This window comes from Actinomadura sp. B10D3, from assembly GCF_039871695.1.
In the GTDB taxonomy this organism is placed as follows: domain Bacteria; phylum Actinomycetota; class Actinomycetes; order Streptosporangiales; family Streptosporangiaceae; genus Spirillospora; species Spirillospora madurae.
In genome coordinates this window covers 287,726-345,396 of the sequence record NZ_JBDPLY010000001.1, presented here as the reverse complement: position 1 = coordinate 345,396, position 57,671 = coordinate 287,726, and the positions used below count along the sequence as shown (strand labels likewise).

The window sequence follows — 57,671 nt, the reverse complement described above, 5'->3', positions numbered from 1 at the left end:
CTGCCAGGGCCCTCGTGCCCATGTGGAGGCCCCGGTGTCGTGGGCGTGAACAACACGTCGACACCGTCGAAGAACTCTTGCAGCCTCGCGTTGTTGGCTCGCCGGACGGTTTCGGCCTCGGCACGTCGACGGCATCCAGCTCCGAATATGCCTCCACCGCGCTCCGCCTCGCTCTTCGTAGGGACGCTAGCGGTGGTCGCGGGCGCGGGTGAAGACCGCGTCCAGCATGTCCTCGGTGACACGGCCGGTGAAGGTGTTCTGCTGGCTCGGGTGGTAGCAGCCCAGCAGCAGCACCGGATCGCGGCGGGTCACCGAAGGCGGCGGCGCCAGCTCCACCTCGGCGCCGTGGCCGAACTTCGGGCGCGGGCGCGGCAGCCCGTAGCCGGCCTGCCGCAGCGCCGGCCACACGCCCTGCCAGGCGAACCCGCCCAGGCAGACGATGCAGCGCACGCTCGGCGCGACCTCCTCGACCTCGCGGGCCAGCCACGGCAGGCACGTCGTCCGCTCCAGCGGCGTCGGCTTGTTGTCCGGCGGGGCGCAGCGGACGGTCGCGGCCATCCGGGCGCCGATCAACCGCTGCCCGTCGCCGGCCCGCACGCTGGTCGGCAGCGCGGCCAGCCCCACCCGGTGCAGGGACGCGAACAGCCAGTCCCCCGACCGGTCGCCGGTGAAGATCCGCCCGGTGCGGTTGCCGCCGTGCGCGGCCGGCGCCAGCCCGACGATGAGGATCCGCGGCTCGGCCTCGCCCCATCCGGCGATCGGGCGCCCCCAGTACTCCTCGTCCGCGAACGCCCGGCGCCGCTCGACGGCCACCTTCTCCCGCCACGCGACGAGCCGGTCGCAGGCGCGGCACACCGACTGGCGGGCGCACAGCTCGGCCAGGTCCGGCGCCTTGGCGGCCAGGTCGAGGACCTCGCGGGCGTCGTGCGCGACGGGCGTGCCGGGGGCGGCGGGGTCCTCCGGCCACCCCGACCCGGGCGGCACGAAGGGGGCGTTGGCGGACGGCATACCACCGATCGTCCCACGCCACAGGCGGTGGCCGGGTTCCGCCCATGACCGGTGGAAAAGGGCATCGGTCGGTACGATGCGTTCGCCGGTCGGGGAGGCGGGGTGTCCGGCACGCCGTCGTGCGAAGCGGGAGGCAGGCAGTGTCGCAACCGGGCTGGTACCCAGACCCCTACGGCACGGGGAGCCTGCGCTGGTGGGACGGGGAGAACTGGACCGAGCGCCTGAACCCGGAGCCGGACCAGCCGCCGCGGATCCCGCTCCGGCGCGAGGAGCCCGCCGCCGAGCGCCACTACGCCGCCCCTCACCCGCCGACCTGGGACAACACCGCCCCCGCCGTCCCCGCGCTGGACGTGACCGTGCACGGCCTGCACCTGCACGCCGATGACCAGGGCGTGTCCTACGGGACGGCGTCGCTGCCGTGGGCGCGGGTCGAGTGGGTGGCGTACTGGGCGGCGGAGCGCCCGGCCGGATACGGCCACGCCGCCGGCATCCAGTGGATCTTCCAGGTCGGCCGGTTCCCCTTCCGCGGCGGCCCCCGGGTGGAGGTCGTGATCGAGCAGGACGGCCCGCCGGGCTCCGAGGGCGAGCCCGAGCGGGTCTGGGGGCGGCTGATCCAGCTGTGCCAGGAGTACGCCGAGCGGCGGCTCGCGGCCGAGCTGGCCGGGCGGGTCCGGGCGGGCGAGTCCGTCGACGTGGCGCAGGGCCTGACCGTCCATCCCGGCGGGGTGCGCGGCAACCGGGTCTCGCTGAGCTGGTCGTCCATCTCCGGCGCGACGGTCGACCGGGGCCGGGTCTGGATCCAGCAGGCCGGCGGCACCACACCGGTCCTCTACGTCCCGCAGCAGAACCCGAACGCGGTGCTGATCCCCGCCCTGCTGGCCCGGCTCAAGTACTGATCAGACCAGCGACCAGGCGATGCCGTCCAGGATGTCGTGCTCGCTGACGACGACGGCGCCGAACCCGTACTCCCGCATGATCCGGTCCAGGATCAGCGCGCCCGCGCCGATCACGTCGACCCGGCCGGGGTGCATGACGCCGAACTCGGCGCGCTCGGCCCGGGTGGCGTGCAGCAGGCCCCGCGTCACCTCGTGCACCTGGGCCGCGGTGATGCGCGACAGGTGGATGCGGGACGCGTCGTACTCCGGCAGGCCGAGCGCGATGCCGGCCACCGTGGTGACGGACCCGGCGAGGCCGACGAGCGTGCGCGCCTCGTCCACCGGCACCGTCTCCCGGACGACGGCGAGGGCCGCGTCGATGTCGGCCGCGGCGCCGGAGATCTGCTGCGGCGAGGGCGGGTCGTCCTTGAGGTGCCGCTCGGTCATCCGCACGCAGCCGATGTCGATCGAGCGGGCCGCGTCCGCCGACGAGCTGCCGAGCACGAACTCGGTGGACCCGCCGCCGATGTCGACCACCAGGTAGGGGCGGGCCGGGCGGAGCGCGGCCAGCTCCCGGGTGGCGCCGGTGAACGACAGCCCGGCCTCCTCGTCCCCGCTGATCACCTCGGGGACGACGCCGAAGATGTCCACGACGCCGCGGACGAAGTCGGCCCGGTTCGCGGCGTCGCGGGTCGCGCTGGTCGCCACCACCCGCGTCTTGATCGGCCCGTGCCCGGCGCCGGCGCCGTGCCGGTCGATCAGTGCGGCGTACCCGCGCATCGCGGTGAACGTGCGCTCCAGCGCGGCGGGCGACAGCCGCCCGGTCTCGTCGACGCCCTCACCCAGCCGGACGATCTCCATCCGCCGCTCGACGTCGGTGAGGGTGCCGCCGGTACCGCCGTCGCCGCCCGGGACGATGTCGGCGATCAGCAGGCGGACCGAGTTCGTCCCGCAGTCGATGGCCGCGACGCGCGTCACCGCGACTCCCCCTCGTCCGCGTCCCCCTCGTCCGCGTCCCCCTCGTCCGCGTCCCCCTCGTCCGCGCCGGGCGAGACGCAGGGCCCGGAGCGCCACCATTCCGGGAGCGCGTCCAGCGCCTCGCGGCCGAGCGGGTTCACGCCGGGGACGGCCAATTCGTGGGCGACGAGGGCGTGCAGGCACTTGACGCGCTCGGGCATGCCGCCGGCGCTCTGCGTGCCCGCGGGCAGCGGCTCGATCCCGTCCTCGCGCGCGGCCCGGTCGCGGCGCCGCAGGTAGTCCTCATGGGCCGCGGCGTACTCGGCGGCGAGCTTCGGATCGGCGGCGAGCCTGGCCTGCATCTCGCGCATGACGCCGCCGCCCTCCAGCGTCCCGATGGCCGAGGCGGCCTTCGGGCAGGTCAGGTAGAACAGCGTCGGGAAGGGCGTCCCGTCGGGGAGGCGCGGCGCCGTCTCGATGACGGCGGGCCGCCCGCACGGGCAGCGGCTCGCCACCTCGCGGACGCCGCGCGGCTCCCGCCCGAGCTGGGCCGCGACGGCGGCCGTGTCACCTGCTTCGATCATCTGTCCCCACCCGCGGATCGGTCGATCCGTCTCTCGTGCACCATCGCGCCGGCACGGTCACGCCCCCGGCCCCTCCCGCCGGACGCGCCCGCCGCCCGGCCCGGTGGACCGGACGTGTCAGCGCGGTCTGTCGGCGGCCTCGACCGACCGCCACAGCGTCTCGTACCAGGGCGGCGGGGCCGCCGGCCCGCCCTTGCGGGACTGCTGCCCGCCGTCCCCGCTGCCGTCCAGCACGATGTAGCACTTTACGTCAGGACGACAGTAATGGAGCCTTCGCGTCGCCTCACGCTCAATGTACGACTTATCGCCCAGCTGCTGCTTCCGCTGGGCGAGCTCGTCCACCTGCCGGCGGGCCACGGCCTCCTGGCGGCGGAGGTCCGCGATCTCCTTGCGCTGGGCGATGTACTCCCGGACGGGGTAGGCGAGGCTCAGCGCGATCGCGCACACCACCACCGCCAGGATCGCGGCGCGGCTGGTCAGCGCCGGGTTCCCCCGGCGCGGACCGGGCCCGTGCTCGCCGAGACCGTCCTCGTCCGCCTCGTGTGCGGCGGTGCCGCCGTCGTCACGCCCGCCCCGCGGGCCCCCTCGCTCCTCGCCCTGCGCCATCGTGTCCCCTGCCTGTGGCCCGGCCGGTCGGATCGCGACGCCCGGCGGGCGGTCGCCCCACCCGCCGGGTCATGCCCTGTAGTTCTACACGCCGTCGGTTCTCCGCGCCGTCGGTTCCGCGCGCCGTCAGCCCTGCGGGTCGAAGCGCGGGAACGCGGCGGCGCCCGCGTAGCGCGCGGCGTCGTCCAGCAGTTCCTCGATGCGCAGCAGCTGGTTGTACTTGGCGACCCGGTCGCTGCGGGCCGGCGCGCCGGTCTTGATCTGGCCGCAGTTGGTCGCGACGGCCAGGTCGGCGATCGTGGTGTCCTCGGTCTCGCCGGAGCGGTGGCTCATCATGCAGCGGTACCCGCTGGTCTGCGCGAGCGACACGGCGTCGAGGGTCTCGCTGAGCGTGCCGATCTGGTTGACCTTGACCAGCAGCGCGTTCGCGGCGCCGGACTTGATGCCGCGGCCGAGCCGCTCGGGGTTGGTGACGAACAGGTCGTCGCCGACGAGCTGGACGCGGTCGCCGACGGCGGCGGTGAGGCCCTCCCAGCCGGCCCAGTCCTCCTCGTCCAGCGGGTCCTCGATGGAGACCAGCGGGTAGCCGCCGAGCAGCTCGGCGTAGTAGGCGGCCATGTCGTCGGCGGACCGCTTGGTGCCCTCGAACGCGTACTGGCCGTCGGCGTGGAACTCGGTGGCGGCGACGTCCAGGGCGAGCGCGATGTCGCGGCCGGGGGTGAAGCCGGCCTTGCGGATCGCCTCCATGATGAGGTCGAGCGCATCCCGGTTGCTCGGCAGCTCGGGGGCGAAGCCGCCCTCGTCGCCGAGGCCGGTGTTCAGCCCGCGCGACTTCAGCACCGACTTGAGGGCGTGGTAGGTCTCGGCGCCCCAGCGCAGCGCCTCGGCGAAGGTGGCGGCGCCGATAGGCGCGACCATGAACTCCTGGACGTCGACGTTGGTGTCGGCGTGCGCGCCGCCGTTCAGGATGTTCATCATCGGGACGGGCAGCAGGTGCGCGTTCGGCCCGCCCACGTAGCGGAAGAGCGGGAGGCCGGCGGAGTCGGCGGCGGCCTTGGCGACGGCGAGGCTGACGCCGAGGATCGCGTTGGCGCCGAGCGCCGACTTGGCGGGGGTGCCGTCCAGGTCGGCCAGGAGCTGGTCGATCAGCCGCTGGTCGGACGCCGGGTACCCGACGAGCTTCTCGTCGATGGTCTCGTTGACGGCCTTGACCGCGTTCCGCACGCCCTTGCCGCCGTAGCGCTCGCCGCCGTCGCGCAGCTCGACGGCCTCGAACTGCCCGGTGGACGCCCCGCTCGGCACGGCGGCGCGGGCCTCGGTCCCATCGGCGAGCAGGACCTCGACCTCGACGGTCGGATTGCCGCGGGAGTCAAGGATCTCCCGGGCGAGTACGGCCTCGATCGACGACACGGGGAACCCCCTGATGGTGCGGATGGTCTGGTGCGGTCCCCGAGCCTATCCGCGCGGCGCCCGCCCCGCCCAACCGCCTCGCCGTTCCCCCCGCGACCGGCCGACAAACCGGACGTCCATCGCAGAACCGACCATCTTTTACCCGCCCGCCAGGGTGCTGTTTGCCCTGTTCAGGCAAGAATTTCGAGGTACTGGCAGAAAACGTCCCCGGGAGGTCGTCATAGGGTTCCGGCTCCGCCGGCCCTCCGCGGGCCCGAGCCATTGGCTCTGGCGGGCCGTGCTGCGTCACCCGGAGATCCGGATCCGGGTGACCGTGACGGCCGCACTGGTGGCGCTGGTGCTGTCGACGGCGCTGTGGGTCGTCCTGCTGACCCTGGTCCGGGACAACGCGGTCATCGACGCCACCCGGGACGCGTCCCGGGAGGCGCGGCGGACCAGGACCGAGGTCGTCAACGGGACGCTGACCAACCCGATCCCGAGGCCCGCGGGCACGCTCGTGCAGGTCCAGGACGAGGCGGGCCGGGTGGTCGCGGCCACCCCGCCGATGCAGGACCGCCCCCCGGTGCGCGTCGGACGGCCGCCGCCCGATGACGACCGGCGGGTCGTCCACAGCTGCGGCATCGACGCGCCCAAAGGGTCGTGCTACGTGGTCGTCGAGCTCAGGGAGGAAGAGGGACAGCGGGACGGTGCGCTGTTCGTGCTGTCGCTGGAACCGCAGCCGGGGCTCATCCCCCGGCCGCTGACGGCCGCGCTCCTGGCGCTCGGCATCCCGTTCATCACCGGCTTCGTCGGCTACGGCACCTGGCTGTCGGTGAGCCGCGCCCTCCGCCCGGTCGACGGCATCCGCCGGAAGCTGGACGAGATCACCGCCACCGACCTGGAGCGCCGCGTCCCGGTGCCGCCCCGCCGCGACGAGGTGGGGCTGCTCGCCGAGAGCGTGAACGCGACCCTCGACCGGCTGGAGGGCGCGGTCGCGCGGCAGCGGGGGTTCGTCTCGGACGTCTCGCACGAGCTGCGCAGCCCGCTCACCGCGCTGCGGATGGAACTGGAGCTGGCGCTCGCGGCCCCCGAGGACACCGACGTCCAGAAGACGCTGCGGACGATCCTCGTCAACACCGAGCGTCTGTCGGCGGTGGTGGACGACCTGCTGGCGCTCGCCCGTCTGGACGCCGACCGGAGCTTCTCCCGGGAAGCGGTGGACCTGACCGAGATCACCGACCAGGAGGTGCTGCGGCGGCCCCGCCGCACCCAGATCACCGTGCTGTCGGAGGGGCCGGTCACGGTGCACGGCGGGCGCAACGAGCTGGCGCGGCTGGTGACCAACCTGCTCGACAACGCCGACCGGCACGCGGCGTCGGAGGTGACGGTGATCCTCCGCACGGAGAACCCCGACACCGCGGTCGTGGAGGTCATCGACGACGGGACGGGCATCGCGCCGGAGGACCGCGAGCGCGTGTTCGAGCGGTTCGCGCGGCTGGCCGAGGGCCGGCACCGGGACGCCGGCGGCACCGGCCTCGGCCTGGCGATCTCCCGCGACATCGCGGAGGCGCACCGCGGGTCGCTGATCCTCACCGACCGGATCGACGGCGTCGCCGGCGCCCGCTTCGTGCTGCGCCTGCCCCGCAACTGACACGGCCGCGGACCGCGCCGCCGCGGGACCGTCAGTGCAGGTCGGCCGCCGTCACCGACACCTCGGCCTGCTCCGCGGGCAGGACGCCCATGGCGCGGGCGAGCTTGCGGAAGGGAGCGGCCTCGTCCGGGCGGCTCCGGCGCTCCAGGGTGCGGGCCAGCGCCTCGTGCGCCCAGCCGTTGCAGGGGTCCAGCTCGACGAGGCGGCGCAGCGTCTCCTCGGCGGGACGGAGCTGGGCGCTGTGGAAGTAGGCGCGGCCGAGCAGCTCGACCGCCGCGCGGTTGCCCGGGTGCTCCGCGACGATCGGCGCCAGCAGGCGCGCCGCGCCGGCGTAGTCCTTGGCCTCGAAGAACAGCGTCGCGCGCTCGAACTCCTCGAACGTCGTCACGGCGCCTCCCTCCTTAGTTGCTTGACACAACCAACTAACCGGGGGAGGTCGGCGCTTGTTCCCCGCCGTGGCCGGACGGCCCCATCAGGTCTCGCCGAGCGAAGCGCGCAGCCGTTCGCGTTCGGCCTCCAGCAGCTCGATCTGGGCCTGCAGTTCCTCGCGCTGGGCGAGGTACTGGCCGGAGTCCACGAAGTCGGCGGGCTCGCCGGGCGGCGCGGGAAGGTCGGCGCGCAGCCGGGCGAGCGACTCCTCGAGGTCGCGGAGACGGGCGCGCCGGTCGTCCTCAGGCTGGGTCTCGTTCATGTGCTCCTCCATGCCCGCACGGACGCCGTCCTCACCCCGGGCGGCTCAGACGCGCAGGACGGTCTTGCCCCGCGCGCCGCCCGCCCGGTTGTCGGCCAGGGCGTCGGCCGCCTTCTCCAGCGGCAGCTCCCGCTCGACCCGGACGCGCAGCTCGCCCGCGTCGATCAGGGCGGACAGCCGGTCCAGCAGCTCGGCCGACGGCTCGTACTCGAAGTTCACCCCGCGCAGCCCCTTGGACTCCATCGAGTCCGGGTGCACCGACCAGGTGGTGGTGATGTAGGTCCCGCCGGGCCGCAGGAGCTGGGCGATGTGCTCGGTCGACCGGGTGTCGCTGACCATGTCGAGCACGACGTCGATCCCGTCGGACTGGATTTTCAGGACCTGGCCGTTGAGGTCGCCCTGCGAGTGGTCGACGGTCTCGTCCGCGCCGAGCCGCCGCACCGTCCCGGCCATGTCGGCGCGGGCCGTCGCGATGACCTTCGCGCCGGCGCGGGACGCGAGCTGCACCACGCACTGCCCGACCCCGCCGGTCGCGCCCACGACCAGAACGGTCAGCCCGGCGTCGACCGCGGCCTTCTCGATCCCCGCCTCCTCGACCATGGCGAGGGCCGTCATCCCCGCGGTCGGCACCGCCGCCGCCTGCGTGTAGATCATCCCCTCCGGGATCCGGGTGACCGGCCCCTCGTCGCGGGCGACGGCGTACTCGGCATAGCTGCCGAGCCCGCGCTCCACCCCGAGGAAGGACCCGTAGACCTGCTCGCCGTGCCGGAGCCGGGTCACGCCCTCGCCGACCGCGTCGACGACGCCCGCGCCGTCCTGCCCGAGGATCAGCGGGAACGGCGCGTCGACGGAGTCCTTGAGCATGCCCTCGGCGATCTTCCAGTCGAGCGGGTTCAGCCCGGCGGCGATCATCTTCACGACGATCTCCCCCGGTCCCGGCTCCGGGCGCGGCAGGTTCATCGGCGCCGGCGTGGCGCCGTACTCGGACACGGCGATGGCTCGCATGACGGATCGTCCCCCCGAACGGATCGGTGGCGGTGCGCCACCGCGAAATGATCTACCCCGGCGGCCGGACGATCACACGACCGCGCAGGTCAGCGAAGTGGCAAGGGTCACGCGGGCGCCTGCTCGGCCGGAGTCTCCGGCCGCGGCGGGGCGGTGCCGGGCGGGGTCGGCGGCTGCTGCCCCCCGCCGCGGTTACCGCCGCCGCCCGGCCCGGGACGGCCGCCGGCCTCGTCGCGGCGCTTCCCCTTGCTGACGCGCAGGATGATCGTGTCGCCCGGCTCCGCGGAGCCCGGTCCGGGCGACATCTCGGCGACGGTGCCCCGCTCGTAGCGGCGGGACGCGACCGGCGCGCCGACGGCGGCCCGGAACCCGGCGGCGCGGAGCCTGGCGATCGCGTCGCGCAGCCTCATGCCCCGCACGTCGGGGACCTTGGCCCGGTCCTCACCGGATCCCCGGCTGAAGTAGCGCGACGGCGGCCGGTGGAACGAGGACGGGGACGTGCCCGACAGCGCCCCGAGCATGCTCTGCCGCCAGATCGGCGCCGGGATCGTCGCCCCGAACACGGCGCCGTAGCACCGGCCGTCCATGCAGAGGCCGTCCATCGGGTGCTTGTAGCCGCCGCGCGGGTCGCCGACCCACACGGCCGCGGCCAGGTCCGGGGTGTACCCGGCGAACCAGGCGGCGGAGAAGTTGTCGACGGTGCCGGTCTTGCCCGCGGCGTCGCGGCCGAGGCCCATGCCGCGCGCCGTGCCCTTGGTGAGGACGCCGCGCAGCACGTAGTTGACGGCGTCCGCGACGTCCTCGTCCATCGCCTGCTTGCACTTGCGTCCCGGGACCTTCAGCTTCTTGCCGCCCGGGCCGCGGATCTCCTTGATGGCGATCGGCTCGCAGTACTCGCCGCGGGCGCCGAACGCGGCGTAGGCCGCCGCGAGCCGCAGCGGCGACACCGGGTTGAAGCCGAGCGTGAAGGACGGGTACTGCTCCAGCGGCTTCCCGTTCGCCTGCTTCATCCCGAGCCGCTCGGCCATCTTGACGGTGTCGCAGAGGCCGACCTTCTTCTCCAGGGCGAGGAAGAACGTGTTGACCGAGTGATGCGTGCCGGTGACGATGCTGAATTCCTTGCCGCCCTCGCCGTCGGCCGCGTTCCGCAGCGACGCGCCCGGGTCGCCGACGCGGTCGCCGGCGCAGTTGCGGTAGCCGACGGGGGTGTACCGGCGCGGCGCCATCAGCCGGGTGCCGAACGGCAAGCCCTCGTCCAGCGCGGCGGCCAGCGTGAACGCCTTGAACGTGGACCCGGCCTGCATGCCGATGCTGGAGCCGTGGCTGGCGTCCGCGGCGAAGTTGATCCACGTCTTGCCGCGCTCCTTGTCCGGCCCGAGCTCGCGGTCGACGACCATCGCCTTGATCTCGCCGGTGCCGGGCTCCACCATCGCCTCGGCGGCGGCCTTGCGCGCGGAGTTCTTCGGCGGGACGTGCCGGTCCACGGCCTTCTGCGCGGCCTTCTGCGCCCGCCGGTCCAGGGTGGTGCGGATCGTCAGGCCGCCGCGCTTGAGCAGCTTCTCCCGCTCCTTGGCCGTCTCGCCGAACACCGGGTTGGTGAGGATCTCGCGCTGGACGTAGTCGCAGAAGAACGGCGCCTTGCTGGAGACGCAGCCGCTGCGGACGTTGTCCACGTCCAGGTCGACGGGCTTCTTCTTGGTCTCCTCGGCCTTGGCGCGGTCGATCCAGCCGAGGTCGGCCATCCGGTTCAGCACGGTGTCGCGGCGCTGCCGCGCCGCCCCGGGGTGCCGGGTCGGGTCGTAGGCGTAGGGGTAGCGGATGACGCCGGCGAGCAGCGCCGCCTCGGCCAGGTCCAGCTCGGACGCGTGCTTGGAGAAGTAGTGCCGGGAGGCCGCCTCGATGCCGTAGGCGCCGTCGCCGTAGTAGGCGATGTTGAGGTAGCGGCGCAGGATCTCGTCCTTGCTGAACCTCTTCTCCAGCGCGACCGCGTACCGCAGCTCGCGGATCTTGCGGGCCGCGGTGATCTCCTTGGCCTCCTGCCGCTCGACGTCGGACTCGGCCTGGGTGAGCAGGAGGTTCTTCACGTACTGCTGGGTGATGCCCGAGCCGCCCTGGGTGACCTGGCCGCTGCTGAGGTTGCTGGCCAGCGCCCGCAGGGTGCCCTGGGCGTCGATCGCGCCGTGCTCGTAGAACCGGCTGTCCTCGATCGCCAGCACCGCCTGCCGGGCCACCGGAGCGATCTTGTCGAGCGGGACGTCCACCCGGTTCTGGTAGAAGAACGTGGCGAGGGTGGAGCCGTCCGCGGCGAGGATCTTGGAGCGCTGCGGGACGCCGGAGGTGCTCAGCCCTTCGGGCTCGGTGTCGAACCAGCCGGCGGCGTCGCGGGCGCCGACGCCCGCGGTACAGGCGGTCGGCAGCAGCATGAGCGCGACGAGGACGCCGGCCAGGCCGCCGAGGGCGCCGAGGCCGCGCAGCGCGCGGGCCTTCTCGGCGCGGGTCGTGGACCCGGTCAGCAGCCGCCGCCGGGGGCGCGGCGAGGACGAGGCTCCCTCGTCGGGACCCCCTGCGTCGCCATCGGCCTCGATCGGCACGGGCTTAGCGTAAACGCGCCTCCCCGGCCGGACCACCCCATCAACGATGTTCTGCTCGATATCGCCCGAATCAGCCCTGCTGCTCTCGCCGTTCCCACGCTCGGACACGATCGCGAAATACCCGGGAAACGGCGCGCAACTCCGCCTCCGGATCGACTCCGCTCGCGGCGGCCTCCCGGACGAGCGCGAAGAGCCGCTCACCGAGGGCGCCGCCGTCGCCCGCCGGGTCGCCGGCGAGATCGTCCGCGAGGTCGGCCGGGGCGTCCATCCGCGCCGCGCGGCGCTGGAGCTGCGCGGCCAGCGACAGCGCGGGCTGGCCCAGCGGCACCCCGTCGAGCGCGGACGCCTCGGCGCCGCTCTTCTCCGCCCGCTCGGCCGCCTTGATCTGCTCCCAGTTGGCGTTGACCTCGTCGGCGCCGGAGACGGTCACGTCCCCGAACACGTGCGGATGCCGCCGGACGAGCTTGTCGACGATCGCGCCCGCCACGTCGTCGATGGTGAACGCCGTGTCGTCGTCGCGCTCGGCCGCCACCGCCGAATGGAACGCCACCTGCATCAGCACGTCGCCCAGCTCCTCGCGGAGCGCGCCGAGGTCGCCGGACTCGATGGTGTCGAGGACCTCGTACGCCTCCTCGAGCAGGTACGGGACGAGGGTGGCGTGCGTCTGCTTGCGGTCCCACGGGCATTCGCGGCGCAGCGTGTCCATCACCGACACGAGGTCGAGCAGCCGCGCGCCCGGCAGGTCGTAGGAGCCGTGCAGCACCTCCACGTCCAGCGGGTCGGCGACCGCGAGGGTCCCGACCTCGCGCATCAGCGCCTCGTCGCCCTCGGGCGCGGCCACCCACAGCACGTCCCCGCGCCGGGCGTCGGCGACCAGCCGCGCCGGGTCGGGCTCCTCCACCACCTCCGGCGCGATCCCGGCGTCGCGGAGCGAAGGCAGCAGCGGATGCCCGGCGCGGAGCCGGACGGCGTCCGCGGAGCGGAGCGCGTCCCACGCCCGCCAGGTCAGCAGGCCGGGTGCGACCCGGTGCGTGGTCGCGAGCAGAGTCAGGCCCATGCGCCTCAGATACCCGAATCGGGGCTGGACAGCCGGTAGGCGAGCGGGGCGATCTCGAACTTGGCCGGGTCGTAGCGGCCGTAGCGCGGGTTGACCTCGATGTCCATGGAGCGGGCGGTGCGCTGGAACAGCTCGTTCCACTGCCGGCCCGCCTGCTGCGTCGCCGGGCTGAGCCGGTTGTCCAGGTCGGCGCCGAACCGTTGCATCACGACCAGCTGCGTCGCGACGAGCCGCGCCAGGTCGCGGGTGTGCGCGCGCGGCAGCCCGCTCGCCAGCGTGATCGAGCCCGCCCCGCCCTGGTCGTTCAGGGCCTTGACGGCGCCGTCGACCTGGCTTCCGGTGATCTCGACCCCGGCCTGCTTCGCGACCTCGCGGGCGACCCGGAAGTTGATCAGCAGCGTGAGCGAGTCCTGCAGATCGGACTCGGAGTCGCCGGCGAGCTGCGGCGCCGGATCGGCGGGGTTCGCGCGCAACTCGTTGGCCGCGGGGTCCGCCCGGAACTGCGTCCGCCAGTCGCGGACGGTCTGGCTGAGGGTGGTCACGGTGATGCGGTCGTCACCGACGAGTGCGGCGGTGCCGACCTTCGGGGAGCCGCCGCAGCCGGCGAGCGCGACGGCCGCCAGCACGGCCGCCACCGCCGCCTTCACGGACTTACCAGGCACGGATTCCTCGTCTCGTCGTCGAGCTGTCTGGGATCGCGCCAGACTACTGATTCGGTGATCGGAGCGGACCGCCAGCGGAGCGGAGGGCACCGAATCAGTGCCTACCGGGGGTCTGGGTCTGGGGGTCGCCCCCAGAGAGATTAGCGCTGCGCGGGGGCGGGCAGGAAAAGCGCCTCGACCAGGTCGGTCGCCCATTTCAGCAGTTCCTGGTCGCGCAGGGGACGGCCGCCGAGCGGCGCGGTCTTCGGCACCGGGACGAGCAGCGTGTCGGTCGCCGGCTTCAGGATGCTCTTCGGGTAGAGCCGCTGCAGCCTGACCTGCTTGGAGTCGGGGAGGTTCACCGGAGTGAACTTGACGAAGTTGCCCTGAAGGGTGACGTCGGTGAGCCCCGCCCGGCGGGCCTTGGCGCGGAACCGCGCGACCTCCAGCAGGTTCAGCACCGGGACGGGCAGCGGCCCGAACCGGTCCTTCAGCTCGTCCCGCACGGCGCCGATCTCGTCGTCGGAGGCGATGGCGGCGATGCGGCGGTAGGCGTCCAGCCGGAGCCGCTCCCCCGGCACGTACTCGTGCGGCAGGTGCGCGTCGACGGGCAGCTCGACCTTCGTCTCGGTGACCTCGGGCGCGGCGCCGCCGTCCTTCAGCTCCCGGACGGCCTCCCCGACCATCCGGACGTACAGATCGAACCCGACGCCCGCGACGTGCCCGGACTGCTCGGCGCCGAGGATGTTGCCGGCGCCGCGGATCTCCAGGTCCTTCATGGCGACGTACATGCCGGCGCCGACCTCGGTGTGCTGCGCCAGCGTCGCGAGCCGCTCGTGCGCGGTCTCGGTCAGCGGCTGCTCCGGCTGGTAGAGGAAATAGGCGTAGGCCCGCTCCCGGCCGCGGCCGACACGCCCGCGGAGCTGGTGGAGCTGGGAGAGCCCGTACATGTCGGCGCGGTCGACGATGAGGGTGTTGGCGTTCGGCACGTCCAGGCCGGACTCCACGATCGTCGTCGCGACGAGCACGTCGTAGTTCTTCTCCCAGAAGTCGACCATCACCTTCTCGAGCTCGTGCTCGTTCATCTGGCCGTGCGCGATGCCGATCCGCGCCTCCGGGACGAGCCGCGCCAGGTTCGCCGCCACCTTGTTGATCGACCGGACCCGGTTGTGGACGAAGAACACCTGCCCCTCGCGCAGCAGCTCGCGGCGGATCGCGGCGGCGATCTGCTTCTCCTCGTACGGACCGACGAACGTCAGGACCGGGTGCCGCTCCTCCGGCGGGGTCAGGATCGTCGACATCTCCCGGATGCCGGTCAGGCCCATCTCCAGCGTGCGCGGGATCGGGGTCGCGGACATGGCCAGCACGTCCACCTGCGTGCGGAGCCGCTTCAGCTCCTCCTTGTGCTCGACGCCGAACCGCTGCTCCTCGTCGATGACCACCAGCCCGAGGTTCTTGAACCGCGTCTGGGACGACAGGATCCGGTGGGTGCCGACGACGACGTCCACGGTGCCCTCGGACAGCCCTCGCAGCGTCTCCTCGATCTCCCTGTTGGACTGGAACCGGCTGATCGGCTTCACCACGACCGGGAACGCCGCGAACCGCTCGGTGAACGTCGACATGTGCTGCTGGACGAGCAGCGTCGTCGGCACGAGCACCGCGACCTGCCGCCCGTCCTGGACGGCCTTGAACGCAGCCCGCACCGCGATCTCGGTCTTGCCGTAGCCGACGTCGCCGCAGATCAGCCGGTCCATCGGGACGGGCCTTTCCATGTCGCCCTTCACCTCGTCGATGGCGGCGAGCTGGTCGGGCGTCTCGTTGTAGGGGAACGCGTCCTCCAGCTCGCGCTGCCACGGGGTGTCGGGCGCGAACGGGTGCCCGGGGCTCGCCATCCGCGCCGAGTACAGCCGGATCAGCTCTCCGGCGATCTGCTTGACGGCCTTGCGGGCGCGGGACTTGGCCTTCTGCCAGTCGGCGCCGCCGAGCCGGTGCAGGCTCGGCGCCTCGCCGCCGACGTACCGGGTGAGCTCCTCCAGCTGGTCGGTCGGGACGAACAGCCGGTCGCTCTTGGCGTACTCCAGGATCAGGTACTCGCGGGTGGCGCCCTGCACCGTCCGGCTGACCATCTCCACGTACCGCCCGACGCCGTGCTGCTCGTGGACGACGTAGTCGCCGGGCCTGAGCTGCAGCGGGTCGATGCCGCCGCGCCGCCGGGACGGCATGCGGCGGGCGTCCCTCGTGGACGACTTCTGGCCCGACAGGTCGGTCTCGGTCAGCACCACCAGCCCGACCCGCTCCCAGACGAACCCGTTCTCCAGCAGCCCGGTCGTGACGCTGACCAGCGACGGCTCGGGCGGCCCGTCGAGGTCGGCGAGGCGGGCGCCGATGCCCTCCTCCCCGACGAGCTGGACGAGACGCTCCGCGGGCCCGTGCCCGGCGGTGACCATCACGACGCGCCGGCCGCCGTCGATCCAGCCCTTCAGGTCGCCGACGACGCGGGACGTGTCGCCCCGGTACGCCTCCGCCGGCTGGACGCCCAGGTTCAGCGCCTCCGCCTCGTCTTCCACGGGGTTGAGCGCTGTCACGCTCCATCGGGGCAGCCCCAGCTCGTTGCTGTGCCGGCGGACCTCCTCCAGCGAACGGAACGCGGCGGCGCCGAGATCGATCGGCGCCTCTCCCCCGGCGGCGGCGTTCACCCAGCTCGCCTCCAGGAACTCCTGGCTCGTCCGGACCAGCTCCACCGACCGGGTCCGGATCCGCTCCGGCTCGCACACCAGCAGCGCCGACCCCTCCGGGAGCAGGTCGGTCAGCAGCTCCATGCTCTCGGCGAGGACGGGCGAGAACGCCTCCATGCCCTCGACCGTGTCGCCGTCGGCGATCCGGCCGAGGATCTCCTCCAGGGCCGGGTGCTCCTCGGCGAGGAGCTTCGCGCGCTCGCGGACCTTCTCGGTCAGCGGCAGCTCGCGGCACGGCGGCGCCCACAGCCCGCCCTGCGCAACCTCCAGGGACCGCTGGTCGGCGGCCTTGAAGTAGCGGATCTCCTCGACCGTGTCGCCCCAGAACTCCACCCGGAGCGGATGCTCCTCGGTCGGCGGGAACACGTCCAGGATCCCGCCGCGGACCGCGATCTCGCCGCGCTTCTCCACCAGGTCGACGCGGTGGTACCCGGCGTCCACCAGGGCGCGGACGGTGTCGTCCATGTCGGCGTCCTCGCCGGAGACGAGCCGCACCGGCTCCAGGTCGGCGAGCCCGGACACGATCGGCTGCAGCACCGCGCGGATCGGCGTCACGACGACGTCCAGCGCGCCGCCCTTGCCGTCCCCGCCGCCCGTGTCCCCCTCGTCGGGACCGGCCGCGTTCGGGTGGACGAGGCGCCGCAGCACCGCGAGGCGCTGCCCGACCGTGTCGGAGCGCGGCGACAGCTTCTCGTGCGGCAGCGTCTCCCAGGCGGGGAAGTGCGCGACGCGGCCGGGGTCGAGCAGGCTCGTCAGGGCGGCCGTCAGGTCCTCGGCCTCGCGGCCGGTCGCGGTCACCGCCAGCACCACGCCGCCGCCCGAGCCGAGGCCGCGGCTCAGCGCCGCCGCCAGGATCGGCCACAGCGCGGGCGGCGCCACGACCTCCTGGTCCGCGCGCGCCCGCTTGAGAGCGCGCTCCAGACCGGGGTCGGTACACGCAAGGTCAACAAGTCCAGAAAGCGTCATCTTCGCCCGCACGATTCGCCCATCACCCCGAGGCAGGGCAGCCCGAAAACCCGGAATCCCAGCGGACCCGGTACCGCGTACCAGGGTACGCGCCCGGAGCGGCGACACGGCGGTCACCAAGAAAAGGCAAATAGCGGACGGAGCGCAGTCGGGCGATTACGCTGCGATACTGTGACCGATCTGCGTACGCCTCCGGTGAACGACGGCGATCTCTTCTCAGAACGCGCCCGCCAGTACGCCCTAGAGAAGCCCCTGCAGCGGATCCACATCCTCGAAGCGGGCTGCGGCTGGGGCACGGGACTCGACCTCGGCGAGCGCGAACGCCTGGTCACGGGCGTCGACATGGACACCCCCGAGCTGCGCGCCTACACCTGCGAGCGGCCCGACCTCGACACCTGGCACCTCGGCGACCTGCGGACCGCCCCGCTGCCGCCGCGCGCCTTCGACATCGTGCACGCGTCCTACCTGATCGAGCGCGTCCCGCACGCGGAGCTCGTGCTCGACCGGTTCGTCGCCGCACTGAAGCCGGGCGGGCTGCTGCTGGTCCATCTGCGCGACCGCAACACCGCGTTCGGCTTCCTGGACCGCACGCTCCCGCGGTGGCTGCACACGTCCGGCCGCCGGCGCCGCCCGCGTCCCGCGCGGGGAAGGGGCCAGGGGAAGGGCCAGCGGGGCGCCCACGCCCGCGTCCCGCAGCCGGACCCGGCGGGCCGGACGGGCGGGCCCGCCGCCGCGGAGGGCGCGGCGCCCGCGGCGCGTCCGGTGCCGGTGGTGCGGACGAGCCCGCCGCCGGCGACCTACGACCGGGTCGCGTCCCGGGCCGGTATGCGCTGGTACTGCGTCATGCGCGGGCTGGTGGTCTCCGAGGAGTACACCTCCCGGCAGGCCATCGACGCGCTCGGGGCCGGAACCGGCCTCGCCGAGCTGCTGTGCCGGCTGGTGTCGGCGACCACCCGGGGGCGTCTCACCGCAGACCACAGCGAGGTGACGCTCGTCATCCGCAAACCCGAGAACCGTTTCGCGCGGGTCATCTGACCCGGGCGCGCGTGCGTGCGCCCAGGCCGGGGCAGTATTTTTCCTGCGTCAGCCCCTGCCAGCCACGGACGAGCCCGGCCGCGCCGCCGGGCGGGATCGGAGATCGCGGTGACCGCCGACGCCGGCCTTCCCGACACACTGCGCGACCTGCCCGCCTGGACCCCGGACGCGGTGGAGCTCGCCGACCTGGAGCTGATCCTGGCCGGGGTGTACCGGCCGCTGACCGGGTTCCTCGGCTCGTTCGACACCGCCATGGTCGTCGCCGGGGGGCGGCTCTCCGACGGCACCCCGTGGCCGGTCCCGGTCACGCTGACCGTCCCGAAGGAGCTCACCGAGCACGAGCGGGTCGTCCTGCAGGATCCCGAGGGCGTGCCGCTCGCCGTCCTCCAGGTCACCGAGACCTGGCAGGACCCGACCACCCAGGCGTGGCGGCTCGCGGGGCCGCTGGAGGCCCTCCGCGCCCCCGCGCACGGACCGTTCCACTCCCTGCGCCGCCGCCCCGACGAACTCGACGCCTTCGAAGGCAACGTCCTCGGGGTGGCAACCCGAGAACCTCTCCACCGCAAGCAGCTCGGCCAGCTCCGCCAGGTCGCCGAGCGGCTGAGCGCGAAGGTCCTCGTGCTGCCGCTGCTCGCAGGCGTGCACGACGAGTCGCTCGTCCGGGCGCTGCTGGCCGTCCGCAAGGAGCTCCCGGACGGCGCCCAGATCGTCCCCGTGCCGCTGCCGTCGCGCGGCGACCCCGAGCGCGACGTCCTGCTCCGCGCCCACGTCGCCGCCGCGTACGGCGCCACCCACCTGCTCGCCGAGCGGGAGATGGACGGCACCGCGATCCCGCTCGTCGTCCCCGAGCCGTGGGCCTACGACGCCGACGTCGAGGTCTGGCGGCCGGTCGCGCGGATCGAGCCCGACCACGTCCAGGCGGAGCTGACCTCCGAGCGGCTGGACGAGCTGCTGGACGCCGGCGAGCCCGTCCCCGACTGGTTCACCCCGCCGGCGGTCGCCGCCGAGCTGGCGCTGGCGCGGCCCCCGAAGCACGCGCGCGGCATCACGGTGTTCTTCACCGGCCTGTCCGGCTCCGGGAAGTCCACGGTGGCGCGCGGCCTGGCCGACGCCCTGATCGAGCGGGGCGGCCGGACGGTCACGCTGCTGGACGGCGACGTCGTCCGGCGGATGCTGTCGGCCGGGCTGACGTTCTCCCGCGCCGACCGCGACCTCAACATCCGGCGGATCGGGTTCGTCGCGGCCGAGATCACCCGGCACGGCGGCACCGCCATCTGCGCGCCGATCGCCCCGTACGCGGCCACCCGCGCCGAGGTGCGGCGGATGGTGTCCGCGGTGGGCGACTTCATCCTCGTGCACGTCGCGACGCCGCTGGAGGAGTGCGAGCGCCGCGACCGCAAGGGCCTGTACGCCAAGGCGCGCGCCGGGCAGATCCCCGAGTTCACCGGCATCTCCGACCCCTACGAGGTGCCGGACGACGCCGACCTGACCCTCGACACGTCGACGATGACCCCCGCCGAGGCGGTCGCCGAGGTGCTCGGCCTGCTGGTGGACGGCGGCTGGGTACGTCCCGAATAGCCCCTTCCGCCCCGTTTGCCCCTCCCCACCCGGGTTATCAGCCCGGGTGACGCGTCCCGTACTGTGTTACGGGAGTTTTCCTATATGGCAGGTAGGTCATGCCTATGGACTTCGATTGGACGATGGCGCTGGGCTCGTTCCTCGTCGCCATCATCGTCGGGCTGACCGGCATGGGCGGCGGCGCCCTGATGACGCCGATGCTCGTGACGTTCTTCGGGGTCAGCCCGCTCGCCGCCGTGTCCAGCGACCTGGTCGCCGCCGCCGTGATGAAGCCCGTCGGCAGCGCCGTCCACTACCGGCAGGGCACCATCAACATGCGGCTGGTCGCCTGGCTGTGCGCGGGCTCGGTGCCCGCCGCGTTCTCCGGCGTCCTGGTCGCGCGGGCCCTCGGCCACGGCGACTCCATCGAGACCGTCATCAGCACGGCCATGGGCGTGGCCCTGATGATCGCCGCGGGAGGCCTCGTCCTGCGCGGCTACCTCGCCCACCGGAACCGCGCCGGCGCCGCCGAACCCGACGGGGACGCGGCGCCGCGGATCAGCGTCCGCCCCATCCCCACCGTCCTGGTCGGCGCCGTCGGCGGCCTCGTCGTCGGCATCACCTCGGTCGGCTCCGGGTCCCTCATCATCGTCGCGCTGCTCGCCCTCTACCCGACGCTCAAGGCCAACCAGCTCGTCGGGACGGACCTGCTCCAGGCCGTGCCCCTGGTCTTCGCCGCCGCCCTCGGCCACCTGCTGTTCGGCGACTTCCGGATGGAGGTCACCACCGCCCTGCTCGCCGGCTCCGTCCCCGGCGTCTACCTCGGCTCCCGGATCTCCTCCCGCGCGCCGAGCGGCCTCATCCGCCGCGTCCTCGTCCTGGTCCTGCTCGCGTCCTCGCTGAAGATGTTCGGCCTCGGCGCCGTCCCGCTCGCCTGGACCCTGGTCGCCCTCACCGCCGCCACCGCGGCCGCCTCGCTCTACCTCCGGCGTACCGCCCGCAACCGGGATACGCTGCCCTCCCCGGCCGTATCCCCCGGCGCCGCCGGTGCCCCAGGAGGACAGAGCGAACGTGGACCAACGATGGCCGCATGACACCGTCGACGTCCTCGGCGTGCGCGTCAGCCGCGCCGACGTCGCGCAGTTCCGGTCCTTCGTCGCCGCGGCCGTCAAGGAGCGGACGAAGCTGACCGTCACGTTCGCCAACCCGGACTACGTGCTCAAGGCCCAGAAGGACCCCGGGCTGCGCGACCTGATGAACGGCTTCGACCTCAACCTCCCGGACGGCTGGGGCGTCGTGCTGGCCGCGAAGCTCTTCGGCCGTCCCGTCCCCGGCCGGATGGCGAACGACGACCTCACCGACGACCTGTTCGGGCAGCCCGCCGAGCAGGGCTGGCGCGTTTTCCTGTTCGGGAACGCGCCGGGCGTGGCCGACGCCGCCGCCGAGAACGTCCGTACGTGGTACCCGGGCCTGAGCATCGCGGGCACCCAGCACGGCCACTGGGCGGACGAGCACGGCCGGCTGCCCGCGGAGACCGCCGAGCGCCTCGTCGCCGAGATCAACGACGCCGCACCGGACATCCTGCACGTCGGCCTCGGCACCCCTCTGCAGCAGCGGTTCGTCACCGAGTACCGCGACCGGCTCACCGCGCCCGTCATCATCACGTGCGGCGCCTACTTCGAGCACCTCGCCGAACGCCGCGACTACTACCCGGGATGGGTCCTGAAGCTGCGCATCGGCTTCCTCTACCGGCTGGCCCGCGAACCGCGCCGACTCTGGCGCCGCTACACCATCGAACTGGGCGCCTACCTGGGGCGCGTCATCCTCCACCGGATCCGGCACGGGAAGGCCGGGAGGCGCTCCTAGACCGTCGGCTCCACCATGCCGTCAGCTGGGCAGGAGCGAGGCGTTCGCAAGTGCGCCGCCCTTCGCGCAGTCGATCGAACGCAAGGTCACGTCGCCCTTGATGTGCGGGCGGCACGTCCAGCCGCCCGACTTGATCGGGCGGCCGTCGTAGCCGTAGCCGCGGGTCTCGACCTCGGCGATGTAGCCGAAGTAGGTCGTGAAGACGGTGCGCACCTCCGAGCACTTCGCCTGCCCGCGCGCCATCTTCAGGCCGTACTGCGCGGCCTGGTTGTTCTGAGCGGTGCCGCACACGGCGCCCGCCTTGCCCACCTTCGGCGGGTAGAGGTAGGGCCGTGTCTGCGAGACCGGGGTCGGCTGCGTCGCCGGCTTGCCGCCGTTCTTCGACTTGTCGCTGTCGCCCGTGTCCGGCACTCCAGGCGCGCCGCTCGCCCCGGCGGAGGCGCTCGGCCCGCGGGGATCGGGTTCGGCGGACCGGCCGTCGTCGCCGCCGCACGCGGACGCCGCGGCCAGCAGTGCGGCCGTCACAACGCAGAACGCCGTGGTGCGCCGTCGGAACAGCATCGGGGGTCCCCCACTTCTCACGATCAGCCGACCCGTGAAGCGATACCAGAGGTCATGGAAGCCTATGGCATCCGGCGTCGGCGCCAGGCCACTTCCACGCATCTCGGCGGCCCCGAACACACGGTGCGGGGGCCGCTAGACTCACGCGCGTCCCCCGCCCGGATCGCGACAGGAGGCGTCGTGCCCACGTCCATGCCACTGCGCGAGCTCATTGTCCGGCTGTGGGGCGAACCCCGCCCGGGCGCGCCGGTTCTGGCCACCCTCGACGGCCTGCCGGACGGTTACCGTCCCGTGGAGAGCTACGCCGTCGTCCCCAGGCCCGCGAACGCGAAGTTCCTCGTGCCCATCGCCGGGAACGCCGCCGCGGCGGCCACCCTGACCTGCTACAACAGGCTGCGGTCGGGGCAGGTACGGGCTACCAGGCGCGTCCTCGGCGCCGGATTCCGGACGGGGCTCGCGCAGCGCCTGCTGAGGCACCGGCTGACCATCGGCATCCGCTCCGACATCCCCGCCGAGCAGGCCGCCGACCATCTGCTCGGCGAGCACCTGCGCCGCGTGCTGAACGCCCCGGAACTCGTCTTCGGGCTGGGAGTGCGGCCGATCGACCCCAACAGCAAACCGACCCTCCAGGTCTTCTCCGGCGACGGCGCTCCGCTGGGCTACGCGAAGATCGGCTGGAGCCCGGCCACGAAGGAACTGGCCGTCACCGAGGCGAAGGCGGTGCACGCGGTCGGGACGGGCCTGGCGGCGCGTGCCGGGGAGGCGAGCGGGCCCCGTCCGCACGTCCCCGCACGGCTGCACCACGGGCCGTGGCGGGACCTCGTCATCACGGTGACCGCGCCGCTGCCGGCCCGCATCACCGGCCACGGGGATCCCGGCAGCCCGCCCGAGCCGGCCTTCACGCTCGCGATCGCGGAGAGTTCGGACTCCGGATGGGAAAGGCTCACCGGCACGGCATTCTGGCGGCGCCTGCGGGACGAGACCGCCGCGATGGACGACGAGCCCGATCTCGCCGAGGCATTGATCGCGGTCATGGACGGGCTCGCGGATCGGTTCGCGGAGCTGAAACTGCGGATCGGCCGCTGGCACGGCGACTGGGTTCCGTGGAACATCGGCCACCACGGCGGCGACCTGCACGTGTGGGACTGGGAGCACAGCGCCCTCGGCGTGCCGGTCGGGCTGGACCTTCTGCACTGGCGCTTCCAGGTCGAGCTCGTGCTGCGCGGGGCCCCGCTGGACACGGCCGTGGCCGCCGTCGAACGCGCGGCCCGGGACGAGCTCGCCGCGTACGGTGTCGCCGCGGAGGCTCGCGATCTGATGGCGCGTCTCTACCTGCTGGAGATGTTCACGCGCACGTACAGGCTCAAGCGCGGCGGCGGGGGCTGGAACCCGGCGCTGTTCCCGGCGATGCTCGACGTCCTCGCGAGCTGGCGGCCCTGAGCGCCGCTCCCCGTCATCCCGGGACATACGCGGGCGCTCCGCCTCGAACACGGGTCGGGCTCGGGCTCGGCTCCCGCCGAACCCGGGCCCGACCGTCGTCGTCACCCGGTTACGGGGTCACGACCTCCGTCGAGGCGGAGCGGTTGCCCGCCGTGTCGATGGCGCGCACCCAGTAACGGCCGCCGGTCCCCGAGTCGTCCGTGAGGTGCCAGCCCCACGTGACGCCGATGACCCGGTCGTCTTTGATGACCTCGTACTTGGCGGTGTCGGTGTTCGCCGAGGGCGCCTTCCAGGTCAGCTTGACCCCGCCGTCCTCGGAGCTCGCCTTGAGGTCGGTCGGCTTCCCGGGTGGCGAGGTGTCCGTCGGGCACACCCGGGTGAACCCGCCGGCCCATTGATAGCCGGAATTCAGCCACGAGCCGCGGTTGATGTCGCCGCCGATCCACATGCAGCCCTGCTTGTCCTCGGTCAGCTCCCACGGCCCGTTGCCGGCGCGGGTGCCGAGGCTCGGCCAAAAGTCCGAGATCGGCTCGGCGGTATTGCCGTCGAAGGCCATCACCGCGTTGGCCGTCTGGATCTGCGACCACGTGGTCGGCGTCGGCCATGCGTCGCCGTCGTGGTAGGCGAACTTGTAGCAGTGGCAGCTGCCGTACACGATGCCGTTGATCTCCACGGCGGCCTGCATGTCACCACCTGGCTTGGTGATGACGGTCTTGATCCGGTCGAACTTGTTCTTGGTGTAGGCGCTGAAGATGTGCTCGGAGCCGCCCACCCAGACCTTGTCACCGTACTCCCGGATGATCTGCTGGTACTGCTTGTCGATCTTCGGTGTGCTCGGGTGCCAGCTCTGGTCGTTCAATCCGGTCACCTGGGCAGCCGGCGCGGCCGTGCCGAGCACGGCGATCTTCCGCGCGGGCTTGCCGTTCACCTGGGTGAAGTAGCCGACGTAGTAGACCCGGTCACCCCCGGAATTGGCGTCCAGCTCGATCACCGAGCCATTGAAGTTCGGCTTCCAGGTTCCGTCGGGCTTGCCATCGGAGACACGGATGCGCGCGGTGCGCCCAACGGACACCTTGGTGCTGAGAGGGTTGCCGCCCCAGATACGGGTGAAGTTGCCGCCGACGTAGAGCCAGTCGCCCTGCACGTCCAGAGCCCGGGCCATGGCGGCGCCACCGTCAGAAGCCGAGACGCTCGCGGTCCATCCGGGCGCGTTCTTCCCAGACGCCAGGTCGAGCGCGGCCAGCCCGGCAGTGTTGGCCGCGTCATTGGCCTTGGTGAACTCCCCCGCGACGATGAGCTTGTTTCCGGCGACCTGCAGGTCCCAGACACCGCCGTTCAGCTTGGGCCGGAAGGAGGACTTCCACTCGCCGGTCGTGGTGTCGAAGGCGGCCAGGTACGACTGTTCGACCTTCTCACCGGCAGCCGGGGACGCGCCCTTCTGCACGTACTTGAACTCGCCACCGACGTACATGATGTTGCCCGACACGGCCATGGCCTGCACTTCAAGGTGCTTTTCGCCGGTCCCACCGCTGACCACACCTGTGACGCCCCACGCGCCGCCGGAGGTCTGGTTGCTCATCAACGGCTTCCCGGTGGCCGCCGGGGTACCCGAGTCGGGGACGGACGCGTACTTCAGGTCGCTCAGCTTCGGCCTGATCCACACCTGGGTGAACGGGATGGTGTCACCGCCCGCGACACCGGAACGCCAGAGATAGCTGGTCGGGCTGTTGTCTCCCGCCGTCACATACGACCGGTAGGCGAAGCCTCGCTGCCAGCTGTTCTCCTTGGTCTCAAAGGTGTAGAAACCCCGGGTCGGCTTGAGGATGCTGTCCTTGGCGACGAGCCGGGTGTCACCGCCGCTAAAGGTCGCACCGTCGAAGGTGACGGAGGTGAGCGGGTTCGCCGGGTCGGCGTCGAACGTCCAGGACCACGGAGCGGCCTTCTTGAACTTCCACCGCATCTCCTGCCACTTGGTGCCGCCGGCGTTGGTCGCCCGGCGGACCCGGACGCCGTCGGGGAGGTCGTCGACCGTGTGGCCGTTCAGCAACCCGTCGATGGTCTCCGCGGGCAGCGTGGCGGGGGTGAACGCGCCGGTGCCCGTCGGGTTGTTGCGCACCGCCGCGGCGCCGTTCTGCCCGGGGTAGGCGAAGTTCCAGCCCTGCCGGCCGCGGCCGACGAGGATCCAGCCGCCGCCGTCCGTCGTCATGTCGCAGTAGAACTGCTCGGGCGCGATGAGCTTCGGCGTCTGCAACCAGTAGACACCGTCCGCGCTGGAGGGGAATTGCTGCTTGATGGCCCAGCAAGAGGCTGCAGCGCGAGCGGAGGACTTCCCGTCCCGCTGAACGCTCGCCGCGCTGAGCGCCGCCGTCCGGTCACCGCCCTGTGCGGAGATGGTGGCGACGACCGTGCCGGTCAGCACGGCCGCCGTGGCGACTATGGTCACGGCGCTTCTGCGATACCGGACACCACGCAGCAAACGCAATCGATCTGGCATGAAACTCCCCCGGGGGATCGACGGAGGGGATGGCGCTGAGCTGGCGATCCGACCGCCACTCCAGGCGCCACATATGAGAACGGAGTTACGGTAGTGCAGGTGGAGACCGCTGGTCAACGAATGTCACATTACTGAAAGGGTATTGTGAACAAGCTCCCAGTTCGTTGATCAGCAACAATCATGACGCGGCGGTAAACCAGCCCGCCGGTACACGCGTCCGGGCCACTTAGCTCGGCCAGCCGAAATCGACTCCCAGCCACTCGAACAGGTCCCGGTTATGCGGTCGGTAGAACTCCGTGAGCTCGACTTTCGTCTCCGGGTCCATCGGCGGGGCCGGCAGGTAGTTGTGCCGCTCGGCGCCCTCCATCCGGTGCGGCGGCAGCCTGAGGAAACCGCAGACGCGGTCGAGCGCGGCCTGCTCGTCCGCGTAGAGCTCCTCCGCGGACATGATCAGAAGGTTCTCCCGCGGATAGTACTCGCACCACCGCTCCAGCTGCGGCTGGTAGATGCCGCGGTCCCGATAGCTGTTGAAGTCGTGCGGCTCGCTGTAGTAGTGCGGCTCGGCGAGCATGCGCTCGACCTCGCCGCGGAGCCGTTCCGGCTCGGCGGCGAGCGCCTCCTCGAACGTGAGATCTTCCGCGCCCTTGCCGACGGCCTCCCAGTAGTGGGAGTAGGCGCGCTTGACCGGATCGCGCAGCACGACGACCGCCTTGAGGCCGGGCATCCGCGCGTGGATCCGCTCCACCGCCCGCGGGTCGTAAAGGTAATACGGGCACGCCTCACCGGTCAGCGGACGCGTTCCCCACTTCTGCTCGATCCGGTCAAGTTCACTCTCGGTGGCGAAATGAGAGCGATACCAGACGTCGCCCTTCGCATAGTTGACGTAAAAGTACCAAGGGCTTTTGAGTCCGCGTGACGCCGGGAACATCGGCATGACCAGCGGATGCTGGATCAGGTAGTTCCACAGCGATGTCGTTCCGCCCCGTTTGGTACCGATGACCATGAAGTCGGGCAGATGCCGTTGTTCCGCCGTGCGCATCCCATAGGCCCGGGTGACCGAATTGGCCACGTCCTTGACGGCCCGTGGTGAGCGGTCCTTGAGACCGGCGACAAGACCCATGGTCAGGCACTCTCCCCTTGCCTGGCGCTCTTTTCCCCAGCGCCTCTGTTGCGGACCGCGCCGAGAAACTCGGCGCCCCCAAGCGAGTGGCGCAGACGCCACAGCGTAGCGGCGTACCCGGAACAGGCGACGGCGATATAGACGGCGAAGACCAGGGCCGAGGTCCCGAAGAGGGCCCGCAGCCCCACCCCGGTCACCCCGAACCACACCAACGCCCACAGTCCGGAAACGGCGACGCGCCGCACGTCCAGCCGCAGCCCGAGCAGGTAACGCACCTGCAGCGCCGCCGCGACCGTGTCGATCAGCATCGCAACCGCCCAGGCGGCCGCGGCGCCTGAGATGCCGAAGGGCGGCACGAGCAGGAAGGTCAGCGCGATGTTGACCGTCAGCGCAACGGACTTGTTGGCCAGGCTCCAGAAGCTCTTGCCGCCCATGAGCAGAACGGTCTGGACGTTCCCGGCGCTGAGCGCGAGCAGCATCGAGCCGGCCAGCACCGCCAGCGCGACCGCACCACCGGTGAACTCCTCGCCGAACAGCACCAGCAGAAACGGCCCGAAACAGGCCAGCACCAGGTAGATGGGCCAGGACGCCAGGACGACCCATCGGGTGGCCAGCGAGTTCAGATGCCCGGCCCTGCCCCGCTCGTTGCGCGCGAGCATCGCGGCGACCTGCGGCGCGATCGCGATCCGCGCGGCCTGAAGTACCAGCGTCCCGGTGCTGACGAACCGGTTCGCGGTCGCGTAGACGCCCGCCTCCTCGCTGGACACGAGCATCGCGACGAGCGGGACGTTGGCCCATACCAGCGCGATCTCAACCGCGGCGGCCACCCCCCGTGCACCGGAGAACGCCCAGAACTCCCGCCCTGCGGATCTTTGCGATGCGGAATCCGCGACCGTTACGTCTCCCTGCCCGCTCTCACGCGCGGCGCGGGGCACCATCCGCCACAGCACCACGACGGCCGCGATGAACGACGCGGCGACCGGAGCCGTCCAGGCGACCATGACGCCGACGGTCCCCACGCCGAACACGAACACGAGGCCGACCAGCAGCGGGCGCGCACCGGGCAGCAGCACGTTGTTGATCAGCGAGTAGGCGGTGACGCTGCCCAGGCCGCGGGTGCCACCGAGCGCCACCCGCGTTAGGGCCATGAGGCCGAGAAAGGGTGCGGCGATGCGCAGCAGCGTGACCGCCGTGTCGGCCTGCGCGGGGTCGGCGAAGCGGTCGGCGATCCAGGGGGCCGCCACGTACGTGGCGACCGAGCAGAGGACGCCGACGACCACCACCGGCAAGTGCGCCACGGCCATCAGCCGGCGCAGCTCGTCGCCCCGGCCAAGGGCGCGCAGCCGCGCCGCCGTGCGCACCAGCCCAGTGTCGGCGCCCAGCTCGGCGATCTCAGCGACGATGGTGAACAGCGCCACCACGACGAAGAACACGCCCGCCTCGGCAGCGCCCAGCGTCCGGGCGACGACGATCGTCAGCAGGAAGCCCGATGCTGCCGCGACGATGGAGCTGATCAGCCCGATCGCCCCGCCGCGCGCGAACTCACGCAGGTCGCGGCCGTGCCGCCGGCCGTCCACGGACTTCTGCTCAGACTGCGGCAATACCGCGGTCATCCATGCCTCCCACCTTCCCGCCGGCGGATCCACGTAGGACCAGTGCGCCCGCCACGAACACCAGGACCAGCTCGGTCTGGTCGAGTCCGTAGTAGAAGAGCATCAGAGATGCCATTACCTGCACCGCGTGCAACCAGAGCAGTGAATCCGGCCTGACGCCTCGGGTGTGCAACGCCAGCCACCATATCCAGGCGCAGAAGAACACGAGCCCGGGGAAGCCGTAGGAGAACATCAGGTGCCAGAACTCTCCCTGGGTACCGACGGAGACGACGAAGGTCTCGGACGGCCGCGGCGCCCCGTACCCCAGCACCGGAGAGTCGAGGGTCCGCACAAAGGTCTCGGCGTAGAGCCCGAGACGGTCGTTGTTGGTCGAGCTGTACTCCGTCCGGCTGTCGATGCCCGCCCCGACCCCCGACAAGAGGGCCGCGATACCGCCGATGACCATGAGGGCGATGACCATGGCCGGCCATCGGACATGTCCGCGGCGCAGGAAACGGATCGCCGTGTACAAGACGCCGGCCACGATCGCCAGGAACATCCCGCGGTTCAGCGTCGCGAACGCCGGGATCAGCGACGCCGCCATCAGGCCGACGAGCACCAGCCGCGTGAGCATGCGCGCCTGCGTGATGTAGAGGACCACGAAAGGGAAAAGGAGCGCGAAGTGCCCACCCCAGGAGTTGGTGTAGGGGAAGGGTGCGCGGGGCCGGTTGTAGGGCTTGGGCGCACCCCACGGCTGCTGAACTTCCGCGAACTGGGGATGCACGAGGGCCTGCACATAGTCATTGCTCTTGATCGCTTCGGGCAGGATCCGCTCGAACGGCGTCGTCAGCCCCACCTTGGGGAGCAGCACGCCGAGGAAACCGCCGATCACCACCCAGACCCAGAAGACGACCACCATGCCGAGCGCGCGGCGGATCGGGAGCCGCTTCAGGCTGCAGTTGTAGGCGTAGACGAACACGACGGTGGCGGACCCGTAGTTCATGAACTGGAACAGGAAGCCGACGCCGCGGCCGAAGGTGTCAATCTGCGTTCCTGCGGCGATCACCCACACCAGGAACATCACCCAGAGCCCGTACCTCGGTGGGACCCTGGTCCCGCCGCGCAGCATCAGGTGCAGCGCCATTACGGACGCGGCAATGGGCGCCGCGAACGCGCCGAGACCGAGCAGCCACCAGACCGGAAAGGCGATGAACAGCAGGCCCAGTGGCCAGGCGGGCAGGTCCTTGCGGGACGGCGTGGCCCGAGACGCCTCGCGCTCGCGGGAATCGGAGAGCAGCTGACGCCTAGGGCCCGGCACGGGCGTGGCCGAGCGCCGGGGCGCGGTCGTGACCACCCTTCTCGCCTCCCCCGGTGAACCCGGCCGTTCCCGCGTGGGGACGGCCCTCATGCCTCCCGGTAACCGCCCGGATTCTGTCCGTTCCCGACCAGCAAAACGGATAGGAAGCATACACTCGGAGCCGAGCCAAGGCCCCTGTGCTCCCGGGGATCGCGCGGCTCGGGGCCGTCGCGATCGGAGAGTGGAGAGTGGAGCAGTGGACAAACGTTGGTACCAGAGGCGGTCGGTGCTAGGCGGTACCGCCTTCGCCGCCGCCGGTATTACCGCGGGTGTCGCAGCGGAGACGCTGCTGTCCCCCAGCCCGTCCACGGCCGAGGCGGAGCAGAAGGGGCCCTGGACGTACGTCCCGCCGAACGGCTCCATCCAGAAGGCCATCGACAAGGGCGCCACCGCCATCCTGCTGGGGCACGGCGACTACAGACTCACCGAGCCCGTCGTCCCGGTGCGCGGCTGCACCATCCGCGGCGCCGGCCAGCGAACCCGGCTGCGCGCGACGCGCTCCATGGACGCGATGATCGCGATCGGCAGGGGCCGGTCGGTGGACGGAGTGGCCGTCTCCGATCTGGTGCTCGACTGCGCCGGTCAGGCCGGAATCGGGATCGACCTCGACATCACCGGCACCGGCAGGTTCTACAAGGGGGAACCGGACGCGGTCTGCCGGATCGACAACCTCGCCGTCTACCTGCCTGAGCTGGACGGCATCGCCTACCGGGGCAGCGACACCCAGGCGTGCGTGACCAGCCGGGTCCGGGTCCGCCAGGCGGGCCGGTACGGCTTCCGGGTGGAGGCACCCGACAGCTGGTGGATCGCATGCGAGGCCACGACGCGCCGGCAGACCGGGGCGAGCGCCGGATTCTACATTGGCCAGGCCATCGCCGGTTCGGACGGCATCGGCGGGGCCAACAACTTCTTCCAGGCATGCAAGGCGTGGTTCTGTCGCGACTACGGCTGGCACGTCAAGGGGACCCGCAACAAGTTCGTCGGCTGCGAGGCGCAGGACACCAGGAGCCACGGCTGGTCCATCGAGTACGACCAGAACGTGTTCACCGGATGCGTGGCCGACACCGCGAGCTCCCGCGACCTTGGCGCGAAGGCGAACGAGGCCGACGGGTTCTTCGTCGGCGCGGGTGAGCAGACCTCCCTGGTGGGCTGCCAGTCGTTCGACCGCAGGCCCGGTGGGCGTGGTGCGCAGCAGCGCTTCGGGTTCAACGTGCCGGCCGCCATGGCGGATCAGGGACGGCTCGTGGGCCAGACCGGCTGGGACAACGTCATGGGGCTCGTCAACCGCCGGTGACCGCACCCGGCCAGTCGCGGCACGGGTGGGCCGGTGGTCGGCGGGGCCTTCCCGCCTGTCTCCATTAAGCGCTTCGCCCTCAACGAGTCAAGGTATCTTTGATCAGACTCCGACGGGAGAGTCGACCGCGCACGGCGTGCACGGATAGTCGACGGCGGCGAGAGGAACACCCGGCTGATGGACTCCACTTCGAGGGCCGACTCCACGGAGCTGGCGGAGTACGCGGCCATGCTTCGACGGCGCTGGTGGGTGGTCGTCGCCGGCGCTCTACTGGGCCTCGCGATCGCCGTCGCGGGCCTGTTCCTGCTGCCTAAGTCATACGTGTCCACGGCCGTCGTCCAGGTGTCGTCCACCGACCCCGAGCGGCGCCAGAGCAGCAACAACAAGACCGACATCAATCTGGAGACCGAGGCGCAGCGGTTGCGCTCCACTGAAGTGACGTCTCTTGTCCAGAAACGGATCGGATCCAAGGACTCGCCGGTAAACCTCGGACGCCGGGTCCAGGTCAGCGTGCCGCCGAACTCGTCGGTCCTCGTCATCGAGTGGGCGGCACCGAGCGCGGCGAAGGCACGCGCGGGTGCGCAGGCGTTCGCCGAAGCGTACGTCCAGAACCGCAACAACAGAACGGTTCAGCGACTTCAGACCCAAGCGGCCGCACTGGAGAAGCAAATCAACGACGTCCGCACGAAGCTCGCGACCGCCGGCGCCACACAGCGCCGCGTGCTGGCCGGACAGATGACCGCCTTCAGCAACAAGCTCACGGACCTTCAGGTGGCCATGGCCAACGTGGACGGCGGTGAGATCATCACGAGCGCGTCACCGCCGCCGGGACCGGCCAGTCCCGACCCGGTCAAGTTCCTGCCGAGCGGCCTCGCCGGGGGCCTGCTGCTCGGCGTCGTCCTGGCAATCATGTACGACCGGGTCGACCGGCGAGTACGGGTCGCCGGGGACGTCGAGCGGGTCCTGGACCTTCCCGTCCTGCTGTCCATTCCGCAACGGCGCGGCAAGGAGGGGCTCGGGCTCCTCCCCGCGCGGAGCCGCAGCGGGCAGAATTTCCATGAGCTCGCACACGAGATGACCGCGACGCTCGGCCACGGCAACCACGTCATTTTGGTCACCGGCGCCGCGCCCGGCCCCGGCTCCAGCATCGTGTCGGTCAACCTCGCCGCCGCGCTCGCCCGCACCGGCTCGAACGTCCTGCTGGTATGCGCGAACCTCCAGTCTTCGCTGGCGTCCGACCTCCTCGGCCTACATCGCGGGGCGGGGTTGTCGGAACTGCTGCTCGGCCGGGTTGAGCTACGGGACGTCGTGCGCCGCAACCACGCGCTGCCGTCCCTCGCCACCATCATCCCCGGCGCCGACGCCGACCTCGCCGCCGAGATGCTGCAGCGCGAGCAGATGGCGCAGCTGATCGGCTCGCTGCGGGAGAAGGCCCGGTTCACCGTTATCGAGGCCCCCTCCACCGAACTCGGTGCCGACGCGCAGGCTCTCGCCGACCTCTCCGACGCCGCCCTCATCGTCGTGGAGACGCCGCGCACCAAGTACGCGCAGATCCGCGATGGTGTCCGCCGCATCCACCGGATGGGCGCGGCCGTGCTCGGTGCTGTCGTCCTGCCGAGGCAGGACGAGACGGCTGTGGCGGCGCCCCCTCCCGCTCTGCCCCGCGAACCACGCGACATGCCGTCCCGGCGGCGAGATGGCTCGGCCGGCCCCGCGACGCCCCCTTTGTCGCCACCCGACCCGAAGGCGCCGCGCCGCGCCGCGGCGCCTTCGGCCGCGCGTGAGTCCGGAGCTCGCCGCGAACCGGTCGGCGATCCTGAGGCTCCGCGCCACCGCAAGCACGCTCGACAACCCGTCCCGGACACGTCCGAGGGCGGTGCCCAGGACAAGCCGAACGACAAGACCATCACGCTAGGCGCGATCAACCTGGACGCGTTCGCGTCCTCCTCCGATGAGGACGCCGCTTCACCCGCCGCGGACACCCTGACCGACAAGACGGCGAGAAGGCTTAACCGCCCCTGATCTGGCAAGGTCCGGATCAGGGGCAGATCAGATGCCGCGTCCCCGGGTGTGCAGGGCGAGCAGGACGCGCTTCCCCGAGACGACGCCGGACGCCACCGCGAGCGCGAACGGGACGCGGCGCTCGGTCGGATTCGCCTTGAGAGCGCGGGCCGACCAGCGCAGCGCGTCCTTGCGGCGGCCGACCGTCGCGCACCCGAACGCGAGCTGCCCGTAGACTCGTCCGGCGGCCCCCGCCTCGGCGCCGATCTCGGGGTAGTGCTCCAGGAACCACTCCAGTGCGGCCACCTTCGTCTCCCACGCCTGCGCGTAGTACGACGTCAGCCCCCACAGGACCCGCACGTACGGCTCGTCCACGTTCACCACGGGGTGGCGGCGGGCGGCGCGCAGCGCCAGGTCCCAGTCCTCGCCCTGGCTGCCGGGGATCGTCTCGTCCACCATGCCGATCTCGATCAGCGGCTCCCGGCGCGCCACGTAGGTGGACGAGTGGACGCTCATCATCCGGTCGCGGATCAGGGCGTCGTAGGTGACGCGGCCGGTCCCCGCCAGCCGCGGCAGCTCCCGCCCGTCGAAGTCGATCAGGATGCCGGAGCTGCACAGCACCGCGTCCGGCTCGCCCTCCAGCGCCTTCACCTGCGCGGTGAGCTTGCCGGGCAGCCACTGGTCGTCGTCGTCGCAGAACGCCACGAGGTCGGTGTCCAGGTGGAGGATGCCGGAGTTGCGGGCGCCGGCGAGGCCCGGCTCCCGGGTGTTGGCGATGACCTCGACGCGGTCGCCGGCGAGCGAGGCGTCCGGCTCGGCCCGGTCGAAGACGACGACGGCGCGCAGCTCACCGTCGTAGTCCTGCGCGAGCACCGACTCCAGCGCGCGGCGCAGCAGCTCCGGCCGGTTGTGCGTGGGGAGCACGACTCCGACGGATGGTGGCATCGAGGGCCTGCCTTGTCATTGTGGAGTTGGGGGGCGTCCGGTCAGCGCGCGCCTGTGATCATGCCGGCGGCGACGGTGTTGTTGGTGGCCTCGTCGATCAGGATGAAGCCGCCGGTGAGGCGGTTGCGGCCGTAGTCGTCCACGAACAGCGGCTGCGTCACCCGCAGGGAGATGCGGCCGATCTCGTTCAGGCCGAGACCCTCCGCCTGCTCGTCGCGGTGCAGGGTGTTGACGTCCAGGCGGTAGTGCAGGTCCTTCACCATCGCCTTCGCCGTGCGGGTGGTGTGCTTGATGACCAGCTTCGACCGCGGGGTGAGGGTGCGGTCCGGGGTCATCCAGCAGACCATCGCGTCGATGTCCTGCGCGACCTCGGGACGGTTGTTCGGACGGGCGATCATGTCGCCGCGGGAGATGTCGATGTCGTCGGCGAGCCGGAGCGTCACCGACATCGGCGCGAACGCCTCGGCGACCGGCCCGCCCGGCCCGTCGATGTGGGTGATGGTCGTGGTCAGCCCGGACGGCAGGTGCACGACCTCGTCGCCCGGCTTGAGCACGCCGCCCGCGACCTGGCCCGCGTAGCCGCGGTAGTCGTGCAGGTCGGGGTCGGTGGACGCGTGCGGCCGGATCACGTACTGCACCGGGAACCGCACGTCGATCAGGTTGCGGTCGGAGGCGATGTGGACGTGCTCCAGGTGGTGCAGCAGGGACGACCCCTCGTACCACGGCATGTTCACGCTGCGCTCGACGACGTTGTCGCCGTGCAGCGCCGAGATCGGGATGAACGTCAGGTCCGTCACCTCCAGCTTGGAGGCGAAGGAGGTGAACTCGTCCACGATCTGCTCGTAGACGGCCCGGTCGTAGTCGACCAGGTCCATCTTGTTGATCGCCACGACGAGGTGCGGGACCTGCAGGAGCGTGGTGAGGAACGCGTGCCGCCGCGACTGCTCCAGGATGCCCTTCCGGGCGTCCACCAGGATGATCGCCAGGTCGGCGGTCGAGGCGCCCGTCACCATGTTGCGGGTGTACTGGATGTGCCCCGGCGTGTCGGCGATGATGAACTTGCGGCGCGGCGTCGCGAAGTACCGGTACGCCACGTCGATCGTGATGCCCTGCTCCCGCTCGGCCCGGAGACCGTCGGTCAGCAGCGCCAGGTTCGTGTACTCCTCGCCGCGCTCGGTGCTGGTGCGCTCCACCGACTCCAGCTGGTCCTCGAAGATCGACTTGGAGTCGAACAGCAGCCGGCCGATCAGCGTCGACTTGCCGTCGTCGACGCTGCCGGCGGTGGCGAACCGCAGGAGGTCCATCGTCTTGGCGGGCGTCTTCGCGGGCCCGGTCGCGGCCTGGTCCGTGCTGGCCATCAGAAGTAGCCCTCCTTCTTGCGGTCCTCCATCGCGGCCTCGCTGGTGCGGTCGTCGGCGCGGGTCTGGCCGCGCTCGGTGATCCGCGTCGCCGCGATCTCCTCGATCACCTCGTCCAGCGTCGCCGCGCCGGACTTCACCGCGCCCGTGCAGGACGCGTCGCCGACCGTCCGGTAGCGGACCGTGGCCTCGAACTCCGGCTCGTCGTCGGCGCGGTTGGCGTAGCCCGTCTCGGCGTCCAGGAGCAGCCCGTCGCGCTCGAACACGCGCCGGGTGTGCGCGAAGTAGATGGGCGGGAGTTCGAGCCGCTCGCGCCGGACGTAGTCCCAGATGTCCAGCTCGGTCCAGTTCGACAGGGGGAACACGCGGACGTGCTCGCCCTGGACGATCCTGGTGTTGAACAGGTTCCACAGCTCCGGGCGCTGGTTCTTCGGGTCCCACTGGCCGAACTCGTCGCGGAACGACACGACCCGCTCCTTGGCGCGGGCCTTCTCCTCGTCCCGGCGGGCGCCGCCGAACGCCGCGTCGAACTGGTTCTCCTCGATCGCGTCCAGCAGCGGCGTGATCTGGAGGCGGTTGCGGGACGCCCGGCGCCCCTTCTGCTCGGTGACCCGGCCGCTGTCGATCGCGTCCTGCACGGACGCGACGATCAGCCGGACGCCGAGTTCGGCGACCCGCCGGTCGCGGAACTCGATCACCTCGGGGAAGTTGTGGCCGGTGTCGACGTGCATCACCGGGAACGGGATCGGCGCCGGCCAGAACGCCTTCTGGGCGAGCCGCAGCATCACGATGCTGTCCTTGCCGCCCGAGAACAGCAGCACCGGCCGCTCGAACTCGGCCGCCACCTCCCGGAAGATATGGATCGACTCGGCTTCGAGCACGTCTAGCTGGGACAGCAGGTAATCGCAACGCTGCATGGTCTGGGGCTCTCTCCACGCTGTTCTGGCAGATGCAACCGGTGGCACGGGACGGGCACTTGCCTTCCCACCGGATCGAACGCCCGCCCGCCGGGAATCAGTCCCGCCCATGGGATGGACGGTCAGTCAGGCCGGCGATCGGGCAGGGCGCCGTTCACGATGCTCGGCGGGGGAACGGCCCCCCGCCGGGCAGCAGGTCCCGGATGCCGGTCAGCAGCGTCGACGCCGACATGGGATGGCACACCAGGATATCCGGGAGCCGGGGGTCCTCCCGGTTGTACTCCAGCGGCGACCCGTCGATCCGGGACGCGTGCGCCCCGGAGCCGAGCGCCACCGCCGCCGGGGCCGCGGAGTCCCACTCGTACTGGCCGCCCGCGTGCACGTACGCGTCGACCTCGCCGAGCAGCACCGCGGAGATCTTCGCCCCCGCGGACCCGATCGGCACCAGCTCGACGTCGAGGCTCACCTTCTCGGCGAGCCGCCGCACGAACTCGGGCGGGCGCGTCCGGCTCACCGCAATGCGCAGCTTGCCCGCGTCCGGTGCCGGGACGTGCAGGGGCACCTCGCGCGGCGGCGCGTCGCGCGCCGCACCCGGCCCGGCCGCGAGCGGGTCCGCGGCGCCCTCGTCCGCGCGGACGAGGGACGCGCCGCCGGTCGCGTCCGTGCGAAGCGTCAGGCCCTGCGCGGGCAGCGCCACCGCCCCCGCCGCGAGCCGGCCCGCGCCGCCCTCGCCGCGCTCCCAGAGCGCCACGTGGACGGCCCAGTCGCGGCGGCCCTCCTCGGAGAACTCCCGGGTGCCGTCGAGCGGGTCCACGATCCACACGCGGTCCGCCGTGAGCCGGTCCGCGTCGGCGGTGTTGCGGGTCGGGGCGCGGTCGTCGCCCTCCGCCCGCTTCCCGGCGGCCGACGACCGCCCCTCCTCCGACAGGACGGCGTCGCCGGGACAGCGCTCCGCGAGCGCCGCCATGAGGTACTCGTGCGCCCGCAGGTCGCCCGTGTCCTTGAGGACCCGCGCGTCCGCGAAGCCCACCTGGTCCCGCACGCCGAGCAGCAACCGGCCCGCCGTGGCGGCGAGCTCCGCCGCCAGCACGTGGTCGTCCGCCGCGCCCGCCCTGGTCATCCCTGCACCACATTCCCGACTCGATCGGTCAGCTCGGTCCACTTTCTCATGCGTACCCGACGGGACCGCGCGCCAGGGTCGCCGTCCCGCCCACCGGGCGGGCTAGTACGCGCCCGACCCCCGGACCACCGCCGACCAGGTCTTCCACATGATCTGCAGGTCCAGCGCCAGGGTCCAGTTGTCGACGTACCGCAGGTCGAGCCGCACCGACTCCTCCCACGACAGGTCGGAGCGCCCGCTCACCTGCCACAGGCCGGTCAGCCCGGGCTTCACGACCAGCCGCCGGTACACGTCGCCGCCGTACTGCGCGACCTCCTCCGGCAGCGGCGGGCGCGGGCCCACCAGCGACATCTCGCCGCGCAGGACGTTGAACAGCTGCGGCAGCTCGTCCAGGGAGTAGCGGCGCAGCCGGCGGCCGACCGCCGTCACCCGCGGATCCTCCCGGATCTTGAACAGCACGCCGTCGTTCTCGTTGGCGGACAGCAGCTCCAGCCGCCGCGCCTCCGCGTCCTGGACCATCGTGCGGAACTTCAGCACGGTGAACTCGCGTCCCCCGCGCCCGACCCGCGTCTGCCGGAACAGCACCGGGCCGTTCCCGGACAGCTTGATCAGCACCGCGATCAGCGCCATCAGCGGGCTCAGCAGCACGATCCCGGCGAGCGCCGCGACCCGGTCGACCAGCCCCTTCAGCACCTTGCGGCCGCCGTCCAGCTCCGGGTGCTCCACGTGCAGCAGCGGCAGGCCCGACACCGGCCGGATCGAGATCCGCGGGCCGGTCACGTCCATCAGCGCCGGCGCCACGACCAGCTCGACGTCGTTGCGCTCGATCTGCCACGCCAGCCGCCGCAGCGCCACCCCGTCCATCTCCGGGCACGCCAGCACCGCCACCGAGTCGGCGCCGATCCGCTCGGCGACCGCCGCGGCCTGGGCGAAGTCGCCCAGCACCGGCACGCCCTCCACCTCGGCGACCGCGTCGTCCCCCGACACCAGCGCCGGCGGCAGGCACACCGCGACGATGTCCATCCCGTGGTAGCGCTTCTTCTGCAGCAGCCGGATCAGGTCGGCCACCGACGTCCGGTGCCCGACGGCGACCACCCGGCGCATGCACTCGCCGTTCCAGCGCTTCTTGTGCAACCACTTGCGCAGCCGGTACCGCTCCACCAGGGCCAGGAAGGTCCCGAGCGGCAGCGCCATCACCACGTAGCCGCGCGCGACCTCGGTCTTGGTCGCGTACGCCACGATCGCGACCGCCGCCGTCAGGATGAACCCGGCGCGCAGCACACGGTGGAACTCCTCGTAGCCGACGCCCACGTACCGCGGCTGGTACGCCCGGCACAGCACCAGCGTCGGCACCCACACCACGGGCAGGACGACCGTCAGCGCCACGTACGGCGCGTTCAGCTCGGTCGGGACGCCCGGGAACCTCAGCACGAACGCGATCACGCCGGCCATCAGCATGCTGGCGAAGTCCAGGCACAGTGCGAGCCGCCGGTAGGATCCGCTCCAGCTCTGCGAGGACGCGCGTTTCTGCTCATGGCGAATCGATGACTCGGCCTGGACCTTGTCAACGACGGCCATAAACCACTCACCAATCCCCTGTAACACGCGCCCCGTCAGCGCGATTCACACCGAAGACGGCTGAAGGTCGCCTGAGGTTCACACGCATCCCGAACCTCGTCCGACGTGCATCCTACGACCGCTTTACCGTGGTCACGGGCAGAACGCGGTCATCCGCCCAACAGCGCATGCAAACGGGGCCGAACGCACACCTAAGCGGACGTATTGGTCGGGGGGTCCGGGGGGCGCCCCTCCAGATGAAACAGAGCCCGTCCGGTCTGTCCCTATACCGACCGGATTGAAGTTCGCGGCGGCCGGATCCGGTCACCCCACGTGGAAGACGTTCTGGGCCGCGCCCAGCCCGTCGGTCAGCAGCGCCTCCACCGCGTCCGCCGCCCGGTCCACCTCGAGGTCGAGGCTCTTGCGCTCCGCCGCGGAGAAGTCCTTCAGCACGAACGCCGCCGCGTCCATCCGCCCGGGCGGCCGGCCCACCCCGAACCGCACCCGCAGGTAGTCCTTCGCCCCGAGCGACCTGGTGATCGACCGCAGCCCGTTGTGGCCGTTGTCGCCGCCGCCCTGCTTCAGCCGCACCGCGCCGAACGGGATGTCCAGCTCGTCGTGGACGACGACCAGGCGCTCGACCGGGACCTTGTAGAAGTCCAGCAGCCCCTTCACCGGGCCGCCCGACTCGTTCATGAACGACCGCGGCTTCGCCAGCACCGCCCGCACGCCCGCGAGCCGCCCTTCCAGCACGTCCGCCCGCGCCCGGTGCGACTTGAACCTCCCCCCGGCCCGCGCCGCCAGGACGTCCAGCACCATGAAGCCCGCGTTGTGCCGGTTCTTCGCGTACGACGGCCCCGGGTTGCCGAGCCCCACGACCAGCCAGAGATCCGCGCTCACCCGTACTCCTCATAGCCGACGGCCCCCGCGGGTGCGCACACCCCGGGGGCCGTCGGCGGTCTTCGCCTACCCGCGAACCTACTCGGCGGACTCGTCCGCCTCGGCCGCCGGAGCCTCCTCCGGCGCCTCCGCGGCCTCGCCCTCGGGCGCCGCCTCCGTCTCGCCCGCGGACGCGGTCGCGTCCGCGATCTGCAGGATCAGCGCCTCGGCGTCGAGCATCAGCGTGGTGCCGGGCGGCATCTTCAGGTCGCCGGCCAGCACCTGCGTGCCGATCTCAAGGCCGTCGATGGGCAGGTCGACGGCCTGCGGGATGTGGGTCGCCTCGGCCTCCACCGACACCTGGACGACCTCCTGCTGCACGACCCCGCCCGCGACGACGTCGCCGACCAGGTTGACCGGAAGGTCCACGACGACCTTCTCGCCGCGCTTCACCAGCAGCAGGTCGACGTGCTCCAGGAACCCCTTGATCGGGTCGCGCTGCACGTCCTTCGGCAGGGCCAGCGAGGCGCCGTCCTCGAGCCCCTCGATGGTGAGCAGCACGTTCGGCGTCTTCAGCGCGAGCATCAGGTCGTGACCGGGCAGCGAGATGTGCTGCGGGTCGGTGCCGTGACCGTAGAGGACGGCGGGCACCTTGCCGGCCCGGCGGGTGCGCCGCGCGGCACCCTTACCGAACTCGGTGCGCGGCTCGGCGGCAATGCGTACCTCGGACACGGCGAAAACTCCTCAATGTTGCGATCCACGGCCGTCCGGCACTGGACGTCCGCTGCGGACAGAGCGAATCAGGCGATGCTCGATGCGTCAGGCGCCTCGAAGATTCGTTGCGTTGCCCGGGGAGTACGACCCCTGTCCCGACGCCGCACTGAACGACCCGGGGCATACGCGGATTCGACAAGCTTAGCGCATTCATGGCATTGCCCTGGGCCCCGGGGCGGCCTCCCGCGCCCGGGGCCCGGGGCGGCGCGACGCCGCCGGACCCGCCCGGCCCGCTAGCTGTGACCGCCGAAGAGGCTCGTCACCGAGCCGTCCGAGAACACCTCGTTGATCGCGCGGGCCACCAGCGGCGCGATGGACAGCACGGTCAGCTTGTCGAACTGCTTCTCCTCCGGGATCGGCAGCGTGTTGGTCAGCACCACCTCGGAGATCCGCGAGTTCTTCAGCCGGTCGACGGCAGGGCCGGACAGCACCCCGTGCGTTGCGGCCACCACGACCTTCGTGGCGCCGTGGTCGAACAGCGCGTCCGCCGCCTTCACGATCGTGCCGCCGGTGTCGATCATGTCGTCGACCACGACGCAGGTGCGGCCCTCGACCTCGCCCACGACGTCGAAGACCTTGACCTCGTTCGCCACGTCCGGGTCGCGCTTCTTGTGGATGATCGCCATCGGGACGCCGCCCAGCCGGTCGCTCCAGCGCTCGGTGACCCGCACCCGCCCGGCGTCCGGCGCGACGACCGTCACCTGGGAGGTGTCCAGCCGGCTCTCGAAGTGCTGCGCCAGCAGGTCGAGCGCGAACAGGTGGTCCACCGGGCCGTCGAAGAAGCCCTGGATCTGCGCGGTGTGCAGGTCGACCGCGATCAGCCGGTCCGCGCCCGCCGTGACGAACAGGTCCGCCATCAGCCGCGCCGAGATCGGCTCGCGGCCGCGGTGCTTCTTGTCCTGCCGCGCGTACCCGAAGAACGGCGCCACCACCGTGATGCGCTTCGCCGACGCGCGCTTGAGCGCGTCCACCATGATCAGCTGCTCCATGATCCACTGATTGATGGGAGCGGTGTGACTCTGGATCACGAAGGCGTCGGAGCCGCGGACCGACTCCAGGAACCGCACGAACGTCTCACCGTTCGCGAAGTCGTAGGCGGACGTCGGCGTCAGATCGACGTGGAGGTTGTCGGCTACTTCCCTGGCCAGGTCCGGGTGGGCTCGGCCGGTGAAGAGCATCAGCTTCTTCTGACCGCTCGCTTTGATCCCACTCACCTCTGACAACTCCCCCTCCATGGAACTGTGCCCTACTCATGGGGTGTCGTCCCCACTTCGCCCGCGCACCGCGAAGGTGTCCGGTGCACGGGTCGCTCTCTTGTCACGGAAGACGCCGCTGTCCTCCCCATCCCCGCATGGGCGCGGGGCAGTCATCATCGGGCGCCGGGCTACGGCGCGCCCTCCTCGCCGTCCCTCGCCCGGCGGGCCGCCTCCGCCGCAGGGGTCCCCGGCCGCTTGCGCTCGACCCAGCCCTCGACGTTGCGCTGCCGCGCCCTCGCGACGGCCATCGCCCCGGGCGGGACGTCCTGGACGATCACCGAGCCCGCCGCGGTGTAGGCGCCGTCGCCCACCGTCACGGGCGCCACGATCATGTTGTCGCTGCCGACCTTCACGTGGGACCCGATGACGCTGCGGTGCTTGCGGACACCGTCGTAGTTCACGAACACCGAGCTCGCGCCGATGTTGGAGCCCTCGCCGATCTCGGCGTCGCCCACGTACGTGAGGTGCGGCACCTTGGTGCCCTCGCCGATGTCGGCGTTCTTGGTCTCCACGTACGTGCCGATCTTCGCCTTGCGGGCCAGCCGCGTCCCCGGCCGCAGGTACGCGTACGGCCCGACCGACGCCTCCGGCCCGATCTCGGCCTCCACGCACACCGCGTTGATCACCGACGCGCCCGCGCCCACGACCGTGTCGGTCAGCGTGCACCCCGGCCCGACCCGGGCGCCCTCGCCCAGGTGCGTCCGGCCGTGCAGCTGCGTCCCCGGGTGGATCTCCGCGTCCGGCTCGGCGGTCACCCCGACGTCGATCCAGGTGGACGCCGGGTCGATGATCGTCACTCCGGCCCGCATGTGGGCCTCGGCGATCCGGTCGTTGAGCTGCCGGCGCGCCTGCGCCAGCTGGACCTTGTCGTTCACGCCCTGGGTCTCCACCCAGTCGGCGGCCAGGTGCGCGCCGGCCCGGTGGCCGTCCCCGCGCAGGATCGCCACGACGTCGGTGAGGTACTCCTCGCCCTTGGCGTTGTCGGTGGTCACCCGCTTCAGGGCGTCGGCCAGCAGCGCGCCGTCGAACGCGTACATGCCGACGTTGATCTCGTTGATCGCGCGCTGCTCCGCGGTGGCGTCCTTGTGCTCGACGATCGCCTCGACGCTGCCGTCCGCCGCGCGGACCATCCGCCCGTAGCCGGTCGCGTCCGGCATCTCGGTCGTCAGGACGGTCGCCGCGTTGCCCTCGTCCTCGTGGGCCCGGACGAGCGCGAGCAGCGTCTCGCCGCGCAGCAGCGGGTGGTCGCCGTTGGTGACCACGACCGTGCCGGTCAGCGCGCCGGTCTGCTCCAGCGCCATCCGGACGGCGTGGCCGGTGCCGCCCTGCCGTTCCTGGACGGCCGCCTCGGCGTCCGGCGCATGCTCGGCGAGATGCGCGACGACCTGCTCGCGCCGGTGCCCGACGACCACGACGAGCCGCTCGGGCTCCAGCTCGCGGGCGGCGGCCAGCACGTGGCCGAGCATGGAGCGCCCGCACAGCTCGTGCAGGACCTTGGAGGTACGGGACTTCATCCGGGTGCCCTCGCCCGCGGCGAGAACGATGACGGCGGCCGGGCGGCTCGCAGCACTCACAAGGAGGCTCCTCGGCATCGCGGACGGGATCGACGACGGACCCGCCCACCTGCGACATCGCACACGGCGGACCCGATACGGGCAGGATACCGCCCGTCCCGCTCCTGTCACCCCGCCGCCCACCCGGACCGGCATCCGCGTAAAGACCTGTCAGCTCCGGCGCAAGGACTCGAACCTTGTCTAAGGGCACCAAAAACCCTTGTGCTGCCGATTACACCACGCCGGATCGGAGTGGACGGACCCGCACAGAGCCGCGGACCGACCGGCCCCAACGATACCTACACCGGCGCCGGTGATCCCACCGCATTGCGGCGATGGCGCCGGGCCCGCGGCCGGACCGGACCACCGGGCGATTTGCCGCGATCGGCGTAGAACCGCCGTTATCGGGCAGCCCCTCCCCATACCGCGCCACGGCACCGTCGACGGCCGGCCGGCACGCGGACGTTCACCTCGCGCGGGGCGTTCACCCTGGTGAGAGGAACGTCACCGGGGGTCCGCAGGACGCCAGGTCAGGTGCCGGATACCTGAGAGATATGTGGCCATTGGGGCAGTTTCCCGCTGTTTAAACCGTTCGCTACTGGGCAACTTACGGATCCGTAGGTTACGGTAGCGTAGGTAAGGCTGCCTCGAGTCACAGGAAGTGGTGACGCATGACAACTGCTCCGACCATGGATCCTCCCCGCCCACAGCGGCGTCCCGAGCTCGCGCCCGAACAGCAGGGCAACGCCGAACGCGTGCTGGTCGCCGTGTTCACCGGCGTGCCCTTCCTGGCCCTGTTCGCGGCCGTACCGCTCGCCTGGGGCCGGTTCCTGGGCTGGACGGACGTCGTGCTCATGGCGGTCTTCTACGTGCTGTCCGCCGCGGGCATCACGGTCGGCTACCACCGGTACTTCACGCACGGGTCGTTCAAGGCCCGGCGCGGCCTGAAGATCTTCATGGCCCTGGCCGGGAGCCTGGCCATCGAGGGGCCGGTCATCACCTGGGTGGCCGACCACCGGCGGCACCACAAGCACTCGGACAAGGAGTTCGACCCGCACTCGCCGTGGCGGTTCGGCAACGACTGGAAGGCGCTGACGAAGGGGCTGGCCTGGGCGCACTACGGCTGGCTGTTCGACGCCAACCGGACGTCCAAGCAGCGGTTCGCCAAGGACCTGCTCAACGACCGCGACATCCGGCGCATCCATCTCGCGTTCCCCGGTCTCGTGGCGGTCTCGTTCCTGCTGCCCGCGGTGCTCGGCGGGCTCGTCACGATGTCGTGGACGGGCTTCCTGACCGCCCTCTTCTGGGCCGGCTTCGTGCGGATCACGCTCGTGCACCACGTGACGTGGTCGATCAACTCGATCTGCCACACCTTCGGCAAGGAGGAGTTCGAGGTCCGCGACAAGTCCCGGAACGTCTGGTGGCTGGCCATCCCGTCGCTGGGCGAGTCGTGGCACAACCTGCACCATTCGGACCCGACCTGCGCACGGCACGGCGTGCTCAAGGGCCAGATCGACATCAGCGCGCGCATCATCTGGGCGTTCGAGAAGATGGGCCTCGCCTACGACGTCCGGTGGCCGAACCGCGACAGGCTCGCCTCGAAGCGCACGAAGCAGGCGGCTTGACCGTCACAATTGATTCCGTGACAGAACCCGCTCCCAGGCCCCGCAGAAAGCGGATGACCGGCAAGGAACGACGCGAGCAGCTTCTCGACATCGGCCGGACGCTGTTCGCCGAGCGCGGGCTGGACGGGACCTCCGTGGAGGAGATCGCGTCGGCGGCCGGTGTCTCCAAGCCCGTGGTGTACGAGCACTTCGGCGGCAAGGAGGGCCTGTACGCGGTCGTCGTCGACCGGGAGTTCGAACGGCTGCTGCGGCTCGTGACGGACTCCCTCGACTCGGCGGTCCACTACCGGAGCAAGCTGGAGAAGGCCGCGCTGGCGCTCCTGGAGTACATCGAGGAGCATCCGGACGGGTTCCGGATCATCGTGCGCGACTCGCACGGCGGCACGGGCACCGGCAGCTACGCGAGCCTGCTGAGCGAGATCGCCGGTGAGGTCGAGTACATACTGGCCCAGGAGTTCGACCGGCACGGCTACGACGACAAGTTCGCGCCGCTGTACGCACAGAGCCTCGTCGGCATGGTGGCGCTCACGGGCCAGTGGTGGCTGGACGTGCGCAAGCCCCGCCGCGAGGACGTGGCCGCCCACATAGTGAACCTGGCATGGAACGGACTGTCCGGCCTGGAGCCGAAGCCGTCGCTGGACCCGCGCCGTCGCCGCAAGGAGATGGAGCGCCTGGAGAAGCGCGCCGAGAAGGCCGCGGCGAAGGCGGAGAAGGCCGAGGAGAAGGCGGCGGCGCGCGCCGTGCGGGCGCAGCGCAAGGCACGCCGCGACCTGGACGGCCTGGCCGACCCGTCAATGTGACGGCCGGCCGCAACCGGTGGCCGCCGGAGTTCGTCCGGGCGGCCACCGGCCAGGGGTCGCCGGTCTCGGGTCGCGAGTCCGGGCTTCACGGACGCCGCCCGTCCGTCCGGGTCGAGCACCGCAGGGGAACGAGTCGCCTTCCCCGGCGGGCGGGCGGCATCCCGTCTAGGTCTTCCGGGTCGCGATCACGAAGATCCGCCGGAAGGGGAACAGGGTCCCGTAGGGGGCGGCGGGATAGGCCCGCCTGAGCCGCTCGCGGTATTCGGCGAGGAACTCGTCGCCCTCCTCGGGATCGAGGGCGGTGAGGACGGGTCGCAGCGCGGTGCCCTTCACCCATTCGAGGACGGCGTCCTCGCCCTGGAGGACCTGCGTGTAGGTCGTCTCCCACGCGTCGACGTCGCAGCCGTGGCGGGCGAGGAGGCCGAGGTAGCCGGCCGGGTCGAGGACGGGCGCGTCCCGCTGGAGGGAGCCGAGCCTGCCGCGCCACCGCGCCGAGCGGCCGAGCTCGCGCAGCAGCGCGTGGCTGGGCGCGTCGAAGTTGCCGGGGACCTGGAAGGCGAGCCGCCCGCCGGGCGCGAGCGAGCCGGCCCACCGGGGCAGCAGCTCGGGGTGCTCGGGGACCCACTGCAGGACGGCGTTCGAGACGATGAGGTCCGCGGGCCGCTCGGGCTCCCACGTGGCGACGTCGGCGACCCGGAAACCGAGGCGACCGGGGATCTCGTGCGCGCGGGCGGCCGCGATCATCTCGGGTGAGGCGTCGAGGGCGTCGATGACCGCGTGCGGCCAGCGCGCCGCGAGGGAGGCGGTGAGCTCGCCGGACCCGCAGCCGAGGTCGGTGACCCGGGCGGGCGGCGGGCCGCCGAGCCGCCCGATCAACTCGGCGAAGGGCCGGGAGCGCTGGTCGCTGAAGATCCCGTACTGGACGGGATCCCACACGGCTCCACTTTGTCTCGACATCAAGAGACATGGTGCCGCACCCCCTATCTTGATGTCAAGAATCCCGGCCGGGCGGCGGCCGGACGGACGCCCGCGGACCCCTGTTTCTCGATATCAAGACAGGTAGGGTGTCGGCATGCGCGATGAGGTCGACAGGCTGGTCGAGGCGTGGAACACCGAGCGTCCGGACCTGGACGTCCGGCCGCTGCAGGTGCTGAGCCGCGTGTCCCGGCTGGCCCGCCATCTCGACCGCGCCCGCCGGGCCGTGTTCGCCGACCACGACCTGGAGTCGTGGGAGTTCGACGTGCTCACCGCGCTGCGCCGGGCGGGCGCCCCCTACCAGCTGAGCCCGGGGCGGCTGCTGAGGGCGACCCTCGTGACGTCCGGGACGATGACCAACCGCATCGACCGGCTGGCCGCGGCCGGGCTGGTGGAGCGGCACCCCGACCCGCTGGACAAGCGCGGCGTCCAGGTCCGGCTCACCGAGGCGGGCATGACCCGCGTCGACGCCGCGTTCGCCGACCTCCTGCGCCGTGAGCAGGCGATCCTGGAGACGCTCTCCCCCGACCAGCAGGCGGCCCTCGCCGGGCTCCTGCGCACCCTCCTGATCCCCTTCGACGAGTGACGGGCTCAGGGGGCGAGCGCGGCCTCCAGGGCGGCGGCCAGGCCGCAGAGGCGCTCCTCGCCGCCGGCCGGGCCCACCAGCTGGACGGACGCGGGCAGGTGCGAGCCCGGCAGGGGGACGGGCAGCGCGAACGCCGGAAGGCCGGCGACGTTGATCTGGCCGACCAGCGTGGTGAGGAGTAGATCGGACTCGTCGTCCTCGCCGGGTTCGGGGGCGACGCACGGCAGCACGGGCAGGGCGATCGCGGCGTGCCGGGCGAGGATCGCGTCCAGCTCGGCCCTGATCGCCGTCCGGACGCCGAGGGCCCAGCCGAGCCTCCCCGCGCGGGACACGTCGATCAGGTGCTGGAGGCGCCGCCCGATGCGCCCGCTCAGCTTCTCCGGGTCGGCGAGCAGCGGGGCGTTCTGCCGCGGCCCCTCGTCGCCGATGATGAACCCGTTGGCGGTCGCGGCGTCGGCGTAGTGCGCGGACGTCACGTCGGTGATGGGGCCGAGGCGGCGGAGCGCGTCGTCGACGGCGGCGTCGATCGCGGGGTCCACGCCGTCCACGCGCAGGCGCGCGACCGTCCACGACGGGTCGTACGGGACGGGTGCGAAGCCGGGTTCGAGCAGCCGCATGCCGAGGACGACGGCGGCGACGTCGCGCCCCATCGGCCCGACGACGTCCAGCGTCGGCGACAGCGGGTACACGCCGTCCAGGGGGACGCGCCCGTTCGTGGTCTTCAGCCCGGCGACGCCGCAGCACGCCGCGGGGATGCGGATCGACCCGGAGGTGTCGGTGCCGAACGCGACGTCGGCCTCACCGGTGGCGACGGCGACGGCGGAGCCGCTGGACGATCCGCCCGGCACGCGGGACGGGTCGCGGGGGTTCACCGGGGTGCCCGACCACGGGTTGACGCCGTCGGCGGCCAGGCACAGCTCGTTCAGGTTGGTCTTGCCCGCGATCCGGGCGCCCTGCGCGCGGGCGGAGGCGACGACGGGAGCGTCGGCGGCGGCCGGTGCGGCGCGTTCGGCGACGGCCCGGCAGCCCGCGGTGGTCGGCAGGCCGGCGACGTCGATGGCGTCCTTGACCGCGAGGCGGGGACCGTCGCCCGGCTCGCCGGTCTCGACGATCCAGGTCGTCACCCGAGGTCCTCGGCGAGCATCAGCCACTCCTCCTCGACCGCGGCGGCCTCGGCCTGGATCTCCTTGAGCCGCGCGTCCAGCTCCTGGAGCCGGGCGTAGTCGGTGGCATGCGCGGCGAGCTCCTCGTGCAGGGCGGCCTCCTGCCCGGCGAGCTTCTCCAGGCGGCGTTCGAGGCGGTCGAGCTCCTTGCGGGCCTTCCAGTCCTGGCCGCCCTTGGGCTTCGGCTTCGGCGGCGCCGGCTCGTCCCGGACGGCGGCGGGCTTGGGCGCGGTCCCGGCGGCACGGCGCTGGAGGTACTCGTCGACGCCGCCGGGCAGCAGCGACACGCGGCCGTCGCCGAGGAGCGCCACGACATGGTCGGTGATGCGCTCCAGGAAGTAGCGGTCGTGGCTGACGACGACGAGCGTCCCGGGCCAGCCGTCCAGGAGGTCCTCGACCTCGGTCAGGGTGTCGATGTCGAGGTCGTTCGTCGGCTCGTCCAGGAGGAGGACGTTGGGCTCGCCCATGAGGAGCCGGAGCAGCTGCAGGCGGCGGCGTTCGCCGCCGGACAGGTCGCCGACCGGCGTCCACTGCCGGTCGCCCGGGAAGCCGAGCCGTTCGAGGAGCTGGCTCGCCGTCCACTCGCGCTTGCCGACGGTGACGCGGCGGCGGATCTCCTCGACCGACTCCAGCACGCGCCGGGACGGGTCGAGCTCCTCCAGGTTCTGCGACAGGTGCGCGAGCTGGACGGTCTTGCCCTGCACGACCGTCCCGGAGACGGGCCGGACGGACCCCTCCAGCAGGCGCAGCAGCGTGCTCTTGCCGCTGCCGTTCACGCCGACGAGGCCGACCCGGTCCCCCGGGCCGAGCCGCCACGTCATGCGGGTGAACAGGTCGTGCCCGCCGAGCTCGACGGTCACGTCCTCCACGTCGTAGACGGTCTTGCCGAGCCGCGCGGTCGCGAAGCGGGTCAGCTCCACCGAGTCGCGCAGCGGCGGCTCGTCGGCGATGAGGGCCTGCGCGGCGTCCACCCGGAACTTGGGCTTGGAGGTGCGGGCCTGCGGGCCGCGGCGCAGCCACGCCAGCTCCTTGCGGAGCAGGTTCTGCCGCTTGGCCTCGGTGGCGGCGGCGATCCGGGCCCGCTCGGCCTTGGCCAGGACGTAGGCGGAGTAGCCGCCCTCGTAGCGCTCGACGCGGCCGTCGACGACCTCCCACGTCCGGTCGGTGACCTCGTCGAGGAACCAGCGGTCGTGGGTGACGACGAGCAGGGCCGCCCGGCGGCCCCTGAGGTGCCGGGCCAGCCAGTCGATCGCCTCGATGTCGAGGTGGTTGGTGGGCTCGTCCAGGAGCAGCAGGTCGGACTCGGGGACGAGCAGCCGCGCCAGCGCCACCCGGCGCCGCTCGCCGCCGGACATGCCGGCGAGCGGGGCGTCCAGGTCGAGGTCGGCGAGCAGCCCGGCGAGGATGTCGCGGACGCGGACGTCGCCCGCCCACTCGTGCTCGGCGCGGTCGCCCAGCACCACGGAGCGGACCGTCGCGCCGTCCGGGAACGCGTCGCGCTGGGTCAGGTGGCCGAGCCGGAGACCGCGGGCATGGGTGACGCGGCCGCCGTCGGGCTCGGTCTCGCGTGCAAGGACGGCCACGAGGGTGCTCTTGCCGCCGCCGTTGCGGCCGACGACGCCGACGCGGTCGCCCTCGTCGAGGCCGAGGGACACGCCGTCGAGCAGCGGCGACGGCCCGTAGGCCTTGGCGACGTTCTCAAGATTGATCAGATTCACGACGCTTCAAGCGTATTGCCTTCCCCGCGCCGCCCGCGCGGCCCCGCGCTCAGTACCCGGGCGGCGGCGGGCCGTGCTGACCGTGCTGGCCGTGCTGGCCCGGCGGGTAGGGCGAGCCGGGCGGATAGGGGGCGCCCGGCGGCCGGTACGCCGTCTCCCGCTTCGACCGGGTGGCGAGGACCACGACGACGACCACGAGGACCGCGGCGAGGACGATCCCGAGGAACAACACGATCAGAAGACCGAACGAAAGCATCCGCGTTCGCCTTATCGGGGAGGGGCCGGGGGCTCCTGGCGAGCCTACTGCCCGCCCGCGTCCCCGGACACGACCCTTTCGGGCGCGTTGCGGCGCAGCGCCCGGTCGCGGCGGAGGGCGAGCAGAACGAGCGTCACCATCATGAGGACCGCCACGACGCCCATCAGCCCGGACAGGTACGTCATCGCTCCACCTCGCCGGACGATTCGGTGCAGGAGGGAATCGCTGTCACGGGTAGGAGACGCCCGAGATGCGGCGGAAGTTCGCTTGTGTGACAGAAGCAGCTACCGCGGCGCTGTCATACGGGCGCTGTCATACGACCGTGGCGCCCGGGACGGGGCCGGACGCCCGCACGACCTGCTCGGCGACACCGGCGCCGTCCAGCGCGTCCGCGAGCTCGGCGGCGTCGTCGGCGCTCTCGGCCAGGAAGGCGCACGTGGGGCCGGAGCCGGAGACCACGGCGCCGATCGCGCCGAGGTCGCGCCCGGCGTCGATCGTGCGGCGCAGCGACGGGCGCAGCGACAGCGCGGCCGGCTGCAGGTCGTTGGTCAGCGCGGCGCCGAGGCCCTTGGCGTCGCCGGTGGCGAGCGCCGTCATGAGCTGCTCGGACACCTGCGGGAGGGTCGTCTCCTCCCCCGCCTCCGCGCGGAGCCGGTCGCACTCCCCGTACACGGCGGGCGTGGACAGGCCGCCGTCGGCGGTGGCGAACACCCAGTGGAAGGTCCCGCGGGCGAGGGCGGGGGTGAGGCGCTCGCCGCGCCCGACGCCGACGGCGGTGCCGCCGAGGACGGCGAACGGGACGTCGCTGCCGAGCTCCGCGCCCAGCTCCACCAGGTCGTCCCGGGTGAGGGCGGGCCGCTCCCGGTCGTCCCAGAGGCGAGCGCAGCCGACGAGCGCCGCGGCGGCGTCGGCGCTGCCGCCCGCCATGCCGCCGGCGACCGGGATCGCCTTGCGGATCCGCAGCCGCACGTCCGGCCGGACCCCGAGGCGCGCGGCGACGAGGCCCGCCGCGCGGGCGGCGAGGTTGTCGGGGCCGGCCGGGACACCGCCGACCGGTACCCGCGAGTGCGGGGCCGCCTGGACGCGCACCTCCAGGCCTCCCGCGGGTTCGACGGTCACCTCGTCGAACAGGGAGACGGCATGGAACACGTTGACGAGGTCGTGGTAGCCGTCATCGCGGAGCGGTCCCACGCCGAGCTGGAGGTTCACCTTGGCGGGGACGCGTACCGTCACTGCGTTCACTCGCGAAACCCTACGGGACCGTCAACCGCCGCTGGTGACGGGGAGGTTGCGCGGGTTGAAGTACGGGGTCGTCGCGAGCTCCCGGAGCGCGGAGGTGGCGTGCTTGTCGCCCACCACCGAGTAGGCGCGGCGCTTGTCGCGGGCGCTTTCGGCCTGCTCGTCGGAGTTGAAGTACACGACGGCCTTGACCTGCGGGTCCTGGAGCGTCTTGGCCGCCTCGCGGAGCCACTGGGCGCGGCGCATGCCGTAGGACTTCGGCACCCCGAACTCGCCGATCATGATGGGCTTGCGGCGCCCGCGGGCCCACTCCATGAACAGCTTCACGGCCTCCGACAGGTCGCGGTAGTCGTAGTCGCCGCCGGGCTGGGCGTCGGCGCAGATCCAGTCGACCTGGTCGTCGCCGGGGTAGTAGGAGCCGGCGTTCGCGCCGCTGAAGCCGCGGGCGGTGGGGCACCACACCCACGCCACGTTGTCGACCTTCTCCCGCTTGAAGATCTCCCGCAGGTGCTTCCACGCGGCGATGAAGTCGTCCGCCGAGTGGACGCGCCTGCCGTTGGACGACTTGTCCATGTCGCGCGACCATCGCAGGAAGACCGGCTTGCCGAGCGCCTTGACGGCCCGGGCGCGCCGCTCGATGAGCTCGTCGTGCTCGCCCTGGACGATCTCGCGGGTGTCGGCGCCCGCCCAGGTCAGCAGCAGGTAGCGGTTGCCGCCGGCGACGGACTTCTCCAGCGCGCCGGGGAAGTCGCTCTTCCAGCCGCGGTAGCTCTGCACGATGTCGAGCTGCCGGCCGAGCTGCCGCTCGAAGCCGGCGACCGGGGCCATGCCGGGCTTGCCGGCGTCCTTCCCGCTCGGTGAGCCGGAGGGCGAGCCGGAATCCGAGGGCGACTCCGAAGGCGTGTCCGAAGGCGAGTCCGAGGAGGACGCGGACGGGGACGGCGAGTCCGAGGGCAGGCCGGTGCCCTCCGGCGGCACCCAGGCCCCGAAGTAGGCGCCCTGCTCCGGCGGGACGGGCGCCACGCCCGCCCGCGCGGTCGTGGTGATCTTCGGCGCCGCGCCCGCGCCGTCCCCGCAGCTCGCGGCGACCGTCGCGATCATGCCGGCGGTCGCGAGCAGCGCCGTCGCCACGATCGGCATCCTGGCCCGCGTCGTCCGCGAACGCGCCTTCACATCGACCTCCGGCTCCGTGCTGATGACTGTGATCCCCCGAGACGCGACCGCTTCAGGGGGTGCGGGGGCGATCTCCCCGGCGTGAAGGACCATACTCGGCAATCCGGGCGAAGGCGGCCACGTCCAGCGCTTCTCCCCGGGCCCGCGGGTCGACCCCGGCGGCGCGCAGCGCCTCCTCGGCGGCGGGCGCGGACCCGGCCCACCCGGCGAGCGCCGCGCGCAGCGTCTTGCGGCGCTGCGCGAACGCGGCGTCGACCACGGCGAACACCTCGTCGCGGGACGCGGCGGTCGGCGGCGGGTCGCGGCGGGTGAACGCGACGAGCCCCGAGTCGACGTTCGGCGCGGGCCAGAACACGGCGCGGCCGACCGGCCCCGCCCGGCGGGCCGTCCCGTACCAGGCGAGCTTCACCGACGGCACCCCGTAGATCCGGCCGCCGGGCGCCGCGGTCATCCGGTCGGCGACCTCGGCCTGCACCATGACGAGCGCGGTCCGCAGCGACGGCACGACGGCCAGCAGGTGCAGGACGACCGGGACCGCGACGTTGTACGGCAGGTTCGCGACGAGCGCCGTCGGCGGCGGGCCCGGCACCTCGGTGATCCGCATCGCGTCGGCGTGCACGACCTCCAGCCGCGCGGCGAGCTCCGGCTCCCGTGCCGCGGCCGTGGCGGGCAGCTCGGCGGCGAGCGCCGGGTCGATCTCCACGGCGACGACGCGGCGCGCCTCCGGCAGCAGCGCCAGCGTGAGCGACCCCAGCCCGGGGCCCACCTCGATGACGACGTCGTCCGGGGCGAGGTCCGCGGCCCGGACGATCCGCCGCACCGTGTTGGCGTCGATGACGAAGTTCTGCCCGAGCGTCTTGGTCGGCCGGATGCCGAGCCGTGCGGCCAGCTCGCGCACGTCCGCCGGCCCGAGCAGCCCCCTGGTATCCCCCACGTCCTGATTGTCGCAGCTAGGAGAAGAGGAATTTCCCGCAGTTGGGCCACTGGCCCTGCCAGCGGCCGTTCACCTTGTTGTAGAGGAGCTGCGCCCGGTAGGTCTGCTCCCCCGCGCTGGCGTCCGACGGCCGGCCCTTGCCGCCGACGGACGACCACGTGGCCATGGAGAACTGGTAGAGGCCGTAGTACCCGGCCGGGTTCACGGCCTTCGGGTTGCCGCCGGACTCGCACTTGGCAAGCCCCGCCCAGTTCAGCCGCGCCGCCGCGCCGGTGCCCGCCGACTTCGGGCCGACCGCGAGGATCCGCGCGACCGGCTTGCGCTTCACCTTCTGCGCGATGACCTTCTTGACCTTCTTGCCCTTGCGGCGGACGTAGGCGACCCGCACGATCTTGATGCCGGCGCGGCCCTTGCGCAGTTCCTTCTCGCTCCAGGGCGGGACCGACGAGCTCTTCTTGCGGATCGTCGGCGCGGGCGTCTTCACGACCTTGGTCACCGGCGCGGACAGCAGCCGCATGATCTTGATCATGTTCCCGGCGGGCTGGTCGGCGGCCGGCTTGACCAGGTCGTGCGGCCCGAGCGCGATCTTCGCCTGCTCCAGGACCTGCCGGACGGTCGTGCCGGTCGTCATCGTCTCGGTCTTCTTCGCGTCGACCACGATCACGATCTTGCGCGGGGCGGGCGCGCTGGTGCGGGGCGCGTCGGCGACGGTCTTCGGGGACGCCGAGCCGCCGTCCCCGCCGCACGCCGCGGCCCCGGTCGCGAGCAGGCTCGCCGCGAGCAGGACGGGGACGGCACGGGGCACGGGTGCGCGACGCGCGGTTGTCCAAGGCACGGGGGGATCCTCCAGGGGGCCGGGCTCGGGGGCGCCCGTTCGACGGGCCAGACATTAGAGCCCCGCGCCCGTCCTCCGCCACCTCAACGCCCTCACGTACCCCTTCTGGGCGGCACGTCCCTTTTATCCCACTACGTCACCACGGGCCGAAGGCGCGCTCCCCGTTCGCCGCGATCGCGGTGCACAGCTCCGCCACGTCCACGCCCTTGATCTCCGCCATCGCCCGGACGGTGTGCGGGATCAGGTAGGAGGCGTTCGGCTTCCCGCGGTGCGGGATCGGGGTCAGGAACGGCGCGTCCGTCTCCACGAGGACGAGGTCGAGCGGCGCCGCGCGCAGCGCCTCCCGCAGCGGCTCGGCGTTCTTGAACGTGACGTTCCCGGCGAAGCTCATCAAATAGCCGTGCTCCGCGCAGGTTTGCGCCATCGCCGCGTCGCCGGAGAAGCAGTGGAAGACGACCGTGTCCGGCGCCCCCTCCTCGTCCAGGATCGCGAGCACGTCGTCGTGCGCCTCGCGGTCGTGGATGACCAGCGCCTTGCCCGTGCGCTTGGCGATCTCGATGTGCCCGCGGAACGACCGCCGCTGGTCGTCCTCGGGCGCCCAGTCGCGGTAGTAGTCCAGGCCCGTCTCGCCGATCGCGCGGACCTTCGGGTGCGCGGCGAGCAGCTCGACGTCGGTGAGCACGGCGTCGGAGATCCCCGTCGTCTCGTTGGGGTGGATCGCGACCGCCGCGTACACGTCGTCGAACTCGCCGGCGGCGTCCACGGCGAACCGGGAGGACGGCAGGTCGCAGCCGATCGTGACGATCCGCCCGATCCCGGCCGCCTTCGCCGACTTCAGCTGCTCGTCCACGGGCGTCTCGACGATGTCGAGATGGCAGTGGCTGTCGAAGACGTCGACGGGCAGGCGCTCGGGCAGCGGCGGGTAGGACCGCGAGGCCTGCCCGTCCCCGTCTCGGGTCACGGGTTCTCCAGCCTGGCGAGCTCCTCGTCCACCACGGACGCGTCGAGCTTCTTGAACAGCGGCGTCGGCTTGGCCAGCGGGACGCCCGGCTTGATCGGCATCGACTCCCAGCGCGCCTCGGTGGCGTAGTCGCCGGTGAGGACGCGGTAGTCGGGGCCGCCCTCCTCCGACACCGTCGTCAGGTCGGGCATGCCGCTCCACACGCCCTGCCCGCCGAGCATCTCGTAGACCTTCTGGGACGAGTTCGGCAGAAACGGCGTCAGCAGCGTCTTGGCGTCGTCGACCACCTGCAGCGCGGTGTGCAGGATCGACTTGACACGCTCCGGGTCATCCTTCAGCTTCCAGGGCGCCTGGTCGGACAGGTACTTGTTCGCGTCGCGGACGACGTCCAGCGCCTCGGTGATCGAGCTCTTGAACCGGGACCGGCCGAGCTCGGCGCCCACGGCCGCGAACGCGTTCCGGCTGCGCTCCATCAGCGCCCGGTCGGCGTCGGTGAGGTCGCCCGCCTCCGGGATCGCACCGTAGTTCTTCGCCGCCATGTTCACCGACCGGTTGACGAGGTTGCCCCACGCGGCGACCAGCTCGTCGTTGTTGCGGCGGACGAACTCGGCCCAGGTGAAGTCGGTGTCCTGGTTCTCCGGCCCGGCGACCGCGACGTAGTAGCGCAGCGCGTCGACGTCGTAGCGCCCCAGGAAGTCCTTCACGTAGATGACGACCTGGCGGGACGAGGAGAACTTGCGGCCCTCCATCGTCAGGAACTCCGACGACACGACCTCCGTCGGCACGTTCAGCGCGCCCAGCGAGCCGGGCGTGCCGCCCTTGTCGCCCTGGCCGCTGTAGCCGAGCAGCATCGCCGGCCAGATCTCGGCGTGGAAGACGATGTTGTCCTTGCCCATGAAGTAGTAGGACAGGGCCTCCGGGTCCTGCCACCAGGCGCGCCACGCCTCCGGGTCGCCGGACCGCCGCGCCCACTCCACCGACGCGGAGAAGTAGCCGACGACCGCGTCGAACCACACGTACAGCTTCTTGGCCGGGTTGTCGCGCCAGCCGTCCAGCGGGATCGGCACGCCCCAGTCGAGGTCGCGGCTGATCGCGCGGGGCTGCATGTCGTCCAGCAGGTTCAGCGCGAACTTCAGCACGTTCGGCCGCCATTGGCCCTGCTTGCCGCGCAGGTACCGGCCGAGGACCTCGGTGAACGCGGGCAGGTCGAGCATGAAGTGCTCGGTCTCCACGAACTTCGGCTTCTCGCCGTTGATCCGGGACACCGGGTTGATCAGGTCGACCGGGTCGAGCTGGTTGCCGCAGTTGTCGCACTGGTCGCCGCGCGCCCCGTCGTACCCGCAGATCGGGCAGGTGCCCTCGATGTAGCGGTCCGGGAGCGTGCGGCCGGTGGACGGCGAGATCGCGCCCATGGTCCTGGTCGGGAAGATGTAGCCGTTGTCGTAGAGGCCCTTGAAGATCTCCTGGACGACCGCGTAGTGGTTCAGCGTCGTCGTCCGGGTGAACAGGTCGTAGGACATCCCGAGGCCGTGCAGGTCCTCGGCGATCACCGAGCTGTACCGGTCGGCGAGCTCGCGGGCGGTCACGCCCTCCTTGTCGGCCTGCACCTGGATCGGCGTGCCGTGCTCGTCGGTGCCGCTGACCATCAGGACCTTGTTGCCCGCCATCCGCTGGTAGCGGCTGAACATGTCGGCGGGCAGCGCGAAACCGGAGACGTGCCCGATGTGACGGGGCCCGTTGGCGTACGGCCATGCGGGCGCGGTCAAGATATGACGGCTTGACGAGGACATGGAATCAAGGGTAGTCGCGTCACGGCGGCACCGGCACGCGAGTAGCCTGGCCCGCATGCCCCAGATCACGTCCGACGACGCCGCTGCGCGGACGGTGACCGGCGGCGAGCCGGACGGCGGGCCATCCCGGAGCCTTCTCGCGCGGGCCGCGCGCCGGGCGCGGCGGACCCGCCGGGTGGTGTGG

At 72.0% G+C, this 57,671-nt stretch carries 50 protein-coding genes and 1 tRNA gene (1 of these 51 cut by a window edge); 13 read left to right on the top strand and 38 right to left on the bottom strand.

Going from position 1 to position 57,671, the window contains the following annotated elements:
• Positions 1 to 186 precede the first annotated feature (186 nt).
• On the bottom strand, positions 187 to 1,008 hold the full coding sequence (locus ABGB11_RS01430; protein WP_347627905.1) for a uracil-DNA glycosylase: 822 nt from the start codon (positions 1,006 to 1,008) through the stop codon (positions 187 to 189).
• A gap of 140 nt (positions 1,009 to 1,148) precedes the next feature.
• On the opposite strand from ABGB11_RS01430, the gene ABGB11_RS01425 reads away from it, so the two are divergent.
• Positions 1,149 to 1,904, top strand: a complete 756-nt coding sequence (locus tag ABGB11_RS01425) for a DUF2510 domain-containing protein (RefSeq protein ID WP_347627903.1) — start codon at positions 1,149 to 1,151, stop codon at positions 1,902 to 1,904.
• On the opposite strand, the gene ABGB11_RS01420 is transcribed toward ABGB11_RS01425, so the two are convergent.
• The 4 genes from ABGB11_RS01420 to eno all read right to left on the bottom strand — a co-directional run bounded on the left by ABGB11_RS01420 (position 1,905) and on the right by eno (position 5,440).
• Entirely contained in the window at positions 1,905 to 2,861 is a 957-nt protein-coding gene (locus ABGB11_RS01420) for a Ppx/GppA phosphatase family protein (RefSeq protein WP_347627901.1), read from the bottom strand. It lies immediately after the preceding gene.
• Complete coding sequence (locus ABGB11_RS01415; protein WP_347627899.1) at positions 2,858 to 3,424, bottom strand: DUF501 domain-containing protein; 567 nt, start codon at positions 3,422 to 3,424, stop codon at positions 2,858 to 2,860. Before ABGB11_RS01415 ends, ABGB11_RS01420 begins: the two co-directional genes overlap by 4 nt.
• 117 nt (positions 3,425 to 3,541) lie before the next feature.
• A complete protein-coding gene (locus ABGB11_RS01410; RefSeq protein WP_347627897.1) occupies positions 3,542 to 4,030 on the bottom strand; it encodes a septum formation initiator family protein in 489 nt (162 codons plus the stop codon).
• Between the two features lie 126 nt (positions 4,031 to 4,156).
• Positions 4,157 to 5,440: a phosphopyruvate hydratase gene (eno, locus tag ABGB11_RS01405; protein ID WP_347627895.1), complete on the bottom strand. Its 1,284-nt coding sequence runs from the start codon at positions 5,438 to 5,440 to the stop codon at positions 4,157 to 4,159.
• Positions 5,441 to 5,717: 277 nt separating this feature from the next.
• On the opposite strand from eno, the gene ABGB11_RS01400 reads away from it, so the two are divergent.
• Positions 5,718 to 7,070, top strand: coding sequence for a HAMP domain-containing sensor histidine kinase (locus tag ABGB11_RS01400; RefSeq protein WP_347627893.1), 1,353 nt, complete (start codon positions 5,718 to 5,720; stop codon positions 7,068 to 7,070).
• Between the two features lie 31 nt (positions 7,071 to 7,101).
• Here ABGB11_RS01400 and ABGB11_RS01395 read toward each other — a convergent pair whose 3' ends face one another.
• The 7 genes from ABGB11_RS01395 to mfd all read right to left on the bottom strand — a co-directional run bounded on the left by ABGB11_RS01395 (position 7,102) and on the right by mfd (position 16,756).
• On the bottom strand, positions 7,102 to 7,458 hold the full coding sequence (locus tag ABGB11_RS01395) for a tetratricopeptide repeat protein (protein ID WP_347627891.1): 357 nt from the start codon (positions 7,456 to 7,458) through the stop codon (positions 7,102 to 7,104).
• An 84-nt stretch (positions 7,459 to 7,542) separates the two neighbouring features.
• Complete coding sequence (locus tag ABGB11_RS01390; protein ID WP_347627889.1) at positions 7,543 to 7,761, bottom strand: hypothetical protein; 219 nt, start codon at positions 7,759 to 7,761, stop codon at positions 7,543 to 7,545.
• A gap of 45 nt (positions 7,762 to 7,806) precedes the next feature.
• Positions 7,807 to 8,766, bottom strand: a complete 960-nt coding sequence (locus ABGB11_RS01385) for an NADP-dependent oxidoreductase (RefSeq protein ID WP_347627887.1) — start codon at positions 8,764 to 8,766, stop codon at positions 7,807 to 7,809.
• 107 nt (positions 8,767 to 8,873) lie between these two features.
• Positions 8,874 to 11,357 (bottom strand): transglycosylase domain-containing protein, encoded by a 2,484-nt coding sequence (locus ABGB11_RS01380; protein WP_347627885.1) that lies wholly within the window; start codon positions 11,355 to 11,357, stop codon positions 8,874 to 8,876.
• Between the two features lie 70 nt (positions 11,358 to 11,427).
• A complete protein-coding gene (locus ABGB11_RS01375) occupies positions 11,428 to 12,414 on the bottom strand; it encodes a MazG family protein (RefSeq protein ID WP_347627883.1) in 987 nt (328 codons plus the stop codon).
• 5 nt (positions 12,415 to 12,419) lie between these two features.
• Positions 12,420 to 13,076 (bottom strand): hypothetical protein, encoded by a 657-nt coding sequence (locus ABGB11_RS01370; protein ID WP_347627882.1) that lies wholly within the window; start codon positions 13,074 to 13,076, stop codon positions 12,420 to 12,422.
• Positions 13,077 to 13,216: 140 nt separating this feature from the next.
• Positions 13,217 to 16,756 (bottom strand): transcription-repair coupling factor, encoded by a 3,540-nt coding sequence (gene mfd, locus ABGB11_RS01365; RefSeq protein WP_347627881.1) that lies wholly within the window; start codon positions 16,754 to 16,756, stop codon positions 13,217 to 13,219.
• A 171-nt stretch (positions 16,757 to 16,927) separates the two neighbouring features.
• On the opposite strand from mfd, the gene ABGB11_RS01360 reads away from it, so the two are divergent.
• From ABGB11_RS01360 to ABGB11_RS01345, 4 genes are all read left to right on the top strand, one after another.
• A complete protein-coding gene (locus ABGB11_RS01360) occupies positions 16,928 to 17,791 on the top strand; it encodes a class I SAM-dependent methyltransferase (RefSeq protein ID WP_347627880.1) in 864 nt (287 codons plus the stop codon).
• A 108-nt stretch (positions 17,792 to 17,899) separates the two neighbouring features.
• Positions 17,900 to 19,369 carry an adenylyl-sulfate kinase gene (cysC, locus tag ABGB11_RS01355; RefSeq protein ID WP_347627879.1) on the top strand — a complete coding sequence of 490 codons (1,470 nt, stop codon included), beginning with the start codon at positions 17,900 to 17,902 and terminating at the stop codon, positions 19,367 to 19,369.
• A gap of 104 nt (positions 19,370 to 19,473) precedes the next feature.
• Positions 19,474 to 20,442 carry a sulfite exporter TauE/SafE family protein gene (locus tag ABGB11_RS01350; protein WP_347627878.1) on the top strand — a complete coding sequence of 323 codons (969 nt, stop codon included), beginning with the start codon at positions 19,474 to 19,476 and terminating at the stop codon, positions 20,440 to 20,442.
• Positions 20,420 to 21,214: a WecB/TagA/CpsF family glycosyltransferase gene (locus tag ABGB11_RS01345; RefSeq protein WP_347627876.1), complete on the top strand. Its 795-nt coding sequence runs from the start codon at positions 20,420 to 20,422 to the stop codon at positions 21,212 to 21,214. The genes ABGB11_RS01350 and ABGB11_RS01345 overlap by 23 nt, the downstream gene beginning before the upstream one ends.
• A 21-nt stretch (positions 21,215 to 21,235) precedes the next feature.
• On the opposite strand, the gene ABGB11_RS01340 is transcribed toward ABGB11_RS01345, so the two are convergent.
• Positions 21,236 to 21,775 carry a hypothetical protein gene (locus ABGB11_RS01340; protein WP_347627874.1) on the bottom strand — a complete coding sequence of 180 codons (540 nt, stop codon included), beginning with the start codon at positions 21,773 to 21,775 and terminating at the stop codon, positions 21,236 to 21,238.
• 180 nt (positions 21,776 to 21,955) lie between these two features.
• Here ABGB11_RS01340 and ABGB11_RS01335 point away from each other — a divergent pair, with 180 nt between their 5' ends.
• A complete protein-coding gene (locus ABGB11_RS01335; protein WP_347627872.1) occupies positions 21,956 to 23,215 on the top strand; it encodes a hypothetical protein in 1,260 nt (419 codons plus the stop codon).
• A 109-nt stretch (positions 23,216 to 23,324) separates the two neighbouring features.
• On the opposite strand, the gene ABGB11_RS01330 is transcribed toward ABGB11_RS01335, so the two are convergent.
• The 4 genes from ABGB11_RS01330 to ABGB11_RS01315 all read right to left on the bottom strand — a co-directional run bounded on the left by ABGB11_RS01330 (position 23,325) and on the right by ABGB11_RS01315 (position 29,775).
• Positions 23,325 to 25,658 carry a fibrinogen-like YCDxxxxGGGW domain-containing protein gene (locus ABGB11_RS01330; RefSeq protein WP_347627870.1) on the bottom strand — a complete coding sequence of 778 codons (2,334 nt, stop codon included), beginning with the start codon at positions 25,656 to 25,658 and terminating at the stop codon, positions 23,325 to 23,327.
• A gap of 277 nt (positions 25,659 to 25,935) precedes the next feature.
• The gene (locus ABGB11_RS01325; protein WP_347627868.1) at positions 25,936 to 26,829 is read right to left on the bottom strand and encodes a sulfotransferase domain-containing protein; all 894 of its coding nucleotides are present in this window, start codon (positions 26,827 to 26,829) and stop codon (positions 25,936 to 25,938) included.
• 2 nt (positions 26,830 to 26,831) lie between these two features.
• The gene (locus ABGB11_RS01320; protein ID WP_347627866.1) at positions 26,832 to 28,406 is read right to left on the bottom strand and encodes an oligosaccharide flippase family protein; all 1,575 of its coding nucleotides are present in this window, start codon (positions 28,404 to 28,406) and stop codon (positions 26,832 to 26,834) included.
• Positions 28,407 to 28,416: 10 nt separating this feature from the next.
• A complete protein-coding gene (locus tag ABGB11_RS01315; RefSeq protein ID WP_347627864.1) occupies positions 28,417 to 29,775 on the bottom strand; it encodes an O-antigen ligase family protein in 1,359 nt (452 codons plus the stop codon).
• A gap of 199 nt (positions 29,776 to 29,974) precedes the next feature.
• On the opposite strand from ABGB11_RS01315, the gene ABGB11_RS01310 reads away from it, so the two are divergent.
• Positions 29,975 to 31,072: a hypothetical protein gene (locus ABGB11_RS01310; protein ID WP_347627862.1), complete on the top strand. Its 1,098-nt coding sequence runs from the start codon at positions 29,975 to 29,977 to the stop codon at positions 31,070 to 31,072.
• Positions 31,073 to 31,249: 177 nt separating this feature from the next.
• Entirely contained in the window at positions 31,250 to 33,094 is a 1,845-nt protein-coding gene (locus ABGB11_RS01305) for a Wzz/FepE/Etk N-terminal domain-containing protein (RefSeq protein WP_347627860.1), read from the top strand.
• A 27-nt stretch (positions 33,095 to 33,121) separates the two neighbouring features.
• Here ABGB11_RS01305 and ABGB11_RS01300 read toward each other — a convergent pair whose 3' ends face one another.
• From ABGB11_RS01300 to ABGB11_RS01255, 10 genes are all read right to left on the bottom strand, one after another.
• A complete protein-coding gene (locus tag ABGB11_RS01300) occupies positions 33,122 to 34,018 on the bottom strand; it encodes a glycosyltransferase family 2 protein (protein ID WP_347627858.1) in 897 nt (298 codons plus the stop codon).
• Between the two features lie 41 nt (positions 34,019 to 34,059).
• On the bottom strand, positions 34,060 to 35,322 hold the full coding sequence (locus ABGB11_RS01295; protein WP_347628539.1) for a GTP-binding protein: 1,263 nt from the start codon (positions 35,320 to 35,322) through the stop codon (positions 34,060 to 34,062).
• 53 nt (positions 35,323 to 35,375) lie between these two features.
• A complete protein-coding gene (gene cysD, locus ABGB11_RS01290) occupies positions 35,376 to 36,293 on the bottom strand; it encodes a sulfate adenylyltransferase subunit CysD (protein ID WP_347627856.1) in 918 nt (305 codons plus the stop codon).
• A gap of 154 nt (positions 36,294 to 36,447) precedes the next feature.
• The gene (locus ABGB11_RS01285) at positions 36,448 to 37,413 is read right to left on the bottom strand and encodes a 3'(2'),5'-bisphosphate nucleotidase CysQ (RefSeq protein ID WP_347627854.1); all 966 of its coding nucleotides are present in this window, start codon (positions 37,411 to 37,413) and stop codon (positions 36,448 to 36,450) included.
• A 102-nt stretch (positions 37,414 to 37,515) separates the two neighbouring features.
• Entirely contained in the window at positions 37,516 to 38,991 is a 1,476-nt protein-coding gene (locus ABGB11_RS01280) for a sugar transferase (protein WP_347627852.1), read from the bottom strand.
• A gap of 303 nt (positions 38,992 to 39,294) precedes the next feature.
• Entirely contained in the window at positions 39,295 to 39,870 is a 576-nt protein-coding gene (gene pth, locus ABGB11_RS01275; protein ID WP_347627850.1) for an aminoacyl-tRNA hydrolase, read from the bottom strand.
• Between the two features lie 78 nt (positions 39,871 to 39,948).
• Positions 39,949 to 40,581, bottom strand: coding sequence for a 50S ribosomal protein L25/general stress protein Ctc (locus ABGB11_RS01270; RefSeq protein ID WP_347627848.1), 633 nt, complete (start codon positions 40,579 to 40,581; stop codon positions 39,949 to 39,951).
• A 275-nt stretch (positions 40,582 to 40,856) separates the two neighbouring features.
• Positions 40,857 to 41,837, bottom strand: coding sequence for a ribose-phosphate diphosphokinase (locus ABGB11_RS01265; RefSeq protein WP_347627846.1), 981 nt, complete (start codon positions 41,835 to 41,837; stop codon positions 40,857 to 40,859).
• A gap of 170 nt (positions 41,838 to 42,007) precedes the next feature.
• Positions 42,008 to 43,453, bottom strand: a complete 1,446-nt coding sequence (glmU, locus tag ABGB11_RS01260) for a bifunctional UDP-N-acetylglucosamine diphosphorylase/glucosamine-1-phosphate N-acetyltransferase GlmU (protein WP_347627844.1) — start codon at positions 43,451 to 43,453, stop codon at positions 42,008 to 42,010.
• 154 nt (positions 43,454 to 43,607) lie between these two features.
• Positions 43,608 to 43,679 (bottom strand) — tRNA-Gln (locus tag ABGB11_RS01255).
• Positions 43,680 to 44,103: 424 nt separating this feature from the next.
• On the opposite strand from ABGB11_RS01255, the gene ABGB11_RS01250 reads away from it, so the two are divergent.
• Both ABGB11_RS01250 and ABGB11_RS01245 read left to right on the top strand, forming a co-directional pair.
• Positions 44,104 to 45,057: a fatty acid desaturase gene (locus ABGB11_RS01250; RefSeq protein WP_347627842.1), complete on the top strand. Its 954-nt coding sequence runs from the start codon at positions 44,104 to 44,106 to the stop codon at positions 45,055 to 45,057.
• A gap of 17 nt (positions 45,058 to 45,074) precedes the next feature.
• A complete protein-coding gene (locus ABGB11_RS01245; RefSeq protein ID WP_347627840.1) occupies positions 45,075 to 45,857 on the top strand; it encodes a TetR/AcrR family transcriptional regulator in 783 nt (260 codons plus the stop codon).
• A 165-nt stretch (positions 45,858 to 46,022) separates the two neighbouring features.
• Here ABGB11_RS01245 and ABGB11_RS01240 read toward each other — a convergent pair whose 3' ends face one another.
• On the bottom strand, positions 46,023 to 46,793 hold the full coding sequence (locus ABGB11_RS01240) for a trans-aconitate 2-methyltransferase (protein WP_347627838.1): 771 nt from the start codon (positions 46,791 to 46,793) through the stop codon (positions 46,023 to 46,025).
• Between the two features lie 136 nt (positions 46,794 to 46,929).
• On the opposite strand from ABGB11_RS01240, the gene ABGB11_RS01235 reads away from it, so the two are divergent.
• A complete protein-coding gene (locus ABGB11_RS01235; RefSeq protein WP_347627837.1) occupies positions 46,930 to 47,418 on the top strand; it encodes a MarR family transcriptional regulator in 489 nt (162 codons plus the stop codon).
• Positions 47,419 to 47,423: 5 nt separating this feature from the next.
• Here ABGB11_RS01235 and ABGB11_RS01230 read toward each other — a convergent pair whose 3' ends face one another.
• From ABGB11_RS01230 to metG, 10 genes are all read right to left on the bottom strand, one after another.
• Positions 47,424 to 48,542, bottom strand: coding sequence for an amidase (locus tag ABGB11_RS01230; RefSeq protein ID WP_347627835.1), 1,119 nt, complete (start codon positions 48,540 to 48,542; stop codon positions 47,424 to 47,426).
• A complete protein-coding gene (locus tag ABGB11_RS01225; protein ID WP_347627833.1) occupies positions 48,539 to 50,299 on the bottom strand; it encodes an ABC-F family ATP-binding cassette domain-containing protein in 1,761 nt (586 codons plus the stop codon). Before ABGB11_RS01225 ends, ABGB11_RS01230 begins: the two co-directional genes overlap by 4 nt.
• A gap of 49 nt (positions 50,300 to 50,348) precedes the next feature.
• Positions 50,349 to 50,555 carry a hypothetical protein gene (locus ABGB11_RS01220; protein WP_347627831.1) on the bottom strand — a complete coding sequence of 69 codons (207 nt, stop codon included), beginning with the start codon at positions 50,553 to 50,555 and terminating at the stop codon, positions 50,349 to 50,351.
• Positions 50,556 to 50,599: 44 nt separating this feature from the next.
• Positions 50,600 to 50,740 carry a hypothetical protein gene (locus ABGB11_RS01215; RefSeq protein ID WP_347627829.1) on the bottom strand — a complete coding sequence of 47 codons (141 nt, stop codon included), beginning with the start codon at positions 50,738 to 50,740 and terminating at the stop codon, positions 50,600 to 50,602.
• A gap of 127 nt (positions 50,741 to 50,867) precedes the next feature.
• Positions 50,868 to 51,797 (bottom strand): 4-(cytidine 5'-diphospho)-2-C-methyl-D-erythritol kinase, encoded by a 930-nt coding sequence (locus ABGB11_RS01210; RefSeq protein WP_347627827.1) that lies wholly within the window; start codon positions 51,795 to 51,797, stop codon positions 50,868 to 50,870.
• A gap of 21 nt (positions 51,798 to 51,818) precedes the next feature.
• Positions 51,819 to 52,967 (bottom strand): hypothetical protein, encoded by a 1,149-nt coding sequence (locus ABGB11_RS01205; RefSeq protein ID WP_347627825.1) that lies wholly within the window; start codon positions 52,965 to 52,967, stop codon positions 51,819 to 51,821.
• A 52-nt stretch (positions 52,968 to 53,019) separates the two neighbouring features.
• Positions 53,020 to 53,901, bottom strand: a complete 882-nt coding sequence (rsmA, locus tag ABGB11_RS01200) for a 16S rRNA (adenine(1518)-N(6)/adenine(1519)-N(6))-dimethyltransferase RsmA (RefSeq protein WP_347627823.1) — start codon at positions 53,899 to 53,901, stop codon at positions 53,020 to 53,022.
• Between the two features lie 16 nt (positions 53,902 to 53,917).
• Entirely contained in the window at positions 53,918 to 54,736 is an 819-nt protein-coding gene (locus ABGB11_RS01195; RefSeq protein ID WP_347627821.1) for a transglycosylase family protein, read from the bottom strand.
• A gap of 136 nt (positions 54,737 to 54,872) precedes the next feature.
• Complete coding sequence (locus ABGB11_RS01190; protein WP_347627819.1) at positions 54,873 to 55,697, bottom strand: TatD family hydrolase; 825 nt, start codon at positions 55,695 to 55,697, stop codon at positions 54,873 to 54,875.
• On the bottom strand, positions 55,694 to 57,487 hold the full coding sequence (gene metG / locus ABGB11_RS01185) for a methionine--tRNA ligase (RefSeq protein WP_347627817.1): 1,794 nt from the start codon (positions 57,485 to 57,487) through the stop codon (positions 55,694 to 55,696). The genes ABGB11_RS01190 and metG overlap by 4 nt, the downstream gene beginning before the upstream one ends.
• A 55-nt stretch (positions 57,488 to 57,542) precedes the next feature.
• On the opposite strand from metG, the gene ABGB11_RS01180 reads away from it, so the two are divergent.
• Positions 57,543 to 57,671: the beginning of a glycosyltransferase family 39 protein gene (locus ABGB11_RS01180; RefSeq protein WP_347627815.1), read on the top strand. It continues 1,482 nt past the right edge of the window; the window shows 129 of its 1,611 coding nt (coding positions 1-129); its start codon is at positions 57,543 to 57,545; the stop codon falls past the right edge of the window.

What these genes read in the sequence shown, in the direction of transcription:
- ABGB11_RS01285 (WP_347627854.1), bottom strand. Translation starts at nt 37,413, where the DNA reads ATGACCAGGGCGGGCGCGGCGGACGACCACGTGCTGGCGGCGGAGCTC.
- mfd (WP_347627881.1), bottom strand. Translation starts at nt 16,756, where the DNA reads ATGACGCTTTCTGGACTTGTTGACCTTGCGTGTACCGACCCCGGTCTG.
- ABGB11_RS01375 (WP_347627883.1), bottom strand. Translation starts at nt 12,414, where the DNA reads ATGGGCCTGACTCTGCTCGCGACCACGCACCGGGTCGCACCCGGCCTG.
- ABGB11_RS01235 (WP_347627837.1), top strand. Translation starts at nt 46,930, where the DNA reads ATGCGCGATGAGGTCGACAGGCTGGTCGAGGCGTGGAACACCGAGCGT.
- cysD (WP_347627856.1), bottom strand. Translation starts at nt 36,293, where the DNA reads ATGCAGCGTTGCGATTACCTGCTGTCCCAGCTAGACGTGCTCGAAGCC.
- ABGB11_RS01385 (WP_347627887.1), bottom strand. Translation starts at nt 8,766, where the DNA reads ATGCGAGCCATCGCCGTGTCCGAGTACGGCGCCACGCCGGCGCCGATG.
- ABGB11_RS01340 (WP_347627874.1), bottom strand. Translation starts at nt 21,775, where the DNA reads ATGCTGTTCCGACGGCGCACCACGGCGTTCTGCGTTGTGACGGCCGCA.
- ABGB11_RS01220 (WP_347627831.1), bottom strand. Translation starts at nt 50,555, where the DNA reads ATGCTTTCGTTCGGTCTTCTGATCGTGTTGTTCCTCGGGATCGTCCTC.
- ABGB11_RS01300 (WP_347627858.1), bottom strand. Translation starts at nt 34,018, where the DNA reads ATGCCACCATCCGTCGGAGTCGTGCTCCCCACGCACAACCGGCCGGAG.
- metG (WP_347627817.1), bottom strand. Translation starts at nt 57,487, where the DNA reads ATGTCCTCGTCAAGCCGTCATATCTTGACCGCGCCCGCATGGCCGTAC.
- ABGB11_RS01305 (WP_347627860.1), top strand. Translation starts at nt 31,250, where the DNA reads ATGGACTCCACTTCGAGGGCCGACTCCACGGAGCTGGCGGAGTACGCG.
- ABGB11_RS01325 (WP_347627868.1), bottom strand. Translation starts at nt 26,829, where the DNA reads ATGGGTCTTGTCGCCGGTCTCAAGGACCGCTCACCACGGGCCGTCAAG.
- ABGB11_RS01350 (WP_347627878.1), top strand. Translation starts at nt 19,474, where the DNA reads ATGGACTTCGATTGGACGATGGCGCTGGGCTCGTTCCTCGTCGCCATC.
- ABGB11_RS01390 (WP_347627889.1), bottom strand. Translation starts at nt 7,761, where the DNA reads ATGAACGAGACCCAGCCTGAGGACGACCGGCGCGCCCGTCTCCGCGAC.
- ABGB11_RS01295 (WP_347628539.1), bottom strand. Translation starts at nt 35,322, where the DNA reads ATGGACCTCCTGCGGTTCGCCACCGCCGGCAGCGTCGACGACGGCAAG.
- ABGB11_RS01410 (WP_347627897.1), bottom strand. Translation starts at nt 4,030, where the DNA reads ATGGCGCAGGGCGAGGAGCGAGGGGGCCCGCGGGGCGGGCGTGACGAC.
- ABGB11_RS01215 (WP_347627829.1), bottom strand. Translation starts at nt 50,740, where the DNA reads ATGACGTACCTGTCCGGGCTGATGGGCGTCGTGGCGGTCCTCATGATG.
- ABGB11_RS01430 (WP_347627905.1), bottom strand. Translation starts at nt 1,008, where the DNA reads ATGCCGTCCGCCAACGCCCCCTTCGTGCCGCCCGGGTCGGGGTGGCCG.
- ABGB11_RS01280 (WP_347627852.1), bottom strand. Translation starts at nt 38,991, where the DNA reads ATGGCCGTCGTTGACAAGGTCCAGGCCGAGTCATCGATTCGCCATGAG.
- ABGB11_RS01415 (WP_347627899.1), bottom strand. Translation starts at nt 3,424, where the DNA reads ATGATCGAAGCAGGTGACACGGCCGCCGTCGCGGCCCAGCTCGGGCGG.
- ABGB11_RS01250 (WP_347627842.1), top strand. Translation starts at nt 44,104, where the DNA reads ATGACAACTGCTCCGACCATGGATCCTCCCCGCCCACAGCGGCGTCCC.